This window comes from Pleomorphomonas sp. JP5 (genome assembly GCF_023721815.1).
GTDB lineage: Bacteria > Pseudomonadota > Alphaproteobacteria > Rhizobiales > Pleomorphomonadaceae > Pleomorphomonas.
On sequence record NZ_JAMDLI010000008.1, the window covers coordinates 1,115,206 to 1,172,876 of the forward strand.

General features: G+C 63.3%; 45 protein-coding genes (1 of these 45 running past the window's edge). 27 read left to right on the plus strand and 18 right to left on the minus strand.

Translation table 11 applies throughout. The features are described 5' to 3' along the window. Positions 1-88 precede the first annotated feature (88 nt). The 9 genes from chrA to M4J40_RS16330 all read right to left on the minus strand — a co-directional run bounded on the left by chrA (position 89) and on the right by M4J40_RS16330 (position 11,503). On the minus strand, positions 89-1,306 hold the full coding sequence (gene chrA / locus M4J40_RS16290) for a chromate efflux transporter (RefSeq protein ID WP_251755443.1): 1,218 nt from the start codon (positions 1,304-1,306) through the stop codon (positions 89-91). Between the two features lie 305 nt (positions 1,307-1,611). Further along, positions 1,612-3,306 (minus strand): flotillin domain-containing protein, encoded by a 1,695-nt coding sequence (locus M4J40_RS16295; RefSeq protein WP_257235230.1) that lies wholly within the window; start codon positions 3,304-3,306, stop codon positions 1,612-1,614. A gap of 2 nt (positions 3,307-3,308) precedes the next feature. Beyond that, complete coding sequence (locus M4J40_RS16300) at positions 3,309-3,959, minus strand: OB-fold-containig protein (protein ID WP_251755444.1); 651 nt, start codon at positions 3,957-3,959, stop codon at positions 3,309-3,311. Next, positions 3,959-5,065 (minus strand): PspA/IM30 family protein, encoded by a 1,107-nt coding sequence (locus tag M4J40_RS16305; RefSeq protein WP_251755445.1) that lies wholly within the window; start codon positions 5,063-5,065, stop codon positions 3,959-3,961. Before M4J40_RS16305 ends, M4J40_RS16300 begins: the two co-directional genes overlap by 1 nt. 367 nt (positions 5,066-5,432) lie before the next feature. Next, positions 5,433-6,380, minus strand: a complete 948-nt coding sequence (locus M4J40_RS16310) for an ABC transporter permease (protein WP_251755446.1) — start codon at positions 6,378-6,380, stop codon at positions 5,433-5,435. A gap of 17 nt (positions 6,381-6,397) precedes the next feature. Further along, positions 6,398-7,903, minus strand: coding sequence for a sugar ABC transporter ATP-binding protein (locus M4J40_RS16315; RefSeq protein ID WP_251755447.1), 1,506 nt, complete (start codon positions 7,901-7,903; stop codon positions 6,398-6,400). 122 nt (positions 7,904-8,025) lie between these two features. Continuing rightward, positions 8,026-9,288, minus strand: a complete 1,263-nt coding sequence (gene gatZ, locus M4J40_RS16320; RefSeq protein WP_251755448.1) for a tagatose-bisphosphate aldolase subunit GatZ — start codon at positions 9,286-9,288, stop codon at positions 8,026-8,028. Positions 9,289-9,349: 61 nt separating this feature from the next. Next, positions 9,350-10,363: an alcohol dehydrogenase catalytic domain-containing protein gene (locus M4J40_RS16325; RefSeq protein ID WP_251755449.1), complete on the minus strand. Its 1,014-nt coding sequence runs from the start codon at positions 10,361-10,363 to the stop codon at positions 9,350-9,352. Between the two features lie 177 nt (positions 10,364-10,540). Continuing rightward, positions 10,541-11,503 carry a substrate-binding domain-containing protein gene (locus tag M4J40_RS16330; protein ID WP_251755450.1) on the minus strand — a complete coding sequence of 321 codons (963 nt, stop codon included), beginning with the start codon at positions 11,501-11,503 and terminating at the stop codon, positions 10,541-10,543. A 599-nt stretch (positions 11,504-12,102) separates the two neighbouring features. Between M4J40_RS16330 and M4J40_RS16335 the strand changes: the two genes are divergently transcribed. The 9 genes from M4J40_RS16335 (at position 12,103) to M4J40_RS16375 (ending at position 23,115) form a co-directional block, all read left to right on the plus strand. After that, positions 12,103-13,596, plus strand: coding sequence for an FGGY-family carbohydrate kinase (locus M4J40_RS16335; protein ID WP_251755451.1), 1,494 nt, complete (start codon positions 12,103-12,105; stop codon positions 13,594-13,596). Next, a complete protein-coding gene (locus M4J40_RS16340) occupies positions 13,596-14,630 on the plus strand; it encodes a galactitol-1-phosphate 5-dehydrogenase (protein WP_251755624.1) in 1,035 nt (344 codons plus the stop codon). The genes M4J40_RS16335 and M4J40_RS16340 overlap by 1 nt, the downstream gene beginning before the upstream one ends. Positions 14,631-14,822: 192 nt before the next feature. Continuing rightward, positions 14,823-15,782: a sugar-binding transcriptional regulator gene (locus M4J40_RS16345; protein WP_251755452.1), complete on the plus strand. Its 960-nt coding sequence runs from the start codon at positions 14,823-14,825 to the stop codon at positions 15,780-15,782. Positions 15,783-16,208: 426 nt separating this feature from the next. After that, complete coding sequence (locus tag M4J40_RS16350; RefSeq protein WP_251755453.1) at positions 16,209-17,099, plus strand: substrate-binding domain-containing protein; 891 nt, start codon at positions 16,209-16,211, stop codon at positions 17,097-17,099. Between the two features lie 109 nt (positions 17,100-17,208). Beyond that, positions 17,209-18,723, plus strand: coding sequence for a sugar ABC transporter ATP-binding protein (locus M4J40_RS16355; RefSeq protein WP_251755454.1), 1,515 nt, complete (start codon positions 17,209-17,211; stop codon positions 18,721-18,723). Next, positions 18,720-19,691, plus strand: coding sequence for an ABC transporter permease (locus M4J40_RS16360; protein ID WP_251755455.1), 972 nt, complete (start codon positions 18,720-18,722; stop codon positions 19,689-19,691). Before M4J40_RS16355 ends, M4J40_RS16360 begins: the two co-directional genes overlap by 4 nt. Next, entirely contained in the window at positions 19,691-20,638 is a 948-nt protein-coding gene (locus M4J40_RS16365) for a sugar kinase (protein ID WP_251755456.1), read from the plus strand. Before M4J40_RS16360 ends, M4J40_RS16365 begins: the two co-directional genes overlap by 1 nt. Before the next feature lie 4 nt (positions 20,639-20,642). Then, the gene (locus tag M4J40_RS16370) at positions 20,643-21,920 is read left to right on the plus strand and encodes a D-tagatose-bisphosphate aldolase, class II, non-catalytic subunit (RefSeq protein WP_251755457.1); all 1,278 of its coding nucleotides are present in this window, start codon (positions 20,643-20,645) and stop codon (positions 21,918-21,920) included. Between the two features lie 25 nt (positions 21,921-21,945). Beyond that, the gene (locus M4J40_RS16375) at positions 21,946-23,115 is read left to right on the plus strand and encodes an aldose 1-epimerase family protein (protein WP_251755458.1); all 1,170 of its coding nucleotides are present in this window, start codon (positions 21,946-21,948) and stop codon (positions 23,113-23,115) included. A gap of 78 nt (positions 23,116-23,193) precedes the next feature. Here the strand turns inward: M4J40_RS16375 and M4J40_RS16380 are convergent, their stop codons facing one another. Continuing rightward, positions 23,194-24,210, minus strand: a complete 1,017-nt coding sequence (locus M4J40_RS16380) for a LacI family DNA-binding transcriptional regulator (RefSeq protein ID WP_251755625.1) — start codon at positions 24,208-24,210, stop codon at positions 23,194-23,196. Between the two features lie 314 nt (positions 24,211-24,524). On the opposite strand from M4J40_RS16380, the gene M4J40_RS16385 reads away from it, so the two are divergent. From M4J40_RS16385 to M4J40_RS16405, 5 genes are read left to right on the plus strand one after another with little or no spacing between them, the layout of a single operon-like run. Further along, the gene (locus M4J40_RS16385) at positions 24,525-25,187 is read left to right on the plus strand and encodes an amino acid ABC transporter permease (protein WP_251755459.1); all 663 of its coding nucleotides are present in this window, start codon (positions 24,525-24,527) and stop codon (positions 25,185-25,187) included. Then, positions 25,187-25,858, plus strand: coding sequence for an amino acid ABC transporter permease (locus tag M4J40_RS16390; RefSeq protein WP_251755460.1), 672 nt, complete (start codon positions 25,187-25,189; stop codon positions 25,856-25,858). Before M4J40_RS16385 ends, M4J40_RS16390 begins: the two co-directional genes overlap by 1 nt. After that, the gene (locus M4J40_RS16395; protein WP_251755461.1) at positions 25,858-26,592 is read left to right on the plus strand and encodes an amino acid ABC transporter ATP-binding protein; all 735 of its coding nucleotides are present in this window, start codon (positions 25,858-25,860) and stop codon (positions 26,590-26,592) included. The genes M4J40_RS16390 and M4J40_RS16395 overlap by 1 nt, the downstream gene beginning before the upstream one ends. A 3-nt stretch (positions 26,593-26,595) precedes the next feature. Beyond that, positions 26,596-27,513 (plus strand): isoaspartyl peptidase/L-asparaginase, encoded by a 918-nt coding sequence (locus M4J40_RS16400; protein ID WP_251755462.1) that lies wholly within the window; start codon positions 26,596-26,598, stop codon positions 27,511-27,513. Positions 27,514-27,529: 16 nt separating this feature from the next. Beyond that, positions 27,530-28,327: a transporter substrate-binding domain-containing protein gene (locus M4J40_RS16405; protein ID WP_251755463.1), complete on the plus strand. Its 798-nt coding sequence runs from the start codon at positions 27,530-27,532 to the stop codon at positions 28,325-28,327. Positions 28,328-28,419: 92 nt separating this feature from the next. On the opposite strand, the gene M4J40_RS16410 is transcribed toward M4J40_RS16405, so the two are convergent. Further along, on the minus strand, positions 28,420-29,412 hold the full coding sequence (locus tag M4J40_RS16410; RefSeq protein WP_251755464.1) for a LacI family DNA-binding transcriptional regulator: 993 nt from the start codon (positions 29,410-29,412) through the stop codon (positions 28,420-28,422). A gap of 192 nt (positions 29,413-29,604) precedes the next feature. On the opposite strand from M4J40_RS16410, the gene M4J40_RS16415 reads away from it, so the two are divergent. Then, a complete protein-coding gene (locus M4J40_RS16415) occupies positions 29,605-31,278 on the plus strand; it encodes a methyl-accepting chemotaxis protein (RefSeq protein WP_251755465.1) in 1,674 nt (557 codons plus the stop codon). 125 nt (positions 31,279-31,403) lie between these two features. Further along, positions 31,404-32,354, plus strand: coding sequence for an aldo/keto reductase (locus M4J40_RS16420; protein ID WP_251755466.1), 951 nt, complete (start codon positions 31,404-31,406; stop codon positions 32,352-32,354). A 79-nt stretch (positions 32,355-32,433) separates the two neighbouring features. On the opposite strand, the gene M4J40_RS16425 is transcribed toward M4J40_RS16420, so the two are convergent. Then, positions 32,434-34,656 carry a PTS sugar transporter subunit IIC/EAL domain-containing protein gene (locus tag M4J40_RS16425; RefSeq protein WP_251755467.1) on the minus strand — a complete coding sequence of 741 codons (2,223 nt, stop codon included), beginning with the start codon at positions 34,654-34,656 and terminating at the stop codon, positions 32,434-32,436. Between the two features lie 556 nt (positions 34,657-35,212). Between M4J40_RS16425 and M4J40_RS16430 the strand changes: the two genes are divergently transcribed. Further along, complete coding sequence (locus tag M4J40_RS16430) at positions 35,213-38,794, plus strand: ATP-binding protein (protein WP_251755468.1); 3,582 nt, start codon at positions 35,213-35,215, stop codon at positions 38,792-38,794. 274 nt (positions 38,795-39,068) lie between these two features. After that, on the plus strand, positions 39,069-39,362 hold the full coding sequence (locus tag M4J40_RS16435; RefSeq protein WP_251755469.1) for a bacterioferritin-associated ferredoxin: 294 nt from the start codon (positions 39,069-39,071) through the stop codon (positions 39,360-39,362). A gap of 26 nt (positions 39,363-39,388) precedes the next feature. On the opposite strand, the gene bfr is transcribed toward M4J40_RS16435, so the two are convergent. From bfr to M4J40_RS16460, 5 genes are all read right to left on the minus strand, one after another. Beyond that, positions 39,389-39,874, minus strand: a complete 486-nt coding sequence (gene bfr / locus M4J40_RS16440) for a bacterioferritin (protein WP_251755470.1) — start codon at positions 39,872-39,874, stop codon at positions 39,389-39,391. Between the two features lie 226 nt (positions 39,875-40,100). Next, the gene (locus tag M4J40_RS16445) at positions 40,101-40,922 is read right to left on the minus strand and encodes an ABC transporter permease (protein WP_251755471.1); all 822 of its coding nucleotides are present in this window, start codon (positions 40,920-40,922) and stop codon (positions 40,101-40,103) included. 10 nt (positions 40,923-40,932) lie between these two features. Then, positions 40,933-41,841, minus strand: a complete 909-nt coding sequence (locus M4J40_RS16450; RefSeq protein WP_251755472.1) for an ABC transporter permease subunit — start codon at positions 41,839-41,841, stop codon at positions 40,933-40,935. An 11-nt stretch (positions 41,842-41,852) separates the two neighbouring features. Continuing rightward, positions 41,853-43,004 carry an ABC transporter ATP-binding protein gene (locus M4J40_RS16455; RefSeq protein ID WP_251755473.1) on the minus strand — a complete coding sequence of 384 codons (1,152 nt, stop codon included), beginning with the start codon at positions 43,002-43,004 and terminating at the stop codon, positions 41,853-41,855. Between the two features lie 107 nt (positions 43,005-43,111). Next, a complete protein-coding gene (locus M4J40_RS16460; RefSeq protein ID WP_251755474.1) occupies positions 43,112-44,203 on the minus strand; it encodes a polyamine ABC transporter substrate-binding protein in 1,092 nt (363 codons plus the stop codon). 362 nt (positions 44,204-44,565) lie between these two features. On the opposite strand from M4J40_RS16460, the gene M4J40_RS16465 reads away from it, so the two are divergent. The 9 genes from M4J40_RS16465 to M4J40_RS16505 all read left to right on the plus strand — a co-directional run bounded on the left by M4J40_RS16465 (position 44,566) and on the right by M4J40_RS16505 (position 56,909). Beyond that, positions 44,566-45,981, plus strand: a complete 1,416-nt coding sequence (locus M4J40_RS16465) for a glutamine synthetase family protein (RefSeq protein WP_251755475.1) — start codon at positions 44,566-44,568, stop codon at positions 45,979-45,981. A 124-nt stretch (positions 45,982-46,105) separates the two neighbouring features. Beyond that, on the plus strand, positions 46,106-47,491 hold the full coding sequence (locus tag M4J40_RS16470; RefSeq protein WP_251755476.1) for an aspartate aminotransferase family protein: 1,386 nt from the start codon (positions 46,106-46,108) through the stop codon (positions 47,489-47,491). Between the two features lie 187 nt (positions 47,492-47,678). Beyond that, positions 47,679-48,989 (plus strand): FAD-binding oxidoreductase, encoded by a 1,311-nt coding sequence (locus M4J40_RS16475; protein WP_251755477.1) that lies wholly within the window; start codon positions 47,679-47,681, stop codon positions 48,987-48,989. Between the two features lie 182 nt (positions 48,990-49,171). Beyond that, entirely contained in the window at positions 49,172-49,462 is a 291-nt protein-coding gene (locus tag M4J40_RS16480) for a DUF2849 domain-containing protein (protein ID WP_251755478.1), read from the plus strand. 12 nt (positions 49,463-49,474) lie between these two features. Further along, positions 49,475-51,130, plus strand: a complete 1,656-nt coding sequence (locus tag M4J40_RS16485; RefSeq protein WP_251755479.1) for a nitrite/sulfite reductase — start codon at positions 49,475-49,477, stop codon at positions 51,128-51,130. Next, positions 51,120-51,872 (plus strand): phosphoadenylyl-sulfate reductase, encoded by a 753-nt coding sequence (locus tag M4J40_RS16490; RefSeq protein WP_251755480.1) that lies wholly within the window; start codon positions 51,120-51,122, stop codon positions 51,870-51,872. Before M4J40_RS16485 ends, M4J40_RS16490 begins: the two co-directional genes overlap by 11 nt. 3 nt (positions 51,873-51,875) lie before the next feature. After that, positions 51,876-52,421: a DUF934 domain-containing protein gene (locus tag M4J40_RS16495; RefSeq protein WP_251755481.1), complete on the plus strand. Its 546-nt coding sequence runs from the start codon at positions 51,876-51,878 to the stop codon at positions 52,419-52,421. A 139-nt stretch (positions 52,422-52,560) separates the two neighbouring features. Then, a complete protein-coding gene (locus tag M4J40_RS16500; protein ID WP_251755482.1) occupies positions 52,561-53,763 on the plus strand; it encodes an efflux RND transporter periplasmic adaptor subunit in 1,203 nt (400 codons plus the stop codon). Further along, positions 53,760-56,909, plus strand: coding sequence for an efflux RND transporter permease subunit (locus tag M4J40_RS16505; protein WP_251755483.1), 3,150 nt, complete (start codon positions 53,760-53,762; stop codon positions 56,907-56,909). Before M4J40_RS16500 ends, M4J40_RS16505 begins: the two co-directional genes overlap by 4 nt. Positions 56,910-56,916: 7 nt before the next feature. Here M4J40_RS16505 and M4J40_RS16510 read toward each other — a convergent pair whose 3' ends face one another. After that, on the minus strand, positions 56,917-57,671 hold the 3' portion of the coding sequence (locus M4J40_RS16510) for an ROK family transcriptional regulator (protein WP_251755484.1). The gene runs 535 nt beyond the window's last position; only the last 755 of its 1,290 coding nucleotides appear in the window; its start codon lies beyond the right edge, outside the window; its stop codon occupies positions 56,917-56,919.

Genomic DNA, 57,671 nt, shown 5'->3' on the forward strand with positions numbered 1-57,671 from the left:
GCCAGAAAGCTCGTCACCATCCTCAACGCCCTCATCCGGGACAATCAACCATGGCACGAACTAAAAGCTTGACCGACAAGACAGTCGCTCAATCGAGCAGAGCCAGCCCTACGCCGCCCACGCCGGACAAGAGGACGACCACCCACGGCGGCGCCTTCCACACCACGAGGGCAACAAAGCCGGCGGATGCCAAGGCGAAGTCTCGCAGGTCGAAGATGGCGCCCGTGAAGACGGGCGCGTACAGAGCAGCGCCCAGGATGCCGACGACGGCGGCATTGGCTCCTCGCATCAGCGATCGAGCGACAGATTTGCTGCGAAACTGATCCCAGAACGGCAGAACGCCGACGAGCACCAGAAACCCTGGAAGAAAAAGTGCCAGCAAGGCCAAAGCCGCGCCCAGAATACCGTGCGGCTCAGGGCCCAAGACCGCGCCGAGATAGGCGGCGAACGTAAAAAGCGGTCCCGGAACGGCTTGCGCGGCACCATAGCCCGCGAGAAAGGCATTCGGGGTCACCCACCCGCTTTGCACGACTTCGGCATCGAGAAGCGGCAGAACGACATGGCCGCCGCCGAAGACCAGCGCGCCCGCCCGGTAGAAGCCGTCAAGAACGGCGAATGTCTGGGATTGGCCGGCCAACAGTGGCAAGCAGACCAACAGAACGACAAAGATCACCATGGCGCCGGTGGCCGTCCATTTCGACGCCGGTACGGCAAGGTGGCCGGCGACAGGTCCGGTCTGCCCGCCCCCCAGAACCAGACCAGCCACCGCACCCAGACCGATCGCCGCCAACATGCCGACGCTGCCCGGCGCGAAAGCCATCAAGACCACCGCGGCCATGGCGATCGTCGCGCGTTCGCGGTCGGGGCAGAGGTTTCTTGCCATGCCCCAGACTGCCTGGGCCACGATGGCGACCGCGACGATCTTGAGACCGTGCAGGGCGCCATCGCCCCACACGCCACCCAGGGCAGGCGCCGCCAGCGCGAATACCGTCAAGATCAACGCGGATGGGAAGGTAAAGGCAAGAAACGCGGAGAGCGCCCCAAGCCAGCCAGCCCGCATCAGACCAAGGGCGAAACCAACCTGACTGGAGGCCGGTCCGGGCAGAAACTGACACAGCGCCACGAGATCGGCATAGGCGTGATCGTCGAGCCAGCGCCGACGAACCACCAGTTCTTCCCGGAAGTAACCCAGATGGGCGATGGGGCCGCCGAAGGAGGTGAGGCCCAGCTTGAGAAAGGCGAAGAAGACTTCCGAGGGCGTCCCGCGCGGCGCGCCTCCATCAGAACCGGCAACTTGCTCCGTCATCGCCCTGTGCCCCCTCATTTCGGCATAGTGTCATGGTGACGGGAGATGACAAGTTCATGACGGAGCTCGACCTCGGAGAGGCTCCCCGAGCGGGGAGGCTTTGCGTGCGTTCCGCTCGTTGATGAGCGCGTCCGCAAAAGTGACGAACAAGAATACGGCGATCAGCGTCGGTTCGCGCTGATCGCGGCAAGACAGCAGAAAACTGGCAGTTGCCCAGGCAACCGCCAGTCTTTCATATGGCTATTCCTTGTTCCCTACCGGGTAGCTGGGAGATTGAAGTTCCCCACTGCTAGCCGTTTCCAGGGTCAGGACCTCGGGTTCTTGTCGACCTCCGGCTTCACGGCCCTTTCAACAGATGCTTCAAGGGAAGCGGCGAGGAGAGCCTGCGTGGGGTCTGCTCCCTTGAAGCCGGCCTGAGCCAGGATTTCGTCCAGGATCGGCTTTTGCGCCGTGAAGCTCAGCAGCTGACCGGCCAGGTCGTTCATCGAGTTTCCTCCCTGCTCCCCCGACTTTCCGGCAAGAGACCCGGGAAGACCGCCGGTGCTGAATATCCGGATATCGGAGATCTTCTCGATCGGCTTCATGGCTTCGGCAAGGGCCTGCGGCACGATCTCGACGCGGGCCTTCGCCAGTTCGAAGTCGATGATGCTGGCGGCAAGCGCGTTGCGCGCTTCGTTCTTGGCCCTCTCGGCCCGGGCCTCGGCCTCGCCGAGTTCGATGACGCCCGCAGCGCGCACCTTGGCCGCTTCCGCCTCGGCATTGGCCTGAATTTTCAGCGCAGCGGCGAGGTTCTCGGCAGCCTCACGCTCGGCCTCCGCCTTGACCGTGATGGCCGTCGCCGCCTGCTCGGCTTCCTGGCGGGCTGCGATCACCGCGATCCGCTTGGCGCGCTCGGCAATCTCGACTTCGCGCGCGGTCGCCACCTGCTCCTCGGCCGTGATAGCGGCCGCCTTGGCCTCATCGGCCTTGGCGCGCGCGGCTTGTTCTTCCTCGGTCTTCTGGGCAACCGCGATGGCGGCCTCGATGCGCGCCGTCTCGGTCACCTTGCGCGCCTCCGCTTCGCGCTCCGCGATACCTCGTTCGGCGATGATGCGCGCGGACTCGCGGGCTTGGCGCGCCTCGGCGTCACGCTCGGCGATACCCCGCTCGGAATCCAGGCGTGCCGTCTCTTCGGCAAGGCGCGCCAGTTGTTCGGCCTTGGCGGCCTCGGCTCGCGTCTCGGCGGTCTTGTTGGCGATGTCGCGTTCCTGCATCAACTCGGCATCGCGCTGCTCGCGCTCGATCGTCAGCCGCCTCAGCACCGCCTCCCGGTCCTTGGTCGCGATCTCGACCTCGTTGTCGCGGACGATCTGGTTGCGTTCGCGCTTGCGCTCCTCGGTGATCTTGGTGAGAGCGGTGAGGCCCTCGGCATCGAAGCTGTTGTTCGGATTGAAGTGCTTGATATCGGTCTGATCGAGCCGCGTCAGCGAGACCGATTCCAGCTCGAGGCCGTTCGACTGAAGGTCGTGGGCGACAGCCGCCTGCACCGACTTCACGAACTCGGCGCGCTGCTCCTGCAGATCGCGCAAGGTCATCGTCGCCGCCACGGAACGCAGGCCGTCGACAAACTTGGCTTCGACCAGTGCCTTCAGAGCATCGGCATCGTTGGTACGATCGCCCAGGGTCTGGGCGGCAAGCGCGATGTTCTCGAAATCCGGCTTCACGCGGACATAGAACTCGGCGGTTATGTCAGCCCGCATGCGGTCCTTGGTGATCATCGACTCGTTTTCGGCGCGCTTCACCTCAAGACGCAGCGTGCTGAGCGAAACCCAGGAATAGGAGTGGAAGACCGGGAGAATGATGGAACCGCCATCAAGCACAACCTTCTTGCCACCAAAACCGGTACGAACATAGGCCTTGTCCCGCGTCGCCCGAATGTAGAGCGACGATATGATTATGCCGATCACGGCAACCGCCATGACGATGATGCTGGCGATTATGCCGAGAGAAATGAATCCCATAGTCAGCCCCTCTTAATGTCCACGTCGCTGAATTCCTTTGGCGCGGGAATGGCTTGAAAGAGACCATCCGAGCCATCCGCTATAATGACGAGCTCTCCGGTCTCGATGACGTATCCCGGCGCGGCCTGCGCCCGCAGGGTGTGTATGTTGTCGTAACTATCCTTCACGCGTACGACACCCGGCTGTCCCTGATCGAGCGGCCCGATCGTGACCGTACCGACCAGACCGACAAACCCGGTCTGGCTGACGGCGGAGGTCTCGTCGCGCGGCATGATCTTCGCCAAGCCGCGACTGAGCCATCGCGTGGACGGAACAGCCAGGGCCAGAGCGATCGGACCGGCCGCCAAACTGGGTAGAGGCGCGAATACGCTCCCGGCGACCGCCTGAAGGGCGAACCCGAACACGGCGAAGGCCGAGATCAGGAGGACAGCCAGAACAAGGATCGGCACCCCGCCCGCATTGAGCCAGGACATCCAGGCGCCAAGCAGCCCAACGTCGTGATCGCCGAGACCGTGATAACCGAGGCCATCATCCAGCAGCCCGGAGGCTGAGACGCCGAGAAGCAGGGACACGAGCTCGACAAGCCCAAGACCGGCCACAACCAGAAGCGCCACCCAGAAGAGCTCCGTGCCGGGCTGGATGAATGTTTCCATCAGCGTTGACCTTCGCGGAACACCTTGAGACGCGCCTCGATGGCGTCCTCACGCTGCATCTTGCCCAACTCCTCGACTTCCGCCGCGCCATGGACGGGCTTCGCGGGAACGCCCGTCACCCTCTCCACCGCCGCGAGCGCGGCGGCAAGGCGCTGGTCGTTTCGCTGAGAGGGCGTCGCCGCGGGCGTCACCTTCCGCTCGGCGCGCTCGGCATCCTCGAGACGCTTCTTCGCATCGGCACGGGCCGAGGCAATGCTGCGCAACGTGGCTTCGGCTTCGGCAATCTCGCTCGCATTCTCGGCAATCGCCTTCTCAATGGCGTTGCGTTGCGCTTCGAGGTCGATCTGCACACCCGTCGCCACACGCGCGAGATCCTCGCGCCCCTTGGCAAGGCCGGTCTTGATCTTTTCGTCAAGATCGCGGATCTCGGCATCCAGATCCTCGGCCTTGGCCTTCAGACGATGGCCCGAGGCCATCGCGACGCTCAGCACGGCGCGCGCTTCGTCCGTGATCTTGTCGATCTCTCGCAGGGCCTGCTGGGCGACGGCGATCGCGTTGGACCCCTCCGCCACGTCGACCGCGTTGTTGACCACCCCGGCGATGACACGCCCGAGGCGGGCCAGAATACCTTCGTTGGACATCGTGACCTCTTTCTGGAACTGGGAGCCGGTCTGAACGCCGACGCGGATAGTGATCAGAGACCCGTCGAAACAGAGACGAGCCTCGGCGAAATCGCTCCAGCCATTGCGATAGCCATCCACGGAGTAGGGAACGGTGACCCGCCCGCCGATGGTGGCGACGCTCAGGCTGTCGGGGCCTTTCAGCGAAAACAGCTTGCCGTCGAGGGGGATGTCGTCGACGGGAGCCTCAGGCGAGCGCCTGCTCCGGTCGCGCAAAGCCAAGGTGACCATGCGAGCCGGCAGCCCGGTCTTTGCGCGGATTTCCTCGTAGGCTTCCTCATGAAGCGCAACCAGATTTGCACCCTTGGTCCCGTCGAGAATTTCCATCGCCCGACGATAACCATCGAGCGTTTCATGGAGCGCTTCAAGGCTTTCCGTCGACGGCGACAGCGTGAGAACCATCGCAAATTGTGGCTTGTCGATCATGCATCATAGATTAAGTCACTGCTTTGGTGCTTTCAAGGTCGCAGGGATCCTTTTCGACCAAAGGTTGAATGCAGTCCATACGAGACGCGCGAGCGGGAGATCGCCATCCGTGGCGCCGCCGAAGTCGACTAACCGCCCCACATCGCGCTCGGCGGGCACATGTTCACGTCCTCGATCACGAAACGACCACCTGCATCGGGTGACGGTCACGGCAGCCGAGACAAAGCCGCCGGCCCCGATGGAACGGGACCGGCGGACTGCTTTTTCTAGAGCTTTGTTCTATCTTGCCGACCAGCTCGGAGCTTCAGTCGCCCATCTCGCAAGCATCATCTTGTCGGCCGTCGTTTCCTCCCGGGGAGACGATGCCTTAGTGGTGCGTCGTCGCACGACGCTTGGCGCTCTCAAGCAAGACGGCGAAGACGATGATGACACCCTTGACGACCTGCTGGTGGTAACCGGGAATATCCATCAGGTTCATGAGGTTCGAGATCATCGACAGGATCAGGGCACCGATCAGTGTGTTGACGACGGTGCCTCGGCCACCGGCCAGGCTCGCGCCACCGACGACGACGGCGGCGATCGCATCGAGTTCAAAACCGATGGCCAGAATGGGAGAGCCAACGCCCGTTCGGGTCGCCGAGACGACACCGGCGATCGCACAGGTAAACCCCGATATCGCGTACACGGCCAGCTTGATGGTCGTGATGTTGATGCCGGAGAACCTGGTCGCGGTCTCGTTGGAACCAATGGCAACCACCAGACGTCCGAACACAGTCTTGCGATTGAGGAACAGGGCGGCGATGGTGACCACGATCAGCAGGAAAAACAGGGCGGGGACACCGAAAACCGAGGCGCCGCCAAAGTCCATGAAGGCCTGATCGTCAATGAAGATCGGCTGACCTTTCGAGACAATCAGCGACAAGCCTCGGGTGATGGTCATGGTTGCCAGTGTCGCGATAAACGGCGCGATACCGAAGTTGGCAACCAACGAGCCACTCACCAAGCCACATGCGACGCCGACGACCAGAGATATCGCAACCGCGCCAGCCACGCCGAAGCCAGGGATCGTCAGCGCGACGACAACCGACACCAGCGCCATGACCGACCCCACCGACAAGTCAATGCCGCCGGTGAGAATGACGTACAGCAAGCCGAGCGACACGATGCCGAGAGGCACGCTCTGTCGCAGGATGTTGGTGATGTTATCGGGCGAGAAGAAGCGATCAGAAAGAAAGCCGGCCGCGACCAGCATCAACACGAACACAACGATGGTCGACTGGTTGATGACCAGGCGAAACAGCTTATTGGCAGACATTGTTTCCCCCAAAACTCTCAGTGGACACGGCGCTTGGGAATGGCGAGCCGCATGATTGCTTCCTCCGTCATCTCACCCCCCTTGAGCTCGCCGGCGATCACTCCTTCGCTCATCACGTAGGTTCGGTGACAAAGCCCGATGATTTCGACCAGCTCCGACGAGATCACAAGAATTCCAACGCCATCGGCCGCCAGCGCGGCAATGATCGAGTAGATCTCGGCCTTTGCGCCGACATCGACACCACGTGTCGGTTCGTCAAGAATGAGGATCTTGCAGTCGGTGTTCAGCCATTTGGCGACGATGACCTTCTGCTGGTTGCCGCCGGACAGCGAAGACAGAGCATCATTCAGAGCTCCCAGCTTGATCTTGACGCGGTCTTGCGAAGCCTGGGCGATGCGTCGCTCGGCCCGCGCGTTGGTGATGCCAAAGCGACTGATGGCTTCGAGGTTGGTCATGGTCATGTTTTCGCGAATGCTCATCGGCAGGATGCCGCCCTGCCGTTTGCGATCCTCCGGCACCAGGCCGATGCCGACCCGCATGGCATCCGACGGCTTGCGAATAACCTGACGTTTGCCCGACACCTCGATTGTCCCGGCATCAATCGGGTCGATACCGAAGATAGCCCGAACGACCTCCGACCGACCGGATCCGATCAGGCCCGAGAGCCCTACGATTTCTCCGACCCGCAGATTCAGCGAGACATTGTCCAGCACACCGCTTCGCGTGAGGTTGTCGACCTTGAGAAGGACGTCTCCATCCGGGTCACGCTCCGGCTTGGGAGGGAAGAGCGCCTCCAGCCTGCGACCGACCATATTGGTAATGATGTCTTCTTCCGTACAGGACCGGGGGTCCAGATCGGCCACGGTCCGCCCGTCCTTGAAAACGGTGATGGCGTCGGCGATGCGGAAGATCTCCTCAAGGCGGTGCGAGATGTAGATGATCGTGATGCCGCTCTCTTTGAGCTTGCGTAGATTATCGAACAGGACGTCCGTTTCCGGGTCGGCCAGCACCGCCGTCGGCTCATCGAGGATCAGGACACGACAGTCCTGGATGACCAGCGCCTTGGTGATCTCGACAATCTGCTGGTAGGCAACCGACAAGTCGCCACACATCGTCGTGGGCGAAATATTGAAGCCGAACGCGGAGAGTGCCGAGCCGGCCTTCCGGTTCATCGTCTTCCAATCGACGAACATCGATCCATTGCCGAGATCGCCGAGGAACATGTTCTCGGCCACCGACAGATCGGGAGCGAGAGCTAGCTCCTGATGGATGATCGCAATGCCACGCTTCTGGCTTTCCACCGGACTTGCGAAGTCGGCGGGGTCGCCGAAGACCTCGATCGTTCCCTTGTCGCGGCGCAGGATGCCGGCGAGAATATTCATCAGCGTCGACTTGCCGGCGCCGTTCTCCCCAACCAGCGCATGGATGGTGCCGGCACGGACGCGCAAGGCAACGTCTCGCAGAGCATGTACGCCCCCGAAAGTCTTGCCGACGCCCTCGATGCGAATTGCGTAGTCGGACATATATCCTCCTCAGCCCGTTCTTTTGGCGGCGCTCGCCTCGCCTGGTTCGCGAGCGATTCCGCCCCCGCGCCGGCGCCTATTTGCCTCCACAAATCGACGCCGGTCGGGTCTGCGAGAAAGCCTCAGTTCAACTGCCCGTAACAGCCGAACCGGTAGTCGTCGAGCACCTGCCAAATCTTGTCCAGGACAATGGACCTAGCCGTCACGTCCCCATCGCCGAGGCGAGCCCGCTCAAGCCCGGCGTACTGCCGGACAAGACCGACCGGCAGCTTGTCGGACGAGAGATTGGCGAAGAGCCGATCGACGGCGGCACTCACGGCCGCATGAGGCCAATAGTAGCGGATGCGATCGGACTGGCTGTAGATGCGCAGCAGGGACTGCTCGGAGAATGTGCCCGGATAGTACTTCTGCCAGTAGCCCGGCTCGTCGAGCATCACGCGATCAATGACACTCCGGAGATGGGAGCGGCGTTCCGTGGGAACCATTTCGTCTTCGATCGACGCCAGGGCAAACAGCCCTTCGCGCAAGGCGTAGGTAAGTGCCGGGCCCACCTTCAAGATCGCAAAATGGTCGCGAACCAGCTCGCGCAGCCGCTCGCGCGGCTGGAAGTCGGTGGAGTGAGCCTCATAGACGAGCCCTTTTCGGCTTTCGATGAAGCGAGAAAGACCGGTCGCCTTCTCCGGGGCGTAAGCGATAATACCGGCATTGTCGAAGTCGACCCCCGGCTGCACGACGACGCCGACGACCCGCTCGAAAGCCGCTTCCAGGCCTCGGGCGGCGAAGGCGCGGCGATGCGTCTCGATCGTCGAGTCGACATCGGCGGTCCGGGTCACCTGAATGCCGGAAAGACCATTGGCCTCACCGCCAGGCACAGGAACCTCGGTCCCAATGATGTAGAGCGGCTCAATTCCCTGAGACCGCGCCGCTTCGGCGGCAGCGCAAAGATCGGCGGCGCGCTCGGCAGCGAGCACTGGATCAATGGGGTCGGTCTCGCCAGCGACGGCCATTGAGGCGTCGAGATGAATCTTCTGGAATCCGGCAGCCACATAATCGGCGAGAAGACGCTTCGACAGCTCCATCGCTTCGGCGGGCTTCTTGTTGCGCCAGGTATTGGGGCCGAGGTGATCTCCACCAAGGCACAGCCGCTCGCGCGGGAAGCCGACCTCGTCGGCAATGCCCCAGACGAAATCCCGGAATCCCGCGGCCGTCATGCCCGTATAGCCACCGAACTGATTGACCTGGTTTGACGTCGCCTCGATCAGCACGACCCGATCGGTGTGGAGATCGTAGAGGAGGGCCGCGCGGATCACCAAGGGATGCGCCGAGCAAACCGAACAAATACCAACGGGTTCACCGGCTGCGTGCCGCGCTAGAATGTCTCTCATCGTATCCTCGTTAAGTCGTGACCGGCGAAGTCGGGCCACCTGATGGGGCCCGCCTCGCATGTCAGTTGGTGAAATCCGTGACCGTAACCTTCCGGAGATCACCATCGCCGGCCTGCATGCGCAGGATGTAATCGGGACACTCGGAAAGCTTGATCTGATGAGAGACGATGTCGCTCACATCGATAGTCTTGCTCTTCATAAGGTCGATCGCCTGAATGCTGTTCTTCAGCGAGGTGAAAGAGGCGATGACAGAGATCTCGTCGCGATAGACGCGGAAATGATCGAGAGCAATCTGTCCCGACTTGTGAGGCACGCCGAAAACCAGCACCCGACCGCGCGGACGGGTCAACCGATTGGCTGCCTCGGACACGAGCACCGAACTGCCGGACGCATCGGCAACAGCGTCATAGACCTTATCGGCGATGTCACCGGAGTTGGAGTAGACTTCGCCAAGTCCCATTGCGGCGGCACGCGCAAGACGCCCGGGGCTTCGTTCCAGATAGTCGATGCGAGCGGCGCCGCGCGCCTTGATCAGCCGCCCCATAAGGAGGCCGATCGGGCCCGCGCCCAAGATGAGCACGTGCTCTGCCCAGCCAACGCCCAACCTTTCCGTTGCGTGCACCACGCAGGACAGCGGTTCGACCAAGGCGCCTTCCACGAAGGAGAGATTGCCAATATCGAACACCCCCCTTTCGTTGACGACAACATACTCGGCCATGCCGCCGGACCGATTGACGCCCGGCACGATCATGTTGCGACAAAAATGGTGTTCGCCCCTTAGGCACTCCGGACAGTTGTTACAGGGAACGTTCGGCTCGACCGCAACACGAGCGCCAACGGAAATGCGGCGGCATTCTGGCCCCACGGCCAAGACCTCGCCAGCAAACTCGTGCCCCGGAACCACCGGGTAGGAAGCGGTGAAGCCTCCATTATAGATGTGGACGTCGGTACCGCAGATGCCGCTGGCCCGGACCTGGATCAGAACTTCATCGGCCTTGGGTTCGGGACGCGGCACCTCGGCGATCGCCATCTTGCCGGGCTCGGAAATGATCAGGGATTTCATCAGGGACTGCATTGATGCTCTCCAGAAGACAATCGAGGCGCACTCTTCCGACTTCGCCAGCCACGATTGCTGCCGGATCGGGTCCGAGCTCGTGACATCGGACGGGACCAGGGATTGAGTCTCTATGGGTCGGAGGCGGCGACACGCCGCCTCCGTTCTTCCTGGGGGAGGAACTGATAAGTCGTCGGCTCAGAACAGAGAGTTCGGGTCGTAGACTTTCTCGGCGTTTTCCTTGGTTACGGCCAGCACCGGGCAGAGCGAATAATCGGTGAACTGGCGTTCGCCGGCGTCGTATTTCTTGATGGTATCGATGGCCATCTCGGCCATGATTTTCGGATTATTCTCGCCGGTGGCCTGCATTTCACCGTCGATGATGGCCTTGTAGGCGTTCTTGTTGCCGTCGTAGCTGTAGACCTTGACGTCGGCGAGCTTTCCGGCAGCCTTGAGGGCGTGCACGGCCCCGAGCGCCATGTCGTCGTTCTCGGTGTAGACGGCATTGGTGTCCGGATGCGCGGCCATCACATCTTCCATGGCCTTCAGGCCGCCCTGCTGGTCCCAGCCACCCCAGACCTGGCTGACGATCGTGAAGTTGGTCTTCGCCGCCGCGCGCAGCTGTCCATCGATGACACCCCGGAAGAAGTTCATCGAACGGGTCTGACCAACGAGGTTGCCCTGGTTGCCGGAGATCAGCGCCACCTTCATTGGAGTGTCACCAAACTGCGACGCAGCATACTCGCCGATAAGCTGGTTGTTGCGGGCGTTGTCCGGCGCGATGCGGGTGATGACGTCGGCGCCGAGGGCCAGATCGCTGTCGATGATGATCACCGGCACTTTCTTGGCATTGGCCTGCTTGACGATGCGCAGACCTGCGGCCGGATCCTGGGGATTGAGAATAAGGTAGTCGAGATCCCGGGCGAGCATGTCCTCGACGTCGGCGATCTGCTTGTTGAGATCGGCACGAGCGTCAGTGGTGATCATGGTCCAGCCTTCGGCCTCCCCCATGGTCTTGATGTGCTCGGTCAAGGCGCTGAAGTAGGGACCATTCAGCGTGCGGTTGGAGAAACCGACCTTGAGTTCCTTTGCCGAGGCAGCCCCGGTGACACATAGGGCCGCGGCGGCAACCGCCGCCAGAGCGATACGCTTGAAGTTCATTGTTTCCTCCTAAGCAACCTCTGGCCAATCCTCTCCTGGCCAGAAGGCAAAGCCATGTTGGCAGTAAAACGAACACCACAGAGCCAGCGCACAAAGCTGAATCAGCCCCATGCACGCATAAGTCTATTCATTCGTCCACGGATAAACTCAGAGATTTATTTATACATCTCCTCGAACCACGGACTTATAGTTCATGGCTTGGCTCCTCCTGCTGCCCAGAGGTACCACCTCAACCGCCGGGCAACTACCCACGCACTGAGCATTATATCAGAGCAAATGTCAATAGGCTGAGCTAATGCCCCAGTTAAATTCTATTTATAGATGTATAAATATGCATAACTAAATCACAGATTGCCGCTAGATCATACAATTCCGCAAACTCTATGTCAGAATTGCCTGATTTTGCGTTTCATTTGCAAACACATCTCCGAACAACGGCACATCTCATTCAATTGGCATTCGCCCTGTAGATTGGCAATTGCCAAGATCGAGACGAATTGTTAGTGTCTTCCTGAGGATGAGGACGGGAGTGAGCGCGGCAGATCATGCACGCAGGCACACTCCTTGACGATCGATGGCGATACCAGGAGGAGGTTCGCTTGAGTTTCATACTGACAATCGACATCGGCACGTCGAGCCTGAAGGCTGTTCTGTTCGACGCCGAACTCAGCGTTGTCGCGCAATCGAAGCAAGAATACCCGACGAGCTACCCCAAGATCGGCTGGGCAGAGCAGGACCCGGATCACTGGAGCCACGCCCTGACGCGGGCCGTCGCCGGCATCCTTTCCCAGACCCATCTCCACCCGGAAGCCATCAGCGGGATCGGCGTCGATGGCATGTCAAGTCTCATGCTTCCTGTCGATCGGGAAGGAAACGCGCTCTCCAACGGGCTGATCTGGCTTGATCGCCGAGCACAAGAGCAAAGTGACCTCGTCAACCGTCAGTATGGAAATGCGCTCCTGAGCATTTCGGGAAACCGCTCCGACCCTTCGAACTTCGGTTCGAAAGCCATGTGGCTGCGGGATCAGCGGCGGGACGTTTACGATGCCTGCGCTTCACTGCTCCACTGCAGTTCCTTCCTGGTCCGCCAGCTGACCGGCGTCTTCGTCATGAACCGCTCGGAGGCGGCCCTCTCCCAGCTTTGCGATGTCCGCACGGGAGCTTACTCGGACGAACTCATCGAGGCGTCGGGGATCGATCGTCAAAAGCTGCCGGAGATCGCCGACTGCAAGGATGTAGTTGGCCGTGTCACGGCGGCGGCGGCCCAACGTTTTGGACTTGCCGCAGGAACTCCAGTGATCGCCGGCGCAATGGACAACGTCGCGGCAACGATCGGCCTGGGCCTTCGCAATGACGGGGATGCCTATATCGCAGCGGGAACAGCCACAAATGTCGGCGTCCTCGTCGACACTCCCCCACTCGATGGTCACGGCCTGACGTATCACGCGGGGATCGAAGGAAAGTGGCTCGTCAACGGCAGCGTTGACTACGGCAGCGCGGGACTTCTTTGGTTTCGGAACCTCCTTGGCGAGAGCAGTTTCGAGACGCTCTGCGCGGAGGCCGAGAACGTGGAGCGGGGGCAGCACCCCCTCGTGTTCCTCCCCTACATGACCGGCCAGCGCGCGCCACTCTGGAACGAAGCGCTATCCGGCGTTTTGCTTGGCGTCACCCCCGGCACCGACCGCCGGCACCTTGCGCGCATGTTCATGGAGAGCACGGCGCTCGGAGCCCGCCATGTTTTCCAGAAACTGAGAGAAAAGCGCCCATCCTCCGCGGCGCTGACGGGTGGAATTACCCACAACCCATTCTGGACCGGGATTTTTGCCGATGCCACGGGGATGAGTCTGACGCCGTCGCGCCAGACCGAGGTGGGCAACCTTGGCTTGGCGATCCTGACGGGTCTCGGCATCGGAACGTTCCGTTCCCCCGATGAAGCTTTTTCCCTTTTGCCAGTCGATTGCTCCCACGAGCCCGATCCTGGCTCTCGCGACTACTACGACGACCTCTTCGCGCTTTTTGACGCTGCATACGAAAGCAATCGCAGCGTGCTGGCACAACTTGATGAAATAAGACGGAAGTATGGGGTGGAATGATGAAGGCTGCTGTTCTCCATGGAAACGCCGATCTTCGGGTCGAGGAAGTGGCAGTTCCCGAAATTGGTCATGGCGAGCTCCTTGTCCACGTCGCCTATAGCGGCGTTTGCGGCTCGGATGTCCCTCGCCTCATACATAACGGTGCGCACTTTTATCCTCTCATCCTTGGGCATGAGTTCTCGGGAACGATCGTGGACGTTGGCGAGGGTGTCGAAGCGGGCCTGATCGGCAGAAAAGTGGCATGCGCGCCCCTAGTGCCGATTTTCGAGCACCCCCAGTCGCAGCGCGGCAACTTTGCGCTCGGAAAGGGCTACAGCTTCATCGGTTCACGGCAACCGGGCGGTTTTGCCGAGTATGTCGTCATGCCCCGCCTCAACGCCGTCCTCCTCGATGACTCCATCGACTTGCTCGCGGGCGCCTTCATGGAGCCGCTGACCGTCGGACTCCACGCGATCAACATCATGGACTTCCGTCCCGGACGAACGACCGCCGTCGTCGGCCTCGGAACCATCGGAATGCTGCTGATGCAATCGGCGAAACTGCTGGGCGCCGGTCCGATTTGCGCCTTTGACGTCGACCCCGCCAAACTCGATCTGGCCAAGAGCTACGGCGCCGATACGGTCGTCGACTCACGCGACGAAGCGGCCGTAGGCGAGGCGATCGCAGCCGGAGGCTACGAGATCGTGTTCGAAACGGCGGGAGTTCCCGCAGCCGAGATCATGGCTCTCAGAATCGCCGCAGGAAAGGGGCGGGTCATGTATGTCGGCACCCCGCACGTCCCGCTGACGCTCCAGCCCGCCGAGTTCGAGGAGATCAACCGCAAGGAGCTCACCATTCAAGGCTCCTGGATGAACTACTCGGCGCCTTTTCCGGGATGGGAATGGACCTTTGGCGCTGAGGCGTTGGGGAACAACCGAATTAGACTGGATGGGCTGATCGACAGGGTCTTGCCTTTATCCCAGGCAGGAACAGTGCCCGAGCTACTCCTCTCGAAATCCGTCCAGGGCAAGATCATGCTCGACACAACGCGGTAATGGCACAAAGGCCATTGAGCCCTCAGGCGCTTGAGAGGCTTGATCGCGTACGATATTAAGTCTCGATAAACTCACGGGTTGCGGCGGGTACCTCCTACAAGGCCGACGTTCGGCAAGTGCTTAGTGCTCGGCGCATCCCTCTTCCGTGACCATCTCGGGTCATGCGACGCCAGAGAAGAATGGACTGCCCGAATGGTGCTGCCCCCCAAGGAGTTGCAGGAACGAAGACTGGATCAAGCGGCTCGGGCGGCCTGGCTCTACTATATCGCCGGAAATACGCAGGACGAGGTTGCCACGAAGCTCGGCGTCTCTCGCCAAACGGCCCAACGCCTCGTGTCGATCGCGGTATCCGAAAAGCTAATCAAGTTCCGGCTCGATCATCCGATTGCCGATTGCGTCGAGCTGGAAGAGCGCATCCGAGAGCGCTTTGAACTGCAAACCTGCACGGTGGTGCCGACCGCGGATGCGGCTCTTGTCCAGTCCGGGGGCCTCGCTGTGGCCCTTGCGGAGTATATCGAGAACGCGCTATCGGCTCCGGAGCCGACCGTGATCGGCCTATCGACCGGCAGAACGTTGCTTGCGGCCGTCAACGAAGTGCCGACCATGAACCAGCCGGACCACAAGATAATCTCCCTCATCGGGGCAATGTCTCGCGACGGACGGGCGAGCCACTACGAAGTCGTGTCGCGTTTGGCGGACAAGGCAAACGCGCAATGCTTTCCGATGCCTACGCCCGTCGTTACCTCGACCATCGAAGAACGTGAGCTATTGCAGAGCCAGAGGTCATACCAGACCATCCTGTCTCTCGCCGAAAAGGCCTGCGCCTGTTTCGTCGGTGTTTGCGAGATTGCCTGGAATTGTCCGCTTCAGCGAGATGGCTTCCTGACCGAAGCAGAGGTTGTCGAACTGGCGGATCGGGGGGCTGTCGGGGAGATCGCGGGGTGGGCCTTCAACGCCGCCGGCCAGGTTCTGGAGGGATGCACCAACGATCGGGTTGCCGGCATCCCCATGTCGCTCATGCAGCAGTTGCCGACCGTTGCAGCCGGTAGCGGCAGCAACAAGGTTCAAGCAATTCGAGGCGCGCTGCGAGGTCGACTGTTGAGCGGCCTCATTACCGATCAGGCAACCGCGGGCGCACTTCTGGTGGGGTAAAGACTGGCGCCGGTCGACGTCGTCCGAGCGCCCCATCCCTGCGGCGGTGGCTTGACCCGCGCCCCTCATGCTGTCGACAGAGATCGGCAGGACCATGCCTACCCAACACAAATCCCCCTCCCCTCGGCTACTTTGGCCGCGCGTCGAAGCACGCCCCTTTTCAGCGTCGCAAACATTTCCTGCGGCGCCCAAAATTATTACGCGCGTAAAATTTCTATGTTGACATGCGACAACATTCCGTGATGTGCTCCCCCAGTCAAAACGGAGGGAGGCCTTCGTTGGGACGCTTTCGCCAAAGGGTCGGTCACGACCCCAACGGGCAGAGTCCCGCCATGCGGAACTCGCTGGCCCTACAGTTCAACAGAGGCCGACATGTCTCCCTATCCCGAGGATGGATCGGAGCGGCGGCCATGTGGGAGGAACAAGATGACCATTCGTTCGCTTGCTCGCCTGGCTCTCGCCGGCTCCGCCTTCGCCTTCCTCGCCACCTCGGCCATGGCCGATGGCATCGGCGCTTCGCTGCTCACTCAGCAGCATCCGTTCTACATCGAGCTTGCCGACGCCATGAAGGCCGAGGCGACCGCCAAGGACGTCAATCTCGAGGTGGCGATCGCCAACCAGGACCTCAACAAGCAGCTGGCCGACGTTGAGGACTTCATCGTCAAGGGCGTCGACGTCATCGTGCTGTCGCCGGTCGACAGCAAGGGCGTCAAGGCCGTGATCGAGAAGGCTCAGAAGGCCGGCATCAAGGTGATCACCGTCGACGTGCCCGCCAGTGGCGTCGACGTCACGTCCTACATCGGCACCGACAACTACGCCGGTGGCGTCAAGGCCGGTGAGCTGATGGCCAAGGAACTCGGCGACAAGGGCAAGGTTGCGATCATCGACTATCCGACCGTGCAGTCGGTGGTGAACCGCATCGACGGCTTCAAGAAGGCCATCGGCGAGCACAAGGACATCGAGATCGTCGCCCAGCAGACCGGCATCACCCGCGCCGAGGCGCTGGCCGCCGCCCAGAACATGCTGCAGGCCAATCCCGACATCCAGGGCATCTTCGGCTTCGGCGACGACGCCGCGCTGGCCGCCGCCGTGGCGGTGAAGTCGGCCGGTCTCGAGAACCAGGTCAAGGTGATCGGCTTCGACGGCATGGAAGAAGCCCGCAACGCTGTCGACACCAACCCGGTCATGGTCGGCGTCATCCAGCAGTTCCCGGGCGAGATGGGCAAGCAGGCCGTCGACACGGCCATCGACGTCATCGCCGGCAAGGAAGTGCCTGCCGAGCAGCCGATCGAGCCGGGCGTCTACACTGGCAAGTGATATAAGCTGAAGGAGCGCGGGGCAGTCTCTGGGCGGTCCCGCGCCTTTTCTCCACGGCCAATCCGGCGTCAGTCGCGCCGAGGGTACTCGCGTCGGAAAGGAGGCGGGCATGTCGGCCGCGACCAGCGACGTCATTCTCAAGATCAATAACGTATCCAAACTATTCGGCCCGGTCGCCGCGCTCAAGAACATGCACCTCACGGTGCGCGCCGGCCGCGTTCACACGCTGCTCGGCGAAAATGGCGCCGGCAAATCGACGCTGATGAAGATCCTGGCCGGCGTCTATCACGCCACGACCGGCGAGGTGGAGTTCTGCGGCAGCCCCTACAAGCCGGAAAACCCGCAGCAGGCGGCGGCCCGCGGCCTCACCATCGTGTTTCAGGAGCTCAGCCTCTGCAACAACATGACGGTGTCCGAGAACATTCTCGCAACCCGCGAGCCCTCGGTCTACGGCTTCATCAACGATCAGGCCCTCGAACGCCGCGCCGCCGAGATCGTCCGCGACCTCGGCCTGCCGATCGACGTCACCGAGAAGGTCGGCAATCTCTCCATGGCGCAGCGCCAGCTCGTCGAGATCGCCAAGGGGCTGTCGATCCCCAATCCGCACCTCGTCATTCTCGACGAACCGACCTCTTCTCTCACCGATGCCGAGACGGAAATCCTGTTCTCGATCATCGACCGCCTCAAGGCCAAGGGCGTCGCCGTCATCTACATCTCGCACCGCATGGAAGAAATCATGCGGCTCTCGGACGATATCACCGTCATCCGTGACGGCGAGTTCATCGCCACCCGGCAGCGCGAGGACGTCTCCATCGACGAACTGATCGCCATGATGGTCGGACGGCAGATGAACGAGATCTACCCGCCGCGCCTCACCGCCGCGCCGGCAACGAGCGAGGCGCCGATCCTCTCCGTCGAGGGGTTCAGCCGGTCCGGCGAGTTCGAGGATGTTTCCTTCGAAGTGCGCAAGGGCGAGATCCTCGGCTTTTTCGGCCTGATCGGCTCCGGTCGTTCGGAGATGATGAACGCGCTGTTCGGCATGAAGTCGGCCACCGGCAGCATCCGCATCGACGGCGAACCGGCGACCATCTCGTCACCGGTTGACGCCATCGAGCGCCGGATCGCCTTCGTGACCGAGAACCGCAAGGAAGAGGGCCTTGTCCTCGCCCATAGCGTCGAGTGGAACATCTCGATGGCGGCGCTCGGTCGCTTCGCGGCGGCGCTCGGTTTCATGCGCAAACGTCAGGAGCGCAACGCGGCAACGGACGAAGTGGACCGCCTGACCATCAAGACGGCATCCGTCGACACGCCAGTCGGCTCGCTCTCGGGCGGCAACCAGCAGAAGGCGGTCCTTGCCAAGTGGCTCCTGACCCAGCCGCGCATCCTGATCCTCGACGAACCGACGCGCGGCGTCGACGTCGGCGCCAAGTTCGAAATCTACAAGATCATCCGCCAGCTGGCGGCCGAGGGTACGGCGATCCTGCTGGTCTCCTCCGAGCTGCCTGAAGTCCTCGGGATGAGCGATCGGCTCGTCGTCATGCACGAAGGCCGGCTCAGCGCCACGCTGTCCGGCGGCGCGACGCCCGAAACGGTCATGGCCCACGCGACAGGTATCACGTCATGAGCGATGAGAAACACACAAGCTTCGCCCAGAATCCCTATGCCAAGATGCTCCGTCAGTATGGCGGCATACTCGCCTCCCTTGTGGTGCTCTGCATCATCTTTTCGGTGATGAACCCGCGCTTCATGACGGTCGCCAACTTCATGAACGTGCTACAGCAGATCGCGGTGATCGCCATTGCCGCCTTCGGCATGACCTGGGTCATACTGCTTGGCGAGATCGACCTCTCCATCGGCTCGATCATCGCCGTCGCCGGCATGGCCGCCGCGCAGGCCTTCCTGGCCGGTTTCGGCTTCATGCCGACGCTCGTGCTGACGCTGCTCGCCGGTGCGGCGATGGGTCTTGTCAACGGTGTGCTCACCGCCAAGCTCGGGTTGCCATCGTTCATCGTGACGGTGGCGACGATGGGCATCTTCCGAGGTCTCGTCAGCCTGCCGACCAACGGTGCGCCAGCCATGATCGAAGATCCCACCTGGATCGCCATCGGCGCGGAAAGCTTCGTCGGCCTGCCGATCATCATCTGGATCGTCGTGGTGCTGTTCGTCTTCAACCACGTGCTCCTGTCGAAGACGACCTTCGGTCGCCGGGCCTACCTCACCGGCGGCAACCGCGAAGCGGCGGTCTATTCGGGCATCAAGGTCGACCGGGTGAAGATCACCATCTTCATGATCTCCGGCATCATGGCGGCGATCTCCGGCATCCTGCTGTCGTCACGCCTCTACTCGGCGCAGACCAACGCCGGCACCAGCTACGAGCTGGACGCCATCGCGGCGGCCGTCCTCGGCGGCACCAGCCTGGCCGGCGGCGTCGGCACCATGATCGGCACCATCATCGGCGCGCTGATCATCGGCATCATGAACAACGGCATGAACATGCTGTCCGTTCCCTATTTCTATCAGTTGATCGTCAAGGGCCTGGTCATCCTGCTGGCCGTCTGGCTTGACGTTCGCTCCAAGCGGGCCAAGCAATAATGGGTCAGAGCAAGGTTCTCACCATCGGCGAAGTGCTGGTGGAAATCGTCGCGACCGAACGCGGCGACGGCTTTCGCGAGCCGGTCAAGCTGATCGGCCCCTTCCCCTCGGGTGCGCCCGCCATCTTCATCGACCAGGTCGGCAAGCTGGGACAGGCGGCCGCGATCATCTCGCGGGTTGGTGAAGACGACTTCGGCCACGTCAACCTTGACCGCCTGAAGCGGGACGGCGTCGACGTCTCGGGCATCGAGGTCGATCCGCTCGGCACGACCGGCAGCGCCTTCGTGCGTTACCGCGAGGACGGCGGCCGTAACTTCGTGTTCAATATCCGCCACAGCGCCTGCGGCAGCATCGAGCTGAAGGGCCCCGCCGCCGACCTCGTCGAGACTTGCACTCACATGCATGTCATGGGCTCGTCGCTCTATGCACCGAGCGTGGTCGAGGCGGTGCTGACGGCGACGCGAAAGATCAAGGCCAAGGGCGGCACCGTGTCGTTCGACCCCAATCTGCGCGCCGAGATCCTGAACAGCCCCGGCATGCGCGAGGCACTGGCCGTCGTGCTGGCCGAGACCGACCTGTTCCTGCCGAGCGGCGAGGAACTGTTCCTGTTCTCGCCGGCCGACAGCGAGAAGGAAGCCGTCGCCAACCTGCTCAAGGGCGGCGTCAAGGCGGTCGTTCTGAAGCGCGGCTCCGCTGGCGCCAGCTATTTCGACGCGACCGGCGAGGTCAGCCTGCCGGGCTTCCGGGTAACGGAAGTCGATCCGACCGGTGCTGGCGACTGCTTCGGCGCGACCTTCGTCACCTTCTGGCTGGCCGGAGCCGATCCGGAGACGGCGCTTCGCTATGCCAACGCCGCCGGCGCCAAGGCGGTTACCCGCTCCGGCCCGATGGAAGGCGCGTCGACACGCGCCGAACTCGATGCGTTGATTGCCGAACAGAGGAGCTGAAAACATGGCTACCAACCCGCTCAGCGACATTTCCACATGGCGCTTCCGTGCGTCGGGTTTGCGCGGCATTCCGTCGATCTGCTCGGCCCACCCGGTGGTGATCGAGGCGGCCATGCGGCACGCCGCTCACCTCGACCTTCCGGTCCTGATTGAAGCCACCTGCAACCAGGTCAACCAGGATGGCGGCTACACCGGCATGACGCCGCAAGACTTCCGCGATTTCGTGGAAGCGATCGCCAAGCGCGTCGGCTTCCCCTTCGATCGCGTCATCCTCGGTGGGGACCATCTCGGCCCCAACCCCTGGAAAAAGCTTCCCGCCAAGGAAGCCATAGACAAGGCCAAGGTGATGATCGACGCCTTCGCCAAGGCCGGCTTCACCAAGCTCCACCTCGACACCTCGATGGGTTGCGCCGGTGAGCCGGTGGCGCTGGCCGATGCGCTCACCGCCGAGCGCGCGGCATCGCTCGCCGTCGTAGCCGAAGCGGCAACCAAGGATGCCGCCGTCAAGCCGGTCTACATCGTCGGTACGGAAGTGCCGATCCCCGGCGGCGCCATGGAAGAAATCGAAGAGCTGGAAGTCACCAAGCCCGAAGCGGCCCGCGAGACGATCCGCGTCCACCGCGAAGCCTTCGCCAAGGCGGGCATCGCGAACGCCTTCGACCGCGCCGTTGGCGCGGTGGTGCAGCCAGGCGTCGAGTTCGGCAACCACAACGTCGTCGCCTTCGACACCGACAAGGCCGCCTCCCTGTCGGCCACGCTGTCCGAACTGACGGGTTTCGTCTTCGAGGCGCATTCCACCGACTACCAGACGCCGGAGGCGCTGAAGGCACTCGTCGACAACGGGTTTTCCATCCTGAAGGTCGGCCCGGCCCTGACCTTCGCACTGCGCGAAGCGCTCTACGGCCTCGACCACATCGCCGAGGTTCTCTACGCCGGCCGCCGCAAGGAGACGCTCGCCGCCACCTTCGAGCGCGTGATGCTCGCCCATCCCGACAACTGGGCGAAGTATTACTTCGGCACGCCCGACGAGCAGCGCCTTCAGCGGCACTTCAGCTACTCCGACCGCCTGCGCTACTACTGGCCGGAGCCGGAGATTGCCAAGGCCGCCGAGGAGCTGCTCGCCTTATTCGGCAACACCACGATTCCCGAAACGCTGATCAGCCAGTATCTTCGGGGTGTCTACGAGGGTGTCCGGCGCGGCCGGGTCGAGCCTACCGCCCATGGCCTCTCGCTCGCCATGGTCGATCTCGTGCTCGACGACTATTTCAAGGCCTGCCTCTGAGGCGGGCAAACAGGACGCAAGGCAAATGGATGACATCATCTTCACGCTGACCGACACGGCCGGCGGGCTCGAGGTCGCCGATTGGTCGGTTACCTCCGGCGAGCTCGGACTCAAGGGCGACACGCCTTTCGAGATCGTGAAAAGGACGCTGCATGGCGGTCGGCAGGAAGGCAGTACGCTTCTGACCATTCGCGCCGGACGTCTCGCGGTGACCGTCATCCCGACGCGCGGCATGGGCATCCAGAAGGCGAGCCTTGATGGCGTCGATTTCGGCTGGGCGTCGCCGGTCGACGAGGTCGTGCATCCATCCTTCATCCGCCTCGGCGAGCGCAATGGGCTCGGTTGGCTGGAAGGCTTCAACGAGCTGATGGTGCGCTGCGGCTACGAGTGGACCGGCCATCCTATGGTCGACGGCGACAAGGTCTATACGCTGCACGGCCGGGCCGGCAACACGCCGGCCTCCAAGGTCGAGGTGCGCATTTCGCGTGAGGCGCCGCATCGCATCACGCTATGCGGCCTCATCAAGGAGAAGGCGTTCAAGAACGTCGAGTTCGAGACGTTCACCGAGTTGACCGTCGTGCCCGGCGACACGGGATTCTCGCTCGACGACCGTCTCGTCAACCGCGCCGACTACGCCCATTCCTACGAGGTGATCTACCACACCAACGTCGGGCGTCCGGTGCTGGAGGAAGGCGCCCGCGTCATCGGACCCTTTGCACACGTTACCCCGTTTAACGATGCCGCCAAGCCCGACCTCGCGAGTTGGGACCGCTACCGTGGCCCAACGCGCGATTTCGACGAAATGCTCTATGCCTGCGAGCTCGCGGCCGGCGCCGACGGCCGCACCGAGGTGGCGCTGATCAATGCCACGGAAACGCTGGGCTTCTCGGTTACCTACCATGTCGAGGAAATGCCGGCCTTCACGCTCTGGAAGAACACCGACACCGACAGGCAGGGATATGTGACCGGGCTTGAGCCAGGCTCCAACTACCCGTATCCACTGCCGGTTGAGCGGGCTGCCGGTCGGCTCAAGACGCTGGAGCCGGGCGCGGAAGCCCGTTTCCGCCTTCGCTTCGATCTTCTGACCGGGACGCCCGCCGTCGCAGCCTGCGCCGCCCGCATCGACAAGCTCAAGGCCGGCGTTGGCGTGACCGTGCACAAGGAACCCATCCTGCGCAGCCAGACAAAAGCCTAACAACAAGACCGCTAGCCGCGCACACCCTCCCCATGCTTGGCATGGGGAGGGTTTCTTTTTGCGTGTTGGTAAAGCGGATCAAGCGGACATACGCAGCATGATCTCGGCGTTGAGCAGCACACGCTCGTTCGGCCGAGGTTCGACGTCCTCGTCGAAGCGGGCGTTGATCTTGTGCAGCAGCAACTCAATGGCGATACGGCCGATCTCGTTGTAGTTCTGCGCCACCGTGGTCAGCGGCGGACAGGTGTAGCGCGACAGCGGATGATCGTCGTGCCCGGCAATGCGGAGGTCGCAGTCGTCGCCCCGTCCAACCTTGAGACCGGCCTGATAGGCGGCGGCGAGAACGCCGAATGCGATACGATCGTTGGCGCAGAGCACCGTTCGTGTGGGAAAACCGCCCTCACCCAGAATGCGGCACGCCTCGGTGAAGCCGAAGCGCTCGAAGTCCCAGGAGGTGTCCGGCAGCGTCGCCACGTAGCGCGGCTCCAGCTTCAAGGCCTCCATCGCCAGACGGTAGGCTTCCCGACGCTCGCCGGCATTGCGGTTGACCGAGGGCATGCCGAAATAGCAGGGCGCGTCACCCGAGCGCGACAGATAATCGACGATGAGACGGAAGCTCTGACGGTTGTCGGTGCCGACGAAGGCCGAGGCGGCGTCGAGCTGCGAGTCGACGTAGACGAGCGGGATGCTGGCCCCCAGCCTGGATAACTTGTCGAGATGGGACTGCACGCCGAGCGGCGCGATGACGGCGCCGGCGACGTTCATCGCCTTGAAGGTTTCGATTGCACGCTCTTCGAGCTTCGGTTTGCCATCCGACGACAGGAGGAAAGCGAGATAGCCGGCTTCCTCCGCCAGAACCTCGATGCGTCGGGTCAACGCCATGTAGAACACGTCGGTCGAGTTGGGAACGATGATGCCGAGGATGTTGGTGCGTCGACGGTTGAGGTTCACCGCGAACAGGTTGGGCCGAAAACCGGACTCCTTGATCGCTTTCTCGATGGCTTCGCGCGTCTGGCGGCGGACTGAGTTGGGGTCGTTGAAGTAGCGAGAGACGGTTGGGCGAGACAGTCCGACGTAGTCGGAAAACTCTTCCATCGTTCGGATCGTCGTGGTCACTCTGCCATCCCCGTTCCACCCACAACCGGAGCACCACAGTCATTGTAGATGCTTCCATGGCGGGACGCCAATCATGAGATTGCCGCCCGGAGACGAACAAGGCCAAGTGCGCCCCCTGTCTTCAGAATCTCGCAGCCGGTATTTCTTGCGTCAAGTTCTAAATTTCCGCACGTAAAATTTACGAGCCCATAAGAATGGCATGGAGTCTCCGTCTTCGCTTGCTTGACAGCCTACGGAATCGTCCCTACAAAAAGTGAAACCGCTTTCACAACAATAATGGCGGGGGAACACGCGTGCGTTTCTGGCGGGTCATCGAGCCCCATCTCGGCTTTCTGTTGCAGGGCTTTGCCCTGACGATCGCCGCCTGCCTGCTTGCCATCGTCGGCGCGGTGCTGCTCGGCGCGGTGACGGCCTCCATGCGGTCGTCCGGCAACACGTGGGTGCGCGGCGCCGCCAACGCCTATGGCGATGTGTTCCGCAACGTTCCCTTCCTCGTCCAGCTGTTTTTCTTCTTCTATGGCCTGCCGGAACTCGGCATCTACATCGGCGCCTTCGAGACCGGCGTCATCGCCATGTCCATCGCCGGTGGAGCCTTCGTGTCCGACGTCATCCTCTCGGGCATCATGACCGTCGATACCGGGGTGATCGACGCCGCCAAGGTATCCGGCCTCAGCCGGTTCAAGATCTTCACCCGCATCGTGCTGCCGATTGCTCTACGCGTCTCGGTGCGGCCGATGGGCTCGGTGCTGATCAACCTCGTGCTGACCTCGTCGATCCTGTCCACCATCACGGTCAACGAGCTGACCGGCACGGCCAAGATCGTCGCCGCCACCACGTTCAAGCCGTTCGAGGTCTACGCCGTGCTGCTCGTGCTCTATGCCTCGCTGACGACGCTACTGTCCTTTGTCATCTCGGCGACTCATCATCGCCTCAACCGCTTTATGACGGGGGGCTGATGCGCTACGCCGACTTCACGCCCTACGACATCATCCTGCTGCTGCAAGGGCTCGGCGTCACGTTGGCGCTCTTCGTCGGCACGACACTGATCGGTCTTGCGCTCGGCCTCGCGCTTGCCGTCGTCCATCATTACCGGATACCCGGCTGCCGTCCGGTGATCGTGCTCGTCACCGAAGCGCTCAAGAACTCGCCGGTGCTGGTGCAGCTGTTCCTGGTGTTCTTCGGCATTCCGGCCTTCTTGCACATCCGGATGACGCCGGTCGAGGCGGCGACGCTGACCATCAGTCTCAACACTGCCGCCTTCGCCTTCGTGGTCTTTCGCTCCGGCATCGAGTCCATCGACCGTGACCAGATCGAGGCCGCGCAAGTGTTCGGCCTCAACCGCTCGCAAATCCTGCGCTTCGTCATCGCGCCGCAGGCCGCCGCCTTCTCGGTTGGTCCGCTCATCGGCATTCTGGTCAACCAGTTGCAGGTGACCTCGCTGATCTCGGTAATCGGCGTGTTCGATCTCACCAAGATCGGCAACATCCTGAATCTCAGGACGCTGCAACCCTTCATCGTCTGGGCGGTGATCGGGCTCATCTACTATCTCGCGGCGAAGACGCTCGCCCACGTCGGCGGCTGCCTTGAGGCGGCTCTGCGCAAGTCCGTCAAATGGGGAGGCATCTGATGATCGTCGCCGAAAACGTCGAGAAGCGCTTCGGAGACGTCGCAGTCCTAAAGCGCGTCAACCTTAAGGTCGAGCCGGGTGAGGTGGTGACCATCCTTGGCGCCTCCGGATCGGGCAAGTCGACGCTGATCCGCTGCATCAACGGGCTCGAGGCGCTGTCGGGCGGCAAGATTACCGTCGACGGCCATGACGTCTCCACCAAGGCGGGCCTCGTCGCGGCCCGCCGCGCGTCGGCCACGGTGTTCCAGCTGTTCAACCTCTATCCGCACATGACGGCGCTTGGGAATATCACCCTCGCCCCCATTGAGGTTCTGAAGCTGCCGAAGGCGGAGGCAGAGGCGCGCGGCCGAGCGCTGCTCGACAAGGTGGGGCTCGGTGCGCATGCCGACGCCTATCCGCAGCAGCTCTCCGGCGGCCAGCGCCAGCGCGTCGGCATCTGCCGGGCGCTCGCCATGCAGCCGCGCTACCTGCTGCTCGACGAAGTGACCTCCGCCCTCGATCCGGAGATGACCGGCGACGTGCTGCGCATTCTCGCCGAACTCGCCGCCGACGGCACGACCATGGTGTTCGTCACCCATGAAATCGAGTTTGCCCGCCACATTTCGAACCGCATCGTCTTCCTGGAACAGGGCGAGCTGATCGTCGACCTGCCAACGGCCGAATTCTTCGCCGAGGACGGCGGTCTTGCCGTGCCGCGCATCCGTCAGTTTCTGTCCAAGATGAAAAAGGACTGAGCCTTGATTCTGCTTGCCAACACCGAGGCCGCGCCCGGCTTTTCCCATGCCGTCGATACCCTGCTCGCTGGCGGCGCCGCCCTTGACGCGCTGGTCGAGGGCATCGGTTACGTCGAGGCGGCGCCAAGCGTTCGTTCCGTCGGCTACGGCGGCTGGCCCAACATGGTCGGCGACATGGAGTGCGACGGCGCCGTGATGGACGGAACGACGCTGTCCGTCGGCTCGGTCGGCGCGGTGCCCCGTACCTTGCACGTGGCGGCGCTGGCGCGCGAGGTGATACGCCGCCTGCCGCATGTCATGTTGACCGGCGAAGGCGCGCGCCGCTTCGCAAGTGAAATCGGTTTCAGCGAAGACGATGTCCTGTTCCCCGACAGCAAGCGGGTTTGGCGCGAGAAGCTCGACAGTCTGCTCGACGAGAAGGCGCGCGCCGCCTTCCCGGACGTGCCGCTGATCCCGCTCTCCAACGCCATCACCGATCCCGAGCGGGTTCGCGATACCACCGTCTTCCTCGGCATCGATTCCGGCGGCAACGCCGCTGTCGTCACCTCGACGTCGGGCTGGGCCTGGAAATATCCCGGTCGGCTCGGCGACAGCCCGATCCCTGGCGCCGGCTTCTACGCCGACAGCCGTTACGGCGCTGCGGCCTGCACCCACACCGGCGAAATGACCATGCGCTGCGCCACGTCGCACGCCGTGGTGCAGGGACTGAAGTTCGGCCTTTCACTCGATGCGGCGGTAGAGCGCGCCGCCGAGGACCTCCTCGCCCTCAAGGGTGGCTTTATCGGCGAGGTGGTCATTCATGCGCTCGACAACAAAAACAAGCATCGCGTCGTCACGCTCAGGGGCAACAAGCCAGTTTCCTATTGGTTCTGGGAGCCCGGCATGCCCGCACCCGAGCGGCGGCAATCGGAACAGCTTTGATCACAGGAGAGACATCATGCATCGGCTTCTGAAGACAACCCTTGCCGCCGCGGCCATGTGCCTCGCGCTGGCGAGCACGGCCAGTGCTGGCTCCAAGCTGCAGGAAATCCTCGACGCCGGCGTCATTCGCATCGGCGTTTCTCTAGGCGGCGAGCCGATCGGCTTCCGCGACGACCAGAACAATCCGGTCGGCTACGATGTCGACGTCGCCACCAGGCTGGCGGAAAAGCTCGGCGTGAAGCCCGAGTTCACCGACGTCTCGGGCGATGCCCGCGTGTCCATGCTGGTCGCCAACCAGCTCGACCTCGTCGTTGCCAACACGTCGGCGACGCTGGCCCGCGCCAAGGCGGTCAGCTTCTCGATCCCCTACAACCGCGCCGGCCTCCGCATCATCGTGCAGGCCGATGCCGGCATCACCTCGCTTGAAGGCCTCGCCGGCAAGAAGGTGGTGGTGGGGCGCGGCACCACCGGCGAAACCTTCCTGAAGCGCGCCGTACCGACGGCCGAGCTGGTCTACACCGACAACTTCTCGCCCGATGGCGTGCTGCTTCTCAAGCAGAAGCGTGTCGACGCCGGCATCGAGGACTCGTCGATGCTCGACTATCTGGCCACCAAGGACGCCTCGCTCGTCACCCTGCCCGGCCTCTACTCCAACGATCCGATCGGCATCGCGATCGCCCAGGGCGACTCTGATTTCCAGCGTTGGGTCGACATGTTCGTGTCGGATTACATCCAGTCCGGCGCCTACGAGGCCAACTACAAGAAGTGGTGGGGTGAGAAGGCCAACCCGCCGACACTGACTCCGCTCTGGTAAGAAGGCGGCGATAGTCCGCCACCCGAGGACCGCAGACGCAGCTCGGCACCAGTGAAAACCGGTGCCGAGTTTTTTGTGTCAGGCCTATACTCTCAACCGGTGCCGCGAGAAATGAACCGGGTCGGAATGTCGAGGCCGGACGCCGGAAACTCTTCCGGCTCCTTGAGGAACGAAAGGATGCCAGCCACCAGCGCCGAATGGTCGAAGCCGACGCTGGAAATGTCGTAGGCGGCAAAATTGCCTTTCTCGACGGCGTCAAAACCATAGAGCAGATAATCGGCAGGCGGCTGCCAGCCTTGCCGGCGCAAGCCGTCCATCACGCCCATCGCCATGGAGTCGGAGGTACAGAACACGGCGTCGGGCTTAGTCTCGCCGACCGCCTCGGCTGCCTTGATGCCCGAGCCGTAGGAATAGTCACCGCCCACTTCGGATAGAAGACGGATGCCGGCGGTGGCGCAAGCCGACCGATAAGCGAGAATGCGGGCCTCCTCCACGAGCGAACTGGCACGCCCGGTGACCAGCGTGGCGCTCTCGACACCCTTTGCGCGGGCGTGGCGCACCAACTCGTCGATGCCGTTCTCCTCGTCGATATTGATGCGGGCGCTCTCGGCATCGAAACGCCCGTTCAGCATCAGCACATTGTCGCTATGGAAGAGGGCACGCACCTCGCCGGCATCGGCGAAGTCCGAGAAAACCAATGCGGCATGCACGTGATAGGTCAGCGAGTTACGCAGGAAGTCGTCGATGCGCTTGGTACGACCGACGCGGATCAGGATCGCCTGCTTGCCAAGCGACTGGATACCCTCAAGCAGCGGGTCGAACAGGTCGAGATCGGAGAGATCGCTGAGGTAGTTGATGATGACGGCGACCAGATCGATCGACTTGGTGGCGAGCCCCCGCGCCAGCGGGTTCTGATGGTAGCCCAGTTCGGCCGCGGCCTTCAGGACCCGTTCCTTCTTCTCCAGCGATACCGGTCGCCGGCTCGGCGACAGGGCTCGCGACACAATGGCCGGGGCCACGCCGGCCACGCGCGCCACGTCGGCAATCGTCGGGCGCTTTCCCTCGCGAGGCGGCTTTTCGGTCATGATCTGTGGGGTCCATTCCGGAAGGGATGCAAGGGCTTATCGCACAATTGCCGATGGACTGGAAAGCATCGTTGCACCCTGTTCCCGGATCTCCGAAGACCATTTTCGCAAACGGCAGGTGGTGAACCGATATTTCACTCTTTTCTGGAACTATCCGCTCAGGACAGGAGTGGCAGAGTGATTTCAGAAGGCATGTCCCGCCAACCCGATCTCCGCGCGGTCTCCGATCAACTCGAGGCCGCCCGTTCACAGATCGAGGAACGTTTCGTCGAAGGCGGCAAGGCCCTGATGGCCGCCTATGACATCGTCGCCCGCCTTCTCGCGGCAATCGACGGCGTAACCGGAGCTCTAGACGACAATGCCTGCGACAAGGCAGCGGCCCGGCTAACCGCCACGCTGAAAGGCCTCTCCGACCTCGCGGACACCGAAGCCGCCGCAGGACAGCGTCTCGCCTCGGTTCTTGAGGACAGCGAGGCGATCGCCCCGCGCATTCGCGACATGCAGCGTTCGCTGCGCTACCTTAATACTTGCGCCATGGAGACCCGGATTGCCGGGGCCGGCGTTTCCGAGTTCGCTCAGTTCGCCGACGACGTGGACAAGTACGTCGGCTCGGCGATCGATCAGATCGAGATCTTCGCCGACAAGGTAGGGCAGCTGAGCGAGCAGATCGCAGCGGCTTGCTCCGGCGGTAAAGACACGGGCATCGCGAACCAGGTCGCGTCTGTCTCCTCGACGCTGACAGCGGCGCTTGAGGCGGTTCATCACCGCCGCAACGACCTCAGAAAACTCGCTTCCGGTACGGCAGACGTGGCGAAGTCCGTCCAGGAAAAGGTCGGCAAGGTGCTGTCGGCGCTACAAGCCGGTGACGTTGCGCGGCAGCGCATCGAGCACGTGCAGGCCGGTATCGCCATGCTCCTCGACGAACTGACACGGTGCGGCTCCGAACGACAGGCGGAGGCTCTCTCTCACGCCGGCATACGGCTGCTGTCTGCCCAGACGTCGGCGCTGATCAAGGACTTCAATGAACAGACCCGTGTGGTCGTTGCGACGATCGAAGGCCTGGCAGGGGAAGCTGCGCGCGTTTTGGCGCTGACCGGCAAGGCCGGCTGCAACGGCAGCGGGGAAGTTCAGGTCATTGAGGATGCGGTCGGTCTAACGCAAGGCGTCGTTGGCGATATAGAGCGGTCTGGAACGCTGGCAGCTGCAGCTTATGCCTGCACCAAGCAGGTCGCCACCGAACTGCTCAGCAACATGGGCAACATCGGCAACATACGAAGCGTTCGCGACGACATCCGCTGCCTCGCGATCAACGCCTATCTGCGCAGCAATCGACTGGGAGCGAAAGGGCGCGCCGTCGGTGTGGTTGCCGCCGAAATGAACACCTATGCCGCAAGGCTAGGTACGGCGGCAGAAGACATCTTGCAGCGCCTGTCGACCATGCGAGAAGCCGCCAACGGCATCGACGCCGAACGCGAAAGTCATCACGTCGACATCGCCTCCGAGCTCGACGGCGCCGTGGCGACTCTGCGCGAGGCAAGCGCTCGAACCAGCCTCTACCTCAAGGAGGCCGAAGAGAGCGGCAACGCCGTTGCCGATCGCATTGCTCACATCGCTCGCCACATCGATTTCAGCAAGGATCTCGGCGAACACCTTCATGCCTGCCACCGCATGTTCGGCAGCAACGACAACATCAGCCCGGTGGAACGGTCAAAGGATCACGAGAGCTTCTCGGAGCGTCTTTTCGCCGTCTATACGATGGCGGCCGAGCGGGACATCCACCAGACGATCCTGGGCGGCAGCGTGCCCACGCCGCCCGCAGCCCCGGCGCAGGAGAGCGTGGACCTGTTCGACGACGTGCTGTTCTGACCGCGGGACGCCTTCGACCATCAGCCATTGGCCGAAGCGCGAACTGACGGGCGTCGCACGTCCTTCTATACTCTCTCCGAGAAAGTGGCGCCCAGGCGGATCGCCACTGATGATCGGAGAGGAAAATGAAAAAGCGTCCGCTCGGGAAGACCGGCTTCGATATCGCGCCGCTTGTATTTGGCGGCAACGTCTTCGGCTGGACCATCGACGAGAAGGCCAGCTTCGATGTGCTGGACGCCTTCGTCGACCATGGCTTCGATGCCATCGATACGGCCGATGTCTACTCCCGCTGGAAACCCGGCAACCAGGGCGGCGAGTCCGAGACCATTATCGGCCGCTGGCTGAAGGCTCGTCCGGGCCCCAGGGACAAACTCAAGATCTTCACCAAGGTCGGCTCCGACCTTGGCCAGCCCGGCGAAAAGGGGCTGGGGGAGCAATGGATCCTAGAAGCGGTCGATCGTTCGCTCTCACGGCTCGGCATCGACAGGATCGATCTCTATTTCTCGCACTGGCCCGACAAGACACCCTATGAGGAAACGCTCGGCGCTTACGACAAACTGATCCGTGCCGGCAAGGTGCGAGCGATCGGAGCCTCCAACGTCAATGCGGAGCAACTCGGGGAAGCGCTCGCGGTCTCGCGAAAGAGGAATCTGCCAAGCTACCAAGTCCTTCAGCCCAACTACAGCCTCGCGGAACGATCTCAGTTCGACGGCGCGCTTCGTGACCTCTGCATGCACGAGGACATCGGCGTCGTCTCCTACTATAGCCTTGCCTCGGGCTTCCTGACCGGCAAGTACAGGTCCGCCGACGATCTCGCGGACAGCAGCCGGGCGGGCAGCGTCGAAAAACACATGAACGATCGTGGCTTCGGCATCCTCGCGGCCGTCGACCAAGTGGCGGAAGCCCATCATGCCAAGCCGGCCGAGGTGGCCCTCGCCTGGCTGATGGCGCGGCCGGGCGTGACGGCTCCGATCGCCAGCGCCACCAAGGTCGCGCACGTCGAAAGCTTCGCTCACGCAGCGACGCTTCACCTGACGCCGGCCGAGGTCGAACTGCTGGACAAGGCAAGCGCCTGAGCTTGCGCTCCGCGCTGACGTAGAGCGCCGTTCGATCCGCGGGATTCGGGTCGAACGGTGCCTGAGCAGCCGGACAGATTCAGGCAGCGATGCCAGCGTTGGCGAGGATGTAGTCCAGGCAGGGACCGCTTTCGAGCGGTCTTGAGAACAGATAGCCCTGGAAGCGGGCGCAGCCGAGATCGATGAAGCGGGGAAGCTGCTCGGGCTGTTCGATACCCTCGACAACCGCGCGAAGGCCCAGAGTTCGGCTGAGGGTGACGATCGACCGTATTACGTGCTCGTTGAGGTCGCCCTGGCTTGTGAAGGTGAGCGAACGATCGATCTTCAGCGTGTCGAGCGGCAGTTCGCGAAGATAGTGCAGCGAGGTGTGCCCCATGCCGAAGTCGTCCAGTGCAATGCGGACACCGGCTTTCCGAAGGCGAAGCAGCGCTCCAATCGCTTGGGCGGCCGGCGCAAGCGAGGTCGACTCGGTGATTTCCAGCTCGACGAGATGCGGATCGAGCTTCTCCTCGGCCAGAACGCGCAGGACCTTGCGGTCGAAGGAGGCATCCTGAAGCTGAAGTGGTGATACGTTGACCGATACAATGAGATCGCCGGGCACCGACGAGGCCCAAGCGGCGCGCTGCCGGCAGGCAAGGCGGAGCACGTGCTCGCCCAACTGATCGGCAAAATGCATGTCGTCCGCCAGCGCGACGGTCACCGAAGGTGGGATGAAGCCGTAAGTCTCGTGGTTCCACCTCAGCAGCGCCTCGACGCCGAACACCCGACGCTCCTCAATGCAGACCTGCGGCTGGTACTGAAGAAAAAGGCGGTCGGACGATGCGAGCGCATCCGTCAGATCCCGGGCAAGAACGCCGGCAAGATGCCCGGCAGTGCCATGGAGATCGATCAGCCGATGTCCGTGCATCACCTCGGTCGACTCCGAGGCCGCAATCAGCGTTCGCATCGCCTCGGCGTTGGAAGCGGTTCGCAACCGCCGCGCAACCCGGACGAAGGGCAGATAGAGCACCGTTCCGACGGCGAGTGACGCGAGTTGCAAGACCACGCCGGCCGGCGAGCCGGTGGCCAGATAGCCGTTGAAAAGCGCCGGCATCGTCCAGGGAACCATTTGGTCGGCCACAGGAGCCAAGCCGCCAATCGTCGCCGCGTAGGCGATCAGCGCTTGCACGAGTGGGATCAGGATAAAGGGGACGACGTAGATCGGGTTCAGGATCAACGGCAAACCGAACAACAGGGGCTCGTTGACATTGATGAAGGCCGGCAAGAGCGACAACCAAGCGAGGCGACGAATGGCCGGTTCCCTGTCGGCATAAAGAAGTGCGAGGATCAGACAGAGTGTGGACCCGGAACCACCGTAAGCGGAGTAGATGGGAAAGAAGTTCCAGGTGAAGGCCGTGGGGACGCCTGCGGCACTGGCCGCATTCGCCGAAGCCATCATCTGTTCCAGCACGGGCGCCAGCATGTTGCCGCCGTGCCCACCGAGGAACCAGATGGACTGACGGACCAGAACATAGGCTGCCGCGACCATTGCCGAAGGTTCTGCCCCGGCGAAAGGCGCCGATATGACGGACGACAAGGCCGTGGTCAAATCCGCTCCGCCAAGGCTTACCTGCGCCTGTCGGACCGCCGCGAACACAAGCAACGTGATCATGCCGGCCGGCAGGATGGAGAAGAGGTCGCCGACCAGCGGATCTGCGCCGAAGCCCCGCAAGCGAAGGCGGAACTGCGGACGGCGCGCCAGAAAGAGGAACAGGTAGCTGGCACTGATGGCCACGACCAACGCCGCCGGCAATCCGCGAGATGACGACAAGGCGTCCTTCCAGCGTTCAAGCGTTTCCGGCGCCACGACAATGAAGAAGCACGCCAAAGCGACCACGGAGGCGCTGGCCGGGTTGACCGGGTAACGGTCGGCGCGTGTGCTGACCAGAACCGCCAACGAGTAAGAGAAACCGGCCACGACCACCAGAGAGACAAGGCCAAAGGTGCCGTCCACCAGGGTGGAGCAGAGCGCGCGCAGGGCATCGATGACTTCGGGGTGAAGGACCTCGACAAAAGAAAAGGAGAGAAGCGCGTTGACGAAATGGGCGAAGGCGCCGACCAGCACCATCGGCAAGCTCAACAGCAAGGCGCGCCGGAGAGCCACCAACAAGGGCCAGGCGGCAAGGCGTCCCATTGCCGCCACGAGTTTGGATGACAGGCGGTGGATGAAGAAAGCTTCGTCACGAAGGGTGGCGGCCACCGGCGCCGCCGGCTGTGTTTCAGACTGCGCCGAGTCCCGATCTGCGATCGGCTCATTTGTCATGGCTGTCGCCCCGCCCGTTTCATCGCTGTCGCCGCTCTTGGTTGGCGGCTGTACGAGCAGCATCCTTGACCAAAATCCTTGCCGAATTACTGAATAGGTGGTCGAAGGCCGTTATTGTTCAACGAAAGCGGGTATTTCGAGCCCTGACGGCCGATCGAAGCCCCAACCCTCTGTCGTCCATTTCCGCAAGATCGTCGTTTTCCGGAGAATTCAGCCGTTTGAACAGCGACGTTAAGACGCCATGTGATATTCGGGGGCCATATTGTTGACGCGAAACGCTGTTCCCGCGACATGCGCAGAGTGCCCGGAACCTGTCGGCATTGCGGCAGACCCACACAGATCTTGAAGTTAAGGTTATTGAAAAGTTGCCGGCATAGCCTCTCAATCGACTGTGGCGCTCGCAACGGCGCCATATTATTAACGTATGGTTGACTGAAGAAGCTGTACGGGCCGCGACTTGTTGTTCGGCCCGGCCCAATCGACCGGGAGCAGCGGAACTTACCTGTCGGTGCCGCCGGTCGAGACGACCCAGTATCGGGAAAGTTGGAGACGCGGCATGTCCGGCGGAGCAGATCTGTTCAGAGTCCTGAGCCAAACGGAAAACTTCGGCGCGCTCGTGGCTGATACTCGTCCATCCCTCGTGGTTGATCGGACAGGTACCCGTTTGCTTTGGGCCAACGCTGCCGGAGCCACCTTCTTCGGTGCAACGACCATCGAGAAGCTGACAGCGCTACGATTTGCTTCCGCCTCTCCTTTCGCCCGCCGCATCGCCACGCTGGACGACATGCTGGTCAGCGGCCAGGATCGGATCGAACGGTTGCCCCTGCAGCGCGGGATGTTGCCACGGCCGACGGTCTGCAAGGCCAGTCGCGTACAGACGGATGGCCTCAAGGCAATCCTGTTGACCATCGTCGATGGGGCAGGCTCCTTCGTCGGCGACCCGGTTTCGGCCTTCGCCGCCCTGACGGCAACTTCCCAACCGGCTCTTCCTGAAGAGCCCCTCGCGACGGCTGACGGGCACGTGGCAGAACCGGTCGAAGCTGAAGTCGAGCCTGTCCAGCCCGACACGGCGGACCAGATCGAGGCCATCGACCACGTGAGCGCTCCCATCGGGATCGTTCACGACCAGCCCCCCCTCGACCTTGTGGCCGGCAGCGCGGAGCCAGCCGTGGACGAGCCTCTGCCGGCAGAGGTGGATAGCACCGACGGCGCGCCCGATGAACTCATCCCCGACAGTACCGAGGAAGACGTTGTTGTCGAACCGGACGTTACCGCCGAGGCCGAAGACATCGAGCCGATCGAGGCTCTCGCTTCGGAAACCCAACCCGTAGCCTCCGAGAGCGTTGAGGAAAGGGGCGAGGAAGCGTCGCCGGAAGCGATCGAGCACGACGAGCCCGTTCCAGAGGAAGCCGCTTCCGAAACCGTCGAGCCTGTGGCCGCAGACGTTTCGGCTGAGCCCGAGGAAGCGTCGCCTGCCGCACCGGCCTTTGTCTTTCCCTCCCACGGTCGCGCGGTACGTTTCGTCTTCGAGCTGGATCCCCAGCTTGCCTTTACCTTCGTTTCGGCCGATCTTGCTGCGACGGTCGGCCCAGCCATGGCAGACATTCTGGGCCGCACGTGGTCGGAGGTCGCCGGCCGCCTGGAGTTCGATCCGGCGGGCCGGATTGCCGAGGCGCTCGGTCACCGCGACACATTCACCGGCCTTACCGTCGACTGGCCGGTGGAAGGCGAGAACCTCCGCGTTCCGGCCGATCTGGCGGGCATGCCGGTGTTCGGGCGCGAACGGGCGTTCCGTGGCTATCGCGGCTTCGGCGTGCTGAAGAGCGGCGCCGCCTTCGAGGCTCCGGTTCCCGCCGATCCGATCGCGGCCTCCGAGCCGGACGGAGTGGCCGCGCCGCGCGAGGTAGAAATCGCGGCCTCGAGCGGCATTGCCGACGAGATGGTCGCAGACGTGCCCCCCGTCGATGCGAGCGACAGTCCCGAACAGCTTGTTGCTGGCGAGACCGAAATCGCCGATGACCTCAATGAGGGCGAGGTCCCGGAAGACAACACGCAGACAACGGACGAGTCGACAGACGCCGACACGGACGCCTTGACCGACGTGATACCCGTGCGTGAAGCACCCGAACCGCCCCCCCTCGACGCGGCGATCCCGGACGAGCCGGCGGCCGACGCCACTGATGAGCCTGGCGAGACCGATCCCGTGCCGGAGGACGCCATCGATACAGGTGCCGACCAACCGACCGACACCCCTGCCACGGCATCGGAGGAGTTGCCCCCGATCGAGGCCACGCCCGAGGACACAGAAACCGAAGCGCCGGATGCGCCCATCGCTTATACGCCCGAGCCCAACGATTTGCCGGACCTGCCCGTGGTTGTCGAGGATGGGATGGATGAACTGAGCGAGCCACTGTCACTGGTCCCTCCCCCTGCTGAGGAAGACCTGCTGGAAGCGAGCTATGCAGAAGCTTCGGCACCGACCGTTTCCGAAGTGGAGGCGACCCACCGCACTGCGTTCGCAAGCCTGACGAGCGACAAGGCTCGGGCTCTATCCAAGCCGGAGCGCGACGCCTTCGACAAGATCGCGGAGGCGCTGGCCGATGCCTTCGGACCGCGGATCGTGGCAGAGCCAGCGGATCGCCCTCCGGTCCACCCAGCGCCGGTACTTGACCGCAAAGCCGAAGCCGCGATCGATCCGGCACCGTCGATCGATGTTGCCCTGCTCGACAAGCTGCCGGTTGCGCTGGCGATCCTGAGAGGCGGAGACATACTCCACGCCAACCGCGCCTTCCTCGACCTTTGCGGTTATCCCGACATCACCTCGATCGACGCCGACGGCGGGTTCTCGCAGGTCTTCGAAGGGGCAGCGCTCAGCCGCGACGCCGCCAATCCCGCCATCCGGCGGCGTGATGGCGTCGAGATCCCCGTGTCGGCTCGCTTGCACTCGATGCCCATGGAAGGTGGCATCGCCTCGCTTCTGGTGGTGCAGGAAACGGCCGCCGCCACCAGCCGTGACCGCCTCGCCATTGCCGAGCAGCGAGCTGAAGACATGGAGGCGATTCTCGATACCGCCACCGACGGCGTTCTGGTGCTCGACCACAAGGGACTGGTCATCGGCGCCAACAAGTCGGCCGAGGCGCTGTTCGGCAGCGAGCGGTCGCACATGATCGGCATGGCCTTCGTCGACCTTCTGGCGCCGGAAAGCCACCGCTCCGCCCTCGATTATCTCGACGGTCTCGGCCGCAACGCCCTTTCAAGTGTGCTCAACGACGGACGCGAAGTGATCGGTCGCGTCGCGGGCGGTGGCTTGGTGCCGCTGTTCATGACCGTGGGGCGGGTATCGACGACCAAGTTCTGCGCCGTGCTGCGGGACATCACCCAGTGGAAGCGAGCCGAGGAGGAGCTGACCTCCGCCAAGAAGGCGGCGGAGAACGCCTCCTCGCAGAAATCCGATTTCCTGGCCAAGATGAGCCACGAGATCCGTACGCCGCTCAATGCCATCATCGGCTTCTCCGAGGTCATGATGGAAGAGCGCTTCGGCCCGGTGGGCAACGACCGCTACAAGGAATATCTGCGCGATATCCACGTGTCGGGCACGCACATCATGAGTCTGGTCAACGACCTGCTCGATCTTTCGAAGATCGAGGCGGGAAAACTTGAGCTGACCTTCGAGGCTGTGGGGCTCAACGACGTGGTGCGGGAGTGCGCGGCGCTGATGCAGCCTCAGGCGAACCGCGAGCGGATCATCATCCGGACCTCGCTGTCCTCGAGCCTGCCGCCAGTGGTGGCCGACAACCGCAGCCTCCGCCAGATCATCCTCAACCTGCTGTCCAACGCCGTGAAGTTCAACTCGGCGGGCGGCCAAGTGATCGTTTCGACGCTTTACGAGGAGTCCGGCGAGGTGGTCCTGAGGGTGCGCGACACCGGTCATGGCATGAGCGAAGGCGACATCGTCAAGGCGATGGAACCTTTCCGCCAGCTCTCGACGTCGCGGACCGGTGGCGGCACAGGGCTCGGCCTTCCACTCACCAAGGCGCTGGTGGAGGCCAACCGTGCCGCCTTCCAGATCGACTCGACGCCCGGCCAGGGAACGATGATCCAGATCACCTTTCCCTCGACACGCGTTCTTGCCGAATAGCGGCGAGGCAACGGAAAAACAAGCGCGATGCCCGGCGGTCAACTCCGCCGGGTTTTTTGCATTCCGCCCAAGGGAACAGAACGGCTGTCTGCAGGCGCCTTACCGCCCTGCGCGTCACGACCGGCAGACCTGCGGCACCGGCATCGGGTTTGCACGTGCTTGAAAACGAAGTTGAGAATGATTATCAACAAAGAAGGAAAGGCGGAGAGGTCAACCCCTGCGCCACAGCGAGCCACGGACTGGGCGCCCTAAGTGAGCCCCCGGGAGTTCATCGATGATCGTCTGTCATTGCAATGTTCTGACTGTCGAAGACATTCAGGGCGCCGTTGACGAACTTCTGGCCGAGATGCCGCTTCGGGTCATCACGCCCGGCCTCGTCTACCGCCAGTTGGGAACGCGCGGCCGCTGCTGCGGCTGCTTTCCACTGGCGATCGATGTCATCAACGCTCATATCGAAAAGCGTCTCGCCACTGACGACCTGGCCGAGCGCCGGCAACAGATCGTCGAACAACAGCGCGCCTATCGCGAAAGCATGCCGACGCGCCGACGTGTCGCGACACCTGCCTGACACGCCGGATCGCCGGAAGGTCGCTATCAGTCGACGCTGTCGGTGCTGCCGGCATTGAGCTGGATGTAGGCAGCCTCGCCGATCTTGTCGAAAAGGGAAATCTGCGACTCCAGGAAGTCGATGTGCCCTTCCTCATCCTTGAGAAGGTCGGTGAACAGCTCCATCGATACGTAGTCGCCTTCCTCGGCGCACAACAGGCGCGAGGCGCGATAGGAGTTGCGAGCGTCAATCTCTCCTGCGAGATCGGCTTCCAGGATTTCTCGGACCGTCTGGCCGATGCGCAGCGGCGGAATGGTCTGAAGGTTGGGGTGCCCCTCAAGGAAGATGATGCGGGAGATCAGCTTGTCGGCGTGCTGCATCTCCTCGATCGATTCCTCGCGCTCCTTCTTGGCGAACTTGGTGACGCCCATATCCTCAAGGAGACGATAGTGGAGCCAATACTGGTTGACGGCGCCGAGTTCGAGGAACAACGCCTCGTTCAGACGCTCGATGACCTTCTCATTCCCACGCATGAAACCCTCCTTGGTTAGAATGCTTCTAACTTACGACAAGTCGGCGGAAATGCAAGCTGTCTTCGCGAGAACCCACTTCTGACCGGCTCTCGCGGGCAATCACTGTAGAGGCAAAAGTCTAGGCCGGACAATTGATCCGAGGTCGGACTCGCCCGGGCTCTCGGGAGAACGACGCCGAGGACTGCGATGGCGGACGCCGTGTCTCGCCGCCCACTCACGGCCGGGCTCAGTTGGTTAGGAAAACGGCGCGCTCGGCCTTTTCCTTCTCCACCTGCGAGCGATGCGACAGCACCGATGCCGCGATGACGCCGACGGCGATCACCGAGATCAGGATGGTGGAAATGGCGTTGATCTCCGGCGTCACGCCAAGGCGGACCATGGAGTAGATCTTGATCGGCAGCGTGGTGGCGCCGGGGCCGGTGTTGAACGAGGCGATGACGAGGTCGTCGAGCGACAGAGTGAAGGCCAACATCCAGCCGGCGACCACACCCGGCAGGATCAGTGGCAGGGTGATCAGGAAGAAGGTCTTGACCGGCGGGCAGCCGAGATCGAGGGCCGCCTCCTCAAGGCTGCGATCGAGCGTGACGAGGCGCGACTGCACCACCACCGCAACGAAGCACATGGTGAGCGTCGTATGGGCGATCACCACCGCCCAGAAGCCGCGATCGAACCCGATGGCAACGAACAGCAGCAGAAGCGAAAGGCCGGTGATCACCTCCGGCATGACCAGCGGCGCATAGACCATGCCCGAGAACAGGGCGCGGCCATGGAACTTCCGATAGCGGTCGAGCACCAGGGCGGCCATGGTGCCGAGCACAGTCGCGAATGAGGCCGAGATGATGCCGACGCGAATGGTCACCCAGGCAGCGTCGATGATCGCCTGATCATGGACCAGCTCGACATACCATTGCGTCGAGAAGCCGCCCCAGACCGTTACCAGCTTGGACGCGTTGAAGGAATAGACCACCAGGATCAGGATGGGCACGTAAAGGAAGGCAAAGCCGACCACCAGCGACGTGATGTTGAACCAGCTCGTAGACTTGTTCATGGCGCGCTCCTCAGGCCTTCTTCTGCTGGTTCTGGAAGATGACGATCGGCACAACCAGGATGATCAGGAGCACCACGGCCACGGCGGACGACACCGGCCAGTCGCGGTTGTTGAAGAACTCGGCCCACAGCGTCTTGCCGATCATCAGCGTCTCGGAGCCGCCGAGCAGATCGGGGATGACGAACTCGCCGACGATCGGAATGAAGCACAGGAAGCAGCCGGCGATGACGCCGGGCAGCGATAGCGGGAAGGTGATTACCCAGAAAGACTTCGTCGGCGGACAACCGAGGTCGGCGGCCGCCTCGAGCAGCGTCGCGTCAAGCTTTTCAAGAGCCGCGTAGAGCGGCAGAACCATGAAGGGCAGGTAGGAATAGACGATGCCGATGAACACCGCGATCTCGGTGTTGTAGACATGAATCTGCTCGTTCGGGCCCAGAAAGCCCAGCCACTGCAAGGCGACCGTGATAAGCCCTTCCGGCTTCAGGATGCCGATCCAGGCGTAGACGCGGATCAGGAAGCTCGTCCAGAACGGCAGGATCACCGCCATCACCAGCGCATTTCGCAGGCTCTTGGGCGCGCGCGCCATGCCGTAGGCGATCGGATAGCCGACGATGAGCAGCAGAATCGTCGACACCAGCGCGATCCTAAGGCTCGACAGATAGGCCGAGTAATAGAGCGGATCCTCGGTCAGGAAGATGTAGTTGTCGAAGGTGAAGCTGGAAAGCTTCGCCCAGAAGTCGCCAAGACTGCCGATTACCGGCACATAGGGCGGCATGGCGATCGCCGTCTGCGACAACGAAATCTTGAAGATGATCAGGAACGGCGCGAGGAAGAACAGCAGGCTCCAAAGATAAGGAACCGCCACCAGCGCCCACTTGGCAAGGAAGGGCTTCACGTCCTGCGTCCAGCGCTCCGCCATGGCCCGGTCCTTCACTTCAGCAGGATGACGCCGGCGTCTGCCGGCCAGGTCAGGTACACCTTGTCTTCCCAGGTGATCGGTCGCTCGACGATGCGCGTCAGGTTGGCGACGGTGGCCTTGACGATGGACCCGCCGGCAAGGCGAACGCGATAGACCGAGATGTCGCCGAGATAGCCGATGTCCCACACTTCGCCGGACAGTACATTGGGCGTGCCCGCCGGCGGCGCTTCCAGCGAGATCTGCACCTTCTCCGGGCGAATGGCGAAGCCGGCCTCGGCCCCAACGGCGACTTCGCCCGGTCCGGCCTCGGCGGAGATCGTGGCATCGACGCCAGCGCAATGGAGCGTGACGATGCGGTCGCCGACGGCCGTGACCGCGCCATCGATCAGGTTGATGTCACCGACGAAGTCGGCGACGTAGCGAGAGGCCGGCTGCTCGTAGATCTCGGAGGCCGTGCCGATCTGGGCGATGATGCCATGATTCATGACGGCGATGCGATCGGAGACAGTCATCGCCTCTTCCTGATCGTGGGTGACGATCAGGAAGGTCATGCCGAGCTCCATCTGGATATCCATGAGCTCGAACTGGGTTTCTTCGCGCAGCTTCTTGTCGAGAGCGCCCAGCGGTTCGTCGAGCAGCAGCACCTTGGGGCGCTTGGCAAGCGAACGGGCGAGTGCCACGCGCTGGCGCTGACCGCCGGACAGCTGGTGCGGCTTGCGCTTGGCGAACTTCTCGAGCTTAACTAGTTCGAGCATTTCGGCGACGCGCGTGTTGATGTTGGAGGTGTCCATGCCCTCCTGCCTGAGGCCGAAGGCAATGTTGCCCTCCACCGTCATATGCGGGAACAGCGCGTAGGACTGGAACATCATGTTGACCGGCCGCTTGTAGGGCGGAATGCCGGACAAATCCTTGCCGTCCAGAAGGATGCGCCCCTCGGTCGGCTGCTCGAAGCCGGCGAGCATGCGCATCAACGTCGTCTTGCCACAGCCCGACGGCCCAAGCAGGGCGAAGAACTCACGCTCATAGATATCGAGCGTCAGATTATCGACGGCGGTGAAGTCGCCGAAACGCTTGGTGACGTTCTCAAAACGGATGAACGGTTTGAGAGTCGGATCGTCCCAGGGAGCAAACTTGCGTTTGATCGGCCCAACCGCCTCGATCATTATCGGAACCCTCGCTTCCACCAGCCTGACGTGCCACCGCCATCCGTCACATGCAAGCACCCGGCCAAGCGGCCGGGCGCTTTTCGACAGTTCCTTGGAGCCAGAGCTTACATGCCCGTCTTGACCGAGGTCCAGACGCGGGTCAACACGCGCTGAGCCTTGGCATCATAGGGCGTGGTCGAGAACAGATTGGCCAGCGTCTCCTTGTCGGGATAGATCGCGGTGTCAGACAGGATGGCCGGATCGACGAACTTCTGCGAGGCGAGGTTGCCGTTGGCATAGGCGACGTAGTTGGTCGACTTGGCGATGATCTCGGGCTTCATCATGAAGTTCATGAAGGCGTGGGCAGCATCCGGATTCGGCGCATCCTTGGGGATCGCCATGATGTCGAACCACATGTTGGCGCCTTCCTTGGGAATGACGTAGTTGATGGTAACGCCATTGTTGGCCTCGGCGGCCCGGTTGCGGGCCTGGAGGATATCGCCGGAATAGCCGACGGCGAGGCAGATGTCGCCGTTGGCGAGCGCGTTGATATACTCCGACGAGTGGAACTTCTGGACGTAGGGCTTGACCGACGCGAGCAGTTTGCCGGCCTCTTCCATGTCGGCAGCATCCTTGGAGTCTGGATTCTTGCCGAGATACTTGAGGGCGCTCGGGATCAGCTCTTCGGAAGCATCGAGGAACTGCACGCCGCAGTCCTTGAACTTGGAGACGATCTCCGGCTTGAATACCATATCCCAGCTGTTGACCGGCGCGTCGGGCATGATCGCCTTGATCTTCTCGACATTGTAGCCGATGCCCGTGGTGCCCCACATGTAGTCGACGCCATACTCATTGCCCGGATCGTATTCGGCGACCCGATTGGTCACTTCTGGCCACATGTTGGAAAGGTTGGGCAGCTTGGACTTGTCCAGCGGCTGATAGACTCCGGCTGCGATCTGGCGGGCCAGGAACGGACCGGTGATCACCACCACGTCGTAGCCCGAGCCACCGGCCAGCATCTTGGTCTCGACGATGTCCTGATTGTCGAACACGTCGTAGACCACCTTGATGCCGGTCTCCTTGGTGAACTCCTCCAGCACGGACTCGTCGATATAGTCGGACCAGTTGTAAACGTTGACAACCTTGTCCTCGGCCACGGCCCCCGTCGCGAGCGCGACCGTCAGCGCGGCGGCACCCAGAAGACGCTGTCTCACCATTTTCGTCATGCTCCCTGTTCCCCTGTCGTGGCCGCCCCTCGTCCTCGCAATCGCGACGACGCCGGGTTCTCCGGCACTTACAATCGTAGAACGACGTTAGAATCCGGCGTTCTACGCACATGGCGGTCGGCGCATTTATGCACAGCGACGGAGGCACGACAACTGGTTGCTGCCTATTTTCTGGCGCGTGGCATTTTGTCACCACACCTCGCTCGGCTCCGATTCAAATTGCGATTGCGCGGGCCGGAAAATGTCATCACAAATAAGGGGTCTGCATTTTCCGAAACACAAAGGCGTGCGTTCGGACGGGCGGGATGGACGAGGCTCCCGCCTTCGCGCGCCAGCAACGAAAGAAAGCAATCATGAGTTTGATTTCGACCGAGCCCAAGGACGCGCCGAGGGTCGGCGAACGCAATCCGGAGCGTGGCGTCGAGACGCTCGCCGAGGCCAAAGTCTGGCTCAAGGAGCGAGGCATCGAGGATATCGAATGCATCACGCCGGATCTGGCCGGCGTCGCCCGCGGCAAGCTGATGCCAGCCGACAAGTTCTTTTCCTCCACCGTCATGTCGATGCCAACGTCGGTCTTCACCACCACCGTGACCGGCGAGTACCCCGAGGAAGACGACACCTTCCAGCATGACCCTTCCGATGGCGACGTGTTCCTGAAGCCGGACTTCTCGACACTGACCGCCGTGCCCTGGGCTTCGGAGCCGACGGCGCAGATCATCCATGACGCCTTTCATCGCGATGGGCGGCCGTTCGACCTCGGTCCGCGCCAGATCCTGAGACGCATCGTCGGTCTCTACGAGCGCGACGGCCTCAGGGCCGTGGTGGCGCCGGAGATCGAGTTCTATCTCGTCAAGCAGAACCTCGATCCGGACTATCCGCTGGAACCGCCGATCGGCCGCTCCGGCCGCGCCGAGGCAAGCCGGCAGTCCTATTCGATCCAGCATGTCAACGAGTTCGACGACCTGTTCGACGACATCTACGAGTTCTCCGAGAAGCAAGGCCTGGAGATCGACACGCTGATCCACGAGGAAGGCGCCGCGCAGATGGAGATCAACCTGCGCCACGGCGACCCGCTCGCCCTCGGCGACCAGGTGTTCAGCTTCAAGCGGACCATCCGCGAGGCGGCGCTCCGGCACAACATGTACGCCACCTTCATGGCCAAACCGATGAGCCGCGAGCCGGGCTCGGCCATGCACATCCATCAGTCGGTGGTGGACGTCGAGACCGGCCGCAACATCTTTTCCGACGACGAAGGGAACCCCACGGCGGCGTTCTTCTCGTTCATCGCCGGCCTGCAGAAGTACCTGCCGGCGGTGATGTGCATCCTCGCCCCCTACGTCAACTCGTTCCGGCGGCTGACACGGGGCACGGCGGCGCCCATCAACGTTCACTGGGGCTATGACAACCGGACCGTCGGTATCCGCGTTCCCAACTCCGGCCCGGGATCGCGCCGCGTGGAAAACCGGGTGCCCTCCTCCGACGCCAACCCCTATCTCGCCATCGCGGCTTCGCTCGCCTGCGGCCATCTCGGCATGCAGCAGCGTCTCGCCCCCGAGGAGCCGATCGCAGGATCGGCTCGCGACTTGCCGTTCGGTCTGCCGCGCGGTCTTTTGGAGGCACTGGCGCTGTTCGAGGACAACAGCGATCTCCCGGACGTCTTCGGTCCTCGCTTCATGGCGACCTACCGGGCGATCAAGCAGCAGGAATACGAGACGTTCATGAACGTCATCTCCAGTTGGGAGCGCCAGCATCTCCTGCTAGCGGTGTGAGAATACCGCCGGCGCCCCGAGGCCGATCACCGCGCAGACTGGCGCGAGACCGGCGGCAGAAGTGCCGGCGTTGCTTTTCCGGAGCGCCGCCGATCCGAGCGGCCGCTCGCATTCCGAGGCAATCATGCTCACCCACAACACCTATCCGACCGATCACTACCGCGCGCTCGATGCCGCGCACCACCTTCACCCGTTCTCGGACACCCGCTCGCTGAATGCCGGCGGCGTGCGTGTCATCGTCAAGGGAGAAGGTGTCTGGCTGACCGACAGCGAGGGAAACCGCATCCTCGACGGCATGTCTGGCCTTTGGTGCGTCAACATCGGCCATGGCCGGCGGGAGATCGCCGAAGCCGTCCAGCAGCAGATGGCCGAGATTTCCTACTACAACACCTTCTTCAAGACGACGCATCCGCCGGCGGTCGACCTTGCAGCCTTGATCGCCGAAGTGACGCCCGAAGGCTTCAACCGGGTGTTCTTCTGCGGCTCCGGATCGGAAGCCAACGACACCGTTCTCAGGATGGTGCGCACCTATTGGGCGACGCTCGGCAAGCCGGGCAAGCAGGTCCTCATCGCCCGGCGCAACGCCTATCACGGTTCGACGGTGGCCGGCGCCTCGCTCGGCGGCATGACGCCGATGCACGCGCAGGGCGGGCTGCCCATTCCCGGTATCCACCACATCGGCCAACCCTACTGGTTCGACCATGGCGGCGACCTGACGCCAGCCGAGTTCGGCCTCAAGGCCGCCCGCGAGCTCGAAGCGGCGATCGATGAAATCGGCGAGGACAAGGTGGCCGCCTTCATCGCCGAGCCGATCCAGGGCGCCGGCGGCGTCATCATCCCGCCCGACACCTACTGGCCGGAGGTCGCCCGCATCTGTCGCGAGCGCGATATCCTGTTCGTCTCCGACGAGGTGATCTGCGGCTTCGGCCGGCTCGGCACCTGGTTCGGCGCCGAACACTTCGGCATGAAGCCGGACCTGATGCCCGTCGCCAAGGGCCTGTCGTCCGGCTATCTGCCGATCGGCGGCGTGCTGGTCTCCGACAAGGTTGCCGGCGTGATCGAGGACACCGGCGAGTTCAACCACGGATTCACCTACTCGGCCCACCCGGTTTGCGCGGCGGCGGCCATCGCCAACCTGAAGATCCTGCGCGATGAGAAGCTGGTCGAGCGCGTTCGAGACGACATCGGCCCCTATCTGCAAGAGCGCTGGCTGAAGCTGGCCGACCATCCGCTGGTCGGCGAGGCGCGGATGACCGGCCTCATGGGCGCCCTGGAGCTCGTTCCGTCCAAACCGTCGCGCAAGCGCTTTGCCGGCGACGGCAGCATCGGCCTCCGCTGCCGCGAGCATTCCTTCCGGAACGGCCTGGTCATGCGGCACGTCCACGACACCATGGTGATCGCACCGCCCTTCGTGCTCAGCCACGAGGAAGCGGACGAGTTGATCCGCCTTGCCACGCTGACGCTCGACATGACGCATGCCGACCTAAAACGCGATGGCCTGATGGGCTGAGCCTGCACAGGGCTTGGGCGACCATAATCGCCCCTGCCCAACATTCGGATTCCGCAGCGCCCTCCGTTTCCGCTAGGGTGCGACCGACAAGACGCGGGCGACGCTGAATCAACCGGGAGGACGGCCCCGTGGCGCAGCTTGGCCAATCTTCCACTTGCGCCCGGACGCCGATGTCCGGCGATTGACTTTGAGTCCCATCGACATGTTTTCCGCGCCGACCTTCATGCCCGCCGAGGGGAGAGCCCCACACGTCACCTCCTGGTATGCCGCCACCGCCGGAGAGATACCGACCTATCCGCTTCTGAGGGGCCACCGGCGAGCCGACGTTGCCATCATCGGCGGCGGTTACACCGGCCTTTCGGCCGCCTTGTCGCTGGCAAAAGCGGGCTACGAAGTCGTGCTGTTCGAAGCCAACAAGATCGGCTGGGGCGCCTCCGGGCGCAACGGCGGACAGATCCATCCCGGCCAGCGACAGGATCCCGACTGGTTGGCGGCGAGGGTCGGAGAAGCGGCGACACGCGACTTGCTACGGCTTGCCGACGAAGCGCGCACCCATCTCGACCGGTTGCTCTCCGAGAATGCCATCGACTGCGACTTCCGGCCGGGCCTCATCCATAGCGTTCACAAGCCGCGCTGGGTGGAGGCAGAGAAGCGCCATGTCGATCACCTCAAAAAGAAATGGGGCATCGAACGGCAGTTTCTCGACCGGGACGAGACGGCTCGTCGCATCGGCACCGACATCTACCATGCCGCCAGTTTCGACCCCCTGGGTGGCAAGCTGCACCCGCTGAAGTTCGCCCTGGGTCTGGCCAAGGCAGCCGTCGCCGCTGGCGTGACACTCTACGAAGACAGCAAGGTCACGAAAATCCGACATGCCGCCAAGCCGGTCGTCGTCACTGCCGACGGCGAAGCGATGGTCGATACCGTGATCGTGGCCGGAAACGGCTATCTCGGGGGGCTGGATGACGAGACCGACGCCTGCGTCTTGCCGATCAACAACTTCGTCGTCGCCACCGAGCCGCTCGACGATGTGCTGATCCCCGGAGAAGAGGCGGTAAGCGACAGCCGCTTCGTCGTCTACTACTGGCACCAGACACCCGATCGCCGTCTGGTGTTCGGTGGCGGCGAGACCTACAGCCATGCCTTCCCGGAGGACATCGCGGCCTTCGTCCGGCCGCATCTCGCCCGCGTCTATCCCAAGCTCGCCAACGTGGCGATCAGCCACGCCTGGGGCGGAACGCTCGGCATCACCTTCAACCGCATGCCGTTCATCCGGCGGCCGAAGCCCAACATCTTCATCGCCGCCGGCTACTCGGGCCAAGGCGTCATGCTGGCGCCCTTCGTTGGCCACGTGATCGCCGAAGCGGTCGGCGGCGCCATGGGGCGGTTCGACGCGTTCGCCAAGGTGCCCGTGATGCCCTTCCCCGGCGGCACGCATCTTCGCTGGCCGACCCTCGTCGCCGCCATGACCTGGTTCAAGCTGCTCGACAGCATCTGACCGGAACGCCCCCGCGCCGGCAGGGCAGTACCAGCGCAGTTTGTCGTCTTTCAATGAAATGGCAGTGGCAGGATGTTTTTTCCGCCACCGCCTTGCTTTTTGAAAAGTTGAAGCAGGCTCTGGGCGGAGCGATCGACTATGTGTCAGTGAGGATTGCTTGCCTCGCGGATACACCAGTGCCCATGCCAGAGATTCTGACTGCCAATCGACTGTCCGATGGTGACGTCGTCTATCGTGCCGCCAGTGGCACTTGGGTCGCCGACATCGACGCCGCCGAGGTGATTGACGACGCGGAGCGGCGCACCGCCGCCGAGGCCGCTGCCCTGGGCGATGTCAGCGCGTCGCTAGTGGTCGAGGTCGCGACGATCGCCGTCTCCGTGGCGGATGGGCATGTCGTACCCAAGCGGCTTCGCGAGCGCATCCGCGCCTTTGGCCCCACGGTCAAGTCCGACCACCGCCCCGTCACCGCCTGAGGAGGGAGCGCCATGTATCGCTATGACGAGTTCGACGCCACCTTCGTGCGGCAGCGCGTTTCCCAGTTCGCCGATCAGGTGGAGCGCCGGCTCAAGGGCGAGATCACCGAGGACGAGTTCAAGCCGCTGCGCCTGATGAATGGCGTCTATCTCCAGCTTCATGCCTACATGCTGCGTGTCGCCATTCCCTACGGCACGCTGTCGTCAACGCAGATGCGCCGCCTCGCCCATATCGCCCGCGTCTACGACAAGGGCTACGGCCACTTCACCACCCGGCAGAACATCCAGTTCAACTGGCCCGCGTTGAAGGATGTGCCGAGCATTCTCTCCGAGTTGGCCGAAGTGGAGATGCACGCCATTCAAACGTCGGGCAACTGCATCCGCAACGTGACCGCCGACCATTTCGCCGGCGCCGCCTTCGACGAGGCCGACGATCCCCGCCCTTACGCTGAAATCCTCCGACAGTGGTCGTCGTTGCATCCGGAGTTCTCGTTCCTGCCGCGAAAGTTCAAGATCGCGGTCACTGGCGCCGGCCACGACCGCGCGGCCATTCGCCTGCACGACATCGGCCTTGAGGTGAAGCGCGGCAAGGACGGCGGCATAGGCTTTGCCGTTTATGTCGGCGGCGGCCAGGGGCGCACCCCGATGATCGCCCGCGAACTTGCCGCCTTCGTACCGGAGGCCGACATTCTGGCCTATGTCGACGCGATCCTGCGCGTCTACAATCTGTTCGGCCGGCGCGACAACAAGTACAAGGCGCGCATCAAGATCCTGGTTCATGAAACCGGCATCGATGAACTGCGCCAACTGGTGGAAGACGAGTTCAGGCAGATCCGGGGCGGCGTCCTCGGCCTGCCCGCCGAGGAAGTTGCGCGCATTCGCGCCTATTTCGAGCCTCCGACCCTGACGACGCGATCGGGGACATCCGCCACGCTCGAGGCGGCCCGCGCCGAGAACCCGGCGCTCGACCGCTTCGCTCGGCAAAACCTCCATCGCCACAAGGCGCAGGGCCATACGTCCCTCACCATTTCGCTGAAGCCGATCGGCGGCATTCCTGGCGACGCCTCGGCCGAGCAGATGGAGGCTGTCGCCGATATCGCCGAGCGCTGGGCCTTCTCGGAAATCCGCGTCAGTCACGAGCAGAACCTCATCCTGCCGCATCTCGCGCTCGACGACGTACCTGCCGTCTACGAAGCGCTTGCCGCAGCGGGGCTGGCCACCGCCAATGCCGGCGCCATCACCGACATCATCGCCTGCCCCGGCCTCGATTATTGCGCCCTTGCCAACGCCCGGTCGATCCCGCTCGCCTCGCAACTGTCCGAACGCTTCGGCGCGCCGGAGCGGCAGGATGAGATCGGCCCGCTATCGATCAAGATTTCCGGCTGCATCAACGCCTGTGGACACCATCACGTCGGCCACATCGGCATCCTCGGCGTCGACCGCAAGGGCGAGGAGTTCTATCAGATCAGCCTCGGCGGCAACCCCGACGAGAGCGCCTCGATCGGCCAGATCATCGGTCCCGGCTTTTCCGCCGAGGGCGTCATCGACGCCGTCGAGACCGTGGTCGACGCCTATATCAAGCTCCGTGCCTCGCCGGACGAAACCTTCCTCGCCGCCTATCGCCGGCTTGGCGAAGCCCCATTCAAGGAGGCCCTCTATGGTGCTTGATGCGCTCGGCCTTGCCGTGGACCCCGACCAGGGGCTCGCCTCGGAGGCGCGGCTCCTGTCGGCTCGTCATGACGGAGAAGACGCGGAGACGATCGTCGCCGCCGCGCTCGATCTCTATGCGGGCAAGATCGCGCTGGTATCGAGCTTCGGCGCCGACAGCGCCGTGCTTCTCGCCATGGTGGCCGACATCGACCGATCCCTGCCGATCGTCTTCCTCGACACGGGCAAGCTGTTTCCCGCCACCCTCTCCTATCGCGACCAGTTGGTGGAGACGCTCGGCCTGACCGGTCTTGTCATTCGGGCGCCAGACGACAACGACCTCGCCGGAGCCGATCCGGCCGGCGCTCTGTGGATGGCCGACACCGACGCCTGCTGCGATATCCGCAAGGTGAGGCCGCTTGAAGCCGCGCTCGCGCCTTATGACGCCTGGATTTCCGGCCGCAAGCGCTATCAGGCCGAGACACGGGCGAACCTGCCGCTGTTCGAAGCCGCCAACGGCCGGATCAAAGTCAACCCGCTGCTCGGCTGGGACCGGGCACGCATAGAGGCCTACCGCGAAGCGCGCCACCTGCCACCGCATCCGCTCGTCGCCGAGGGCTATCCATCGATCGGCTGCCTGCCCTGCACCGACAAGGTAAGGCCGGGCGAGGATGAGCGGGCCGGCCGCTGGCGCGGCAAGGCCAAGACCGAATGCGGCATTCATCTCGGCCAGCCGTCGGGCGCCATCATTGCGGGGATTTGAGACATGGTCGCCACCGCCATCGTGCCGCAGGGCACCGCTACCGACGGTTCGACGCCGGACGTCTATCGCGCCGGACGCTTCGAGCCCAACGACTTTGCCATCTCGGCGGAGGACACCGGAGGCGATGGCCTCATCCTGCCGCTTGCAGCCCTCCGGGCGGCTCTCGACGGGAACAGCGCCAGCAATCGCCGCCTGGGGTTGCTTTTCTCACCGGCCGATCGCTTCGACGAGGTTCTCCCACTTCTGGAACGGATCGTCGTCGTTGCCGTGGACTTCCCAAAATTTGCAGACGGCCGTGGCTTCAGCCATGCCGCCCGCCTCGTCCGAGCAGGCTTTGCCGGCGAGATACGGGCGGTCGGCGAGGTCCTGATCGACGAGATCCCCCTCATGCGCCGTGTCGGTTTCTCGGCGTTCGAGGTCAGAAACGCTACTGCCCGTCGCTATCTTTCCGAGGGGCGTGATCCCTCGCCCGACCTCCACTATCAGCCGGGCGCCCTCAGCGAGCCCCCGGCAGGCACACGCCCCTGGCTTCGCCGTCGCGCGACCTGATACCGCCAAGCTTCCTTGTGGATTGGGACACTGGAGCCCATCTGGCCCCGCTTGTTACACTAGCGTACACTTTCGCCTCTTTCGTATCTCAAGTTCTCCGGATTATCCCTTGGGCTACATTGCCGAAACGGAGCCGGACATGGCCTTCTGGAAACAATTGGTTCTTGCCCTGCTTCTGGGTCTGGCGGGAATCGTCGGTTGGGGTGCTCTCGATCCATCCGCGCGTCCTCGGTTGATGGCGGCCGGTGTTCCGCAGGCGCTGCTACCGGAATGGATCTTTCTTGCCTCATCCGAGGAGGTGGCTGCCGCAGCGCCAAAGTCCGAAGCTCCCCGACGCGACCCGGCCAGGAACGCCGCCCCCGGGCGGGCGCCGCTGGTCGTCACTGCTCCCGTCGTCATGACCGAGACCGCCGACCGCGTCAGCGCCATCGGTACCGCCGAAGCGGCGCGAACCGTCGCCATCTTCCCCCGGGTCACCGGCATGGTGACAGAGATCGCCTTTACCTCTGGAGACCGTGTGGAGGCCGGCGCCACGCTGGTCCGCCTCGATGACGACAGCGAGAGGATTGCGTTGGAACAAGCGAAGGTCGCCCTGGCGGATGCCGAGGCCAAGGCGGCTCGCAACGAAAAACTAGCCGAAACGCGGGCAATTTCCGCCGCCGAGCGCGATACCGCCCGCTTCGAGCTCTCCAAGGCGCGACTGACCCTGCAGGAGGCGGAGCTCAACCTTAGCCGCCGCACCATCGCCGCCCCGTTTTCCGGCGTCGTCGGCCTGACATCGGTCGAAGTGGGCGACATGGTGTCGACCTCGACCGAGATCGCGACACTGGACGACCGGTCGGAAATCAAGGTCGAGTTCCGCATCCCGGAAGCTTTCGCAGCCCGCGTGGCGAGCGGTCAGCTCATCGAGGTTGCAACGCCATCACAGCCCGGCGCCCGCTTCTCGGGCAAGGTCACTGCCGTCGGCAGTCGCATCGAAGCCGACAGCCGTACGCTCGTGACGCAGGCGACAGTGGACAATCCCGACGACGTCCTTCGTCCCGGCATGTCCTTCGCCGTGACGCTCCGTTTCCCGGGCATCCGGAAGACGGCCGTACCGGCGCCATCGGTCCAGTGGGACCGCGACGGCTCCTATGTCTGGTTGGTCGACGACGGCAAGGCGAAACGGACCGGCATCGCCATCATCGAGCGAAACGCCGATACGGTGCTGGTCAGTGGCGACCTCAAGCCCGGCGACCCGGTGGTGACCGAAGGCATTCAGTCGGTCCGGGCCGGTTCGCCCGTAAGGATCGAGGACGCGTCCGATCGGCTCGCAGGCAAGGCCCAGGAGGCCAAGCCATGAGTCGAAGCCACGCCCTCACCGCGCTGTTCGTTCGTCGGCCGGTTTTGGCTCTGGTGGTCAACGCATTGGTGATCGTCGCAGGCCTTGCCGCTTATCGCGACGTGGAAGTGCGCGAGTTGCCCGACGTCGACCGGCCCGTCGTCACCGTGACCGTCAGCTATGCCGGCGCGGCGCCGGAGACCATCGACACCGACGTCACCGCTCGCGTCGAGTCGGCCGTGTCGCGAGTTGCCGGTGTGACCTCGATATCTGGGCGGTCGAGTTTCGGCCGATCACGCGTCACCATCGAGTTTTCGGAGAACACAGACCTCAACGTCGCCGCCAACGATACCAGGGACGTCGTGAGCCGCATCCGCAACCAGTTGCCAGAAGACGTCGACGAGCCGCAAATCGTCAAGGCCGATGCCGACGGCGACGCCATCATCCGCCTCGCCGTTACCTCCGATCGCGTATCGCTCGAGGAACTGACCAGCCTCGTCAACGACCGTATCGCCGATGCTCTCGCCGCTATCGATGGCGTCGCCGACGTCCAGGTGTTCGGAGACCAGGAGCCGGTGTTCCGCGTCGACATCGATCAGACGGCGATGGCTGCGCGCGGGCTCACGGTCGCCGATCTCACCCAGACGCTTTCCACCGTGTCGATGGACAGCCCCGCCGGTGCGCTCGCCAATCGCGACCTCAGCCTGGTGGTCCGTGCCGATGCGCGCGTGACCGATGCCGCCGGCATGTCCCGCCTTCTGATCGACGGCACAACGCGCCTCGGCGACGTGGCGACTGTGTCTCTCGCCCCCGACACCGGCACGTCGCAGCTCAAGATCAACGGCAAGGCCGGTATCGGCATGGGCATCGTTCGCGCCGCCCGATCCAACTCGATCCAGATCTCAAACGACGTCGCCCGCGTCGTCGCAAACCTCAAGACGACGCTACCCGATGGCGTCGATCTCACCGTCACGTCCGACGAGGCGCGTTTCATCAACGGGGCCCTACACGAAGTGATCCTGGCCCTCGGGCTCGGCGTCGCAATCGTCATCGCCGTCATCTATCTGTTTCTCGCCAGTTGGCGGGCGACGCTGATTCCGGCCGTCACCATTCCGGTGTCTCTCATCGGAACGCTGGCGGCGATGTGGCTGATCGGCTTCTCGATCAACATCGTCACACTCCTGGCCCTGGTGCTCGCCACGGGCCTTGTGGTGGACGACGCCATCGTCGTCCTGGAGAACATCGTCCGCCGCCGGCATATGGGCATGAAGCCGCGCGCTGCGGCGGTGCTCGGCACCGAGGAAGTCTTCTTCGCCGTGCTTGCCACGACGGCCACCCTCGCTGCCGTGTTCGTGCCGATTTCCTTCCTGCCCGGCACTGCCGGCAGCCTGTTCCGCGAGTTCGGCTTCGTGCTGGCGATCGCGGTCACCATCTCGGGCTTTACGGCACTGACCTTCGCACCGATGCTCGCCGCGTCGGTTCTGCCAGCGGAAGACAAGCAGAAGCGCGCCGTCATGCCGCGTCTGCTCGGATCGATCGGCCGGCCGCTCGCCGCGCTCTATGGCCGCCTGCTCCACGCCGCCCTGGCCGCTCCGCTCGTGGTCGCCGCATTATCCGTCGCCTTCGCCGCCGTGGCCTGGGGTGTATTCCAGAGCCTGCCGAGCGAACTGACGCCGCGCGAAGACCGCGGTTCGGTAATGCTGCGGGTCACCGCGCCACCCGGCATTTCCATCGACAACATGGGGCGGCAGATGGACAAGGTGGCCGCCGTCGTCCAGCCCTACCTCGACAGTGGCGAGGCTACCGCCAGTTTCGCCATCGCCGGTCGCGGCGACACCAACTCCGGCTTCATGATGCTGACGCTCGCCCCCTGGGACGAGCGATCGCGCAGTCAGGCGGCGATCGCCGCCGAGATCAACGGCAAGCTCGCGGCCATTCCATCCATCCAGGCGCGAGCCCTCAGCTCCAACTCGCTCGGGATCCGTGGCGGTGGACAGGGGCTGCGCCTCTCCCTGGTCGGCCCCGACTTCGACGGGCTCGCCAGGGTCGGCGACGCTTTCATCAAGGCTCTCGAAGAGCGCCCCGAAGTGCGGAGCGCCACCCTCGATTACCAGCCGACGCAGCCGCAGCTTTCCGTCCGCATCGATCGCGACCGGGCGCAGGACCTCGGCATCCCCGTCTCCGGTCTGGCCCAGGCACTGCAGGCGGTGCTCGATGGCCGTAAGGTGGCCGACGTGTCGGTTGGCGACCGGATCATTCCGGTCAAGCTGGTATCCTCAGCCACGCCGATCGACGACCCGACCGATCTCGGCAATGTCTTTCTTCGGACCGGCGACGGGCGAATGGTGCCGATGAGCGCCATTGCCACCCTGGTCGAAGGCTCGACGGCGCCCGGCCTGTCGCGCGACGGCCAGCAACGGGCGGTGCCCATCTCCATCGATCCGGCACCCGGCGTGGCGCTAAGGCAGGCAATGGCGGTGGCCGACGAGGTTGCTGCGTCGGTACTGCCGGCCGGCTACGACATCAAGCAGACCGGCGAGGCGGCGGCGCTCGCCCAGACCTCGGCGGGGCTTGCCACCACATTCGGCTTCGCGCTGATCGTCGTGCTGCTGGTCCTCGCAGCGCAGTTCGAAAGCTTCGTCGCGGCGTTGATCATCATCGCCACCGTGCCCTTCGGCCTTGCCGCAGCAGTGTTCGCCATCCGCCTCACCGGCGGAACGCTCAACATCTACAGCCAGATCGGCCTCGTCATGGTGGTTGGAATCATGGCCAAGAACGGCATTCTCATCGTCGAGTTCGCCAACCAGCTGCGGGACGAGGGGCGCAATGTGCGAGAGGCGATCGAAATGGCGGCGCGCATCCGGCTGAGACCCGTTGTGATGACCATGATCGCCACCATCGTCGGCGCGGTCCCGCTGGTTCTGGCTTTCGGGGCCGGAGCGGAGGCGCGCGTCGCCCTCGGTTGGGTACTGGTGGGTGGTCTCGGCTTTGCGACCGTTTTCACACTGTTCCTGACGCCAGTCGCCTATCTGGTGCTGGCCGGGTTCACCAAGCCACGCGGTCACGTCGAACGCCTTCTGTCCGGCGAACTCACCGCCGCCGAGGCTCTTGGGCTTACCGAGGAAGATCCGGCCTCGCCGCCCAAACCAAAGCTCGCGGCGGAATAGATTAAGGTTAGGCGACCCGGAACCGACGAGCCTCGGCGGGGTTGGCGAAGACTTCGCGATCGAGGCGCGTCAGCATGTAGGAGATGAGGCCGGTCATGATCATGTCGGTCTGCCAAGGCAGCGTCTCGATCACCGTCGACCGACGCAGGTCTTCGACCAGCGCAGCCTCGATAGCCGCCTTCAGGCCGCTTTCGAACAGGGGGTAGGCGCGAACCGAGCCGCCGGTCAGCACGATGCGACTTGGGTTGATAAGGGCCATCAGTCGCGCCAGCCCGTAGCCCAACGTCTCGCCCGCCCGGTGATAGATCGCCCGCATCGCTTCATCGCCGGCATAGGCGGCGGCCTCGTGGGCGATCAGCTCACCCTGCGTCGGCCGGATACTGAGCGGAGGCGCATCTTCCGGCAAGCCAAGCGCCTGACGATGAATGGCGTAATCGGCGATGTAGGCCTCAAGGCAACCACGCCGCCCGCACTGGCAAAGGGCTCCGTTGGGCAGGTGATTCATGTGGCCGAACTCGGCCGCCGAGCCGGCGGCGCCGTGATGCAGCCGATCGCCGACGAACAGGCCCGCCCCCACGCCCTGATCGACGAAGATCACTGCAAAGGTCCCGCTATAGATGTCCGGATTGGCCTCGTGCAGGGCCTGCGCGATCATGTTGGCGTCGTTGGAGAGAATGCAGTTGCGACCGGTCAACGCCTTGAGCGGTTCGACGAGGCGCATGTCCCGGACGCCGAAAGCCGGCGACCACATCACCGAGCCCG

What these genes read in the sequence shown, in the direction of transcription:
- chrA (WP_251755443.1), bottom strand. Translation starts at nt 1,306, where the DNA reads ATGACGGAGCAAGTTGCCGGTTCTGATGGAGGCGCGCCGCGCGGGACG.
- M4J40_RS16295 (WP_257235230.1), bottom strand. Translation starts at nt 3,306, where the DNA reads ATGGGATTCATTTCTCTCGGCATAATCGCCAGCATCATCGTCATGGCG.
- M4J40_RS16300 (WP_251755444.1), bottom strand. Translation starts at nt 3,959, where the DNA reads ATGGAAACATTCATCCAGCCCGGCACGGAGCTCTTCTGGGTGGCGCTT.
- M4J40_RS16305 (WP_251755445.1), bottom strand. Translation starts at nt 5,065, where the DNA reads ATGATCGACAAGCCACAATTTGCGATGGTTCTCACGCTGTCGCCGTCG.
- M4J40_RS16310 (WP_251755446.1), bottom strand. Translation starts at nt 6,380, where the DNA reads ATGTCTGCCAATAAGCTGTTTCGCCTGGTCATCAACCAGTCGACCATC.
- M4J40_RS16315 (WP_251755447.1), bottom strand. Translation starts at nt 7,903, where the DNA reads ATGTCCGACTACGCAATTCGCATCGAGGGCGTCGGCAAGACTTTCGGG.
- gatZ (WP_251755448.1), bottom strand. Translation starts at nt 9,288, where the DNA reads ATGAGAGACATTCTAGCGCGGCACGCAGCCGGTGAACCCGTTGGTATT.
- M4J40_RS16325 (WP_251755449.1), bottom strand. Translation starts at nt 10,363, where the DNA reads ATGCAGTCCCTGATGAAATCCCTGATCATTTCCGAGCCCGGCAAGATG.
- M4J40_RS16330 (WP_251755450.1), bottom strand. Translation starts at nt 11,503, where the DNA reads ATGAACTTCAAGCGTATCGCTCTGGCGGCGGTTGCCGCCGCGGCCCTA.
- M4J40_RS16340 (WP_251755624.1), top strand. Translation starts at nt 13,596, where the DNA reads ATGAAGGCTGCTGTTCTCCATGGAAACGCCGATCTTCGGGTCGAGGAA.
- M4J40_RS16345 (WP_251755452.1), top strand. Translation starts at nt 14,823, where the DNA reads ATGGTGCTGCCCCCCAAGGAGTTGCAGGAACGAAGACTGGATCAAGCG.
- M4J40_RS16350 (WP_251755453.1), top strand. Translation starts at nt 16,209, where the DNA reads ATGACCATTCGTTCGCTTGCTCGCCTGGCTCTCGCCGGCTCCGCCTTC.
- M4J40_RS16355 (WP_251755454.1), top strand. Translation starts at nt 17,209, where the DNA reads ATGTCGGCCGCGACCAGCGACGTCATTCTCAAGATCAATAACGTATCC.
- M4J40_RS16360 (WP_251755455.1), top strand. Translation starts at nt 18,720, where the DNA reads ATGAGCGATGAGAAACACACAAGCTTCGCCCAGAATCCCTATGCCAAG.
- M4J40_RS16365 (WP_251755456.1), top strand. Translation starts at nt 19,691, where the DNA reads ATGGGTCAGAGCAAGGTTCTCACCATCGGCGAAGTGCTGGTGGAAATC.
- M4J40_RS16370 (WP_251755457.1), top strand. Translation starts at nt 20,643, where the DNA reads ATGGCTACCAACCCGCTCAGCGACATTTCCACATGGCGCTTCCGTGCG.
- M4J40_RS16375 (WP_251755458.1), top strand. Translation starts at nt 21,946, where the DNA reads ATGGATGACATCATCTTCACGCTGACCGACACGGCCGGCGGGCTCGAG.
- M4J40_RS16380 (WP_251755625.1), bottom strand. Translation starts at nt 24,210, where the DNA reads ATGGAAGAGTTTTCCGACTACGTCGGACTGTCTCGCCCAACCGTCTCT.
- M4J40_RS16390 (WP_251755460.1), top strand. Translation starts at nt 25,187, where the DNA reads ATGCGCTACGCCGACTTCACGCCCTACGACATCATCCTGCTGCTGCAA.
- M4J40_RS16395 (WP_251755461.1), top strand. Translation starts at nt 25,858, where the DNA reads ATGATCGTCGCCGAAAACGTCGAGAAGCGCTTCGGAGACGTCGCAGTC.
- M4J40_RS16405 (WP_251755463.1), top strand. Translation starts at nt 27,530, where the DNA reads ATGCATCGGCTTCTGAAGACAACCCTTGCCGCCGCGGCCATGTGCCTC.
- M4J40_RS16410 (WP_251755464.1), bottom strand. Translation starts at nt 29,412, where the DNA reads ATGACCGAAAAGCCGCCTCGCGAGGGAAAGCGCCCGACGATTGCCGAC.
- M4J40_RS16415 (WP_251755465.1), top strand. Translation starts at nt 29,605, where the DNA reads ATGTCCCGCCAACCCGATCTCCGCGCGGTCTCCGATCAACTCGAGGCC.
- M4J40_RS16420 (WP_251755466.1), top strand. Translation starts at nt 31,404, where the DNA reads ATGAAAAAGCGTCCGCTCGGGAAGACCGGCTTCGATATCGCGCCGCTT.
- M4J40_RS16425 (WP_251755467.1), bottom strand. Translation starts at nt 34,656, where the DNA reads ATGACAAATGAGCCGATCGCAGATCGGGACTCGGCGCAGTCTGAAACA.
- M4J40_RS16430 (WP_251755468.1), top strand. Translation starts at nt 35,213, where the DNA reads ATGTCCGGCGGAGCAGATCTGTTCAGAGTCCTGAGCCAAACGGAAAAC.
- M4J40_RS16435 (WP_251755469.1), top strand. Translation starts at nt 39,069, where the DNA reads ATGATCGTCTGTCATTGCAATGTTCTGACTGTCGAAGACATTCAGGGC.
- bfr (WP_251755470.1), bottom strand. Translation starts at nt 39,874, where the DNA reads ATGCGTGGGAATGAGAAGGTCATCGAGCGTCTGAACGAGGCGTTGTTC.
- M4J40_RS16445 (WP_251755471.1), bottom strand. Translation starts at nt 40,922, where the DNA reads ATGAACAAGTCTACGAGCTGGTTCAACATCACGTCGCTGGTGGTCGGC.
- M4J40_RS16450 (WP_251755472.1), bottom strand. Translation starts at nt 41,841, where the DNA reads ATGGCGGAGCGCTGGACGCAGGACGTGAAGCCCTTCCTTGCCAAGTGG.
- M4J40_RS16455 (WP_251755473.1), bottom strand. Translation starts at nt 43,004, where the DNA reads ATGATCGAGGCGGTTGGGCCGATCAAACGCAAGTTTGCTCCCTGGGAC.
- M4J40_RS16460 (WP_251755474.1), bottom strand. Translation starts at nt 44,203, where the DNA reads ATGGTGAGACAGCGTCTTCTGGGTGCCGCCGCGCTGACGGTCGCGCTC.
- M4J40_RS16465 (WP_251755475.1), top strand. Translation starts at nt 44,566, where the DNA reads ATGAGTTTGATTTCGACCGAGCCCAAGGACGCGCCGAGGGTCGGCGAA.
- M4J40_RS16470 (WP_251755476.1), top strand. Translation starts at nt 46,106, where the DNA reads ATGCTCACCCACAACACCTATCCGACCGATCACTACCGCGCGCTCGAT.
- M4J40_RS16480 (WP_251755478.1), top strand. Translation starts at nt 49,172, where the DNA reads ATGCCAGAGATTCTGACTGCCAATCGACTGTCCGATGGTGACGTCGTC.
- M4J40_RS16485 (WP_251755479.1), top strand. Translation starts at nt 49,475, where the DNA reads ATGTATCGCTATGACGAGTTCGACGCCACCTTCGTGCGGCAGCGCGTT.
- M4J40_RS16490 (WP_251755480.1), top strand. Translation starts at nt 51,120, where the DNA reads ATGGTGCTTGATGCGCTCGGCCTTGCCGTGGACCCCGACCAGGGGCTC.
- M4J40_RS16495 (WP_251755481.1), top strand. Translation starts at nt 51,876, where the DNA reads ATGGTCGCCACCGCCATCGTGCCGCAGGGCACCGCTACCGACGGTTCG.
- M4J40_RS16500 (WP_251755482.1), top strand. Translation starts at nt 52,561, where the DNA reads ATGGCCTTCTGGAAACAATTGGTTCTTGCCCTGCTTCTGGGTCTGGCG.
- M4J40_RS16505 (WP_251755483.1), top strand. Translation starts at nt 53,760, where the DNA reads ATGAGTCGAAGCCACGCCCTCACCGCGCTGTTCGTTCGTCGGCCGGTT.